The organism is Halorubrum californiense DSM 19288 (assembly GCF_000336875.1).
Lineage (GTDB): Archaea > Halobacteriota > Halobacteria > Halobacteriales > Haloferacaceae > Halorubrum > Halorubrum californiense.
On the sequence record NZ_AOJK01000015.1, the window covers coordinates 1 to 56268 of the forward strand.

51 protein-coding genes, 2 tRNA genes and 5 pseudogenes are annotated in these 56268 nt (G+C 69.0%); 33 read left to right on the plus strand and 25 right to left on the minus strand.

Annotation, left to right across the window (positions count from 1 at the left end; genetic code table 11):
* Nucleotides 1-309 precede the first annotated feature (309 nt).
* The gene (locus C463_RS02760; RefSeq protein ID WP_008440886.1) at nt 310-1095 is read left to right on the plus strand and encodes a topoisomerase DNA-binding C4 zinc finger domain-containing protein; all 786 of its coding nucleotides are present in this window, start codon (nt 310-312) and stop codon (nt 1093-1095) included.
* 6 nt (nt 1096-1101) lie between these two features.
* Here the strand turns inward: C463_RS02760 and C463_RS02765 are convergent, their stop codons facing one another.
* From C463_RS02765 to C463_RS02775, 3 genes are all read right to left on the minus strand, one after another.
* Nucleotides 1102-2088, minus strand: a complete 987-nt coding sequence (locus tag C463_RS02765) for a tyrosine--tRNA ligase (protein WP_008440887.1) — start codon at nt 2086-2088, stop codon at nt 1102-1104.
* 83 nt (nt 2089-2171) lie between these two features.
* Nucleotides 2172-4223 (minus strand): DUF460 domain-containing protein, encoded by a 2052-nt coding sequence (locus C463_RS02770; protein WP_008440888.1) that lies wholly within the window; start codon nt 4221-4223, stop codon nt 2172-2174.
* A 138-nt stretch (nt 4224-4361) separates the two neighbouring features.
* Complete coding sequence (locus C463_RS02775; protein ID WP_008440889.1) at nt 4362-5546, minus strand: M50 family metallopeptidase; 1185 nt, start codon at nt 5544-5546, stop codon at nt 4362-4364.
* A gap of 55 nt (nt 5547-5601) precedes the next feature.
* Between C463_RS02775 and C463_RS02780 the strand changes: the two genes are divergently transcribed.
* A complete protein-coding gene (locus C463_RS02780) occupies nt 5602-5982 on the plus strand; it encodes a cupin domain-containing protein (protein WP_008440890.1) in 381 nt (126 codons plus the stop codon).
* A 50-nt stretch (nt 5983-6032) separates the two neighbouring features.
* Here the strand turns inward: C463_RS02780 and C463_RS02785 are convergent, their stop codons facing one another.
* Both C463_RS02785 and C463_RS02790 read right to left on the minus strand, forming a co-directional pair.
* A complete protein-coding gene (locus tag C463_RS02785; protein WP_008440891.1) occupies nt 6033-6836 on the minus strand; it encodes a succinylglutamate desuccinylase/aspartoacylase domain-containing protein in 804 nt (267 codons plus the stop codon).
* Nucleotides 6837-6889: 53 nt separating this feature from the next.
* A pseudogene (locus tag C463_RS02790) lies at nt 6890-7213 on the minus strand (hypothetical protein); the annotation flags it as partial.
* Nucleotides 7214-7356: 143 nt separating this feature from the next.
* On the opposite strand from C463_RS02790, the gene C463_RS02795 reads away from it, so the two are divergent.
* Together C463_RS02795 and C463_RS02800 are read left to right on the plus strand one after the other, a co-directional pair.
* Nucleotides 7357-8589, plus strand: coding sequence for a site-specific integrase (locus C463_RS02795; RefSeq protein WP_160163093.1), 1233 nt, complete (start codon nt 7357-7359; stop codon nt 8587-8589).
* Nucleotides 8590-8701: 112 nt separating this feature from the next.
* Nucleotides 8702-9196: a DUF309 domain-containing protein gene (locus tag C463_RS02800; RefSeq protein WP_049905454.1), complete on the plus strand. Its 495-nt coding sequence runs from the start codon at nt 8702-8704 to the stop codon at nt 9194-9196.
* Between the two features lie 17 nt (nt 9197-9213).
* On the opposite strand, the pseudogene C463_RS19540 reads toward C463_RS02800, so the two are convergent.
* Nucleotides 9214-9459, minus strand: a pseudogene (locus C463_RS19540) (DUF309 domain-containing protein); the annotation flags it as partial.
* 87 nt (nt 9460-9546) lie between these two features.
* Here C463_RS19540 and C463_RS02805 point away from each other — a divergent pair.
* The 7 genes from C463_RS02805 to C463_RS17395 all read left to right on the plus strand — a co-directional run bounded on the left by C463_RS02805 (nt 9547) and on the right by C463_RS17395 (nt 15701).
* Nucleotides 9547-10428 (plus strand): DMT family transporter, encoded by an 882-nt coding sequence (locus C463_RS02805; RefSeq protein WP_008440898.1) that lies wholly within the window; start codon nt 9547-9549, stop codon nt 10426-10428.
* A gap of 118 nt (nt 10429-10546) precedes the next feature.
* On the plus strand, nt 10547-11551 hold the full coding sequence (locus C463_RS02810) for a PAS domain-containing sensor histidine kinase (protein WP_008440900.1): 1005 nt from the start codon (nt 10547-10549) through the stop codon (nt 11549-11551).
* Nucleotides 11552-11581: 30 nt separating this feature from the next.
* Nucleotides 11582-11665 (plus strand) — tRNA-Leu (locus C463_RS02815).
* Between the two features lie 745 nt (nt 11666-12410).
* The gene (locus C463_RS02820) at nt 12411-14066 is read left to right on the plus strand and encodes a CTP synthase (protein WP_049905457.1); all 1656 of its coding nucleotides are present in this window, start codon (nt 12411-12413) and stop codon (nt 14064-14066) included.
* Nucleotides 14067-14984, plus strand: coding sequence for a glutamine-hydrolyzing GMP synthase (gene guaA, locus C463_RS02825; protein WP_008440902.1), 918 nt, complete (start codon nt 14067-14069; stop codon nt 14982-14984).
* The gene (locus C463_RS02830; RefSeq protein WP_008440903.1) at nt 14984-15382 is read left to right on the plus strand and encodes a DUF7126 family protein; all 399 of its coding nucleotides are present in this window, start codon (nt 14984-14986) and stop codon (nt 15380-15382) included. Before guaA ends, C463_RS02830 begins: the two co-directional genes overlap by 1 nt.
* Nucleotides 15366-15701: a glutaredoxin family protein gene (locus tag C463_RS17395; RefSeq protein WP_008440904.1), complete on the plus strand. Its 336-nt coding sequence runs from the start codon at nt 15366-15368 to the stop codon at nt 15699-15701. Before C463_RS02830 ends, C463_RS17395 begins: the two co-directional genes overlap by 17 nt.
* 72 nt (nt 15702-15773) lie before the next feature.
* Here the strand turns inward: C463_RS17395 and C463_RS02840 are convergent.
* Nucleotides 15774-16607, minus strand: a pseudogene (locus tag C463_RS02840) (YegP family protein); the annotation flags it as partial.
* 119 nt (nt 16608-16726) lie between these two features.
* On the opposite strand from C463_RS02840, the gene C463_RS02845 reads away from it, so the two are divergent.
* Entirely contained in the window at nt 16727-17926 is a 1200-nt protein-coding gene (locus tag C463_RS02845; protein ID WP_008440906.1) for a metal-dependent hydrolase family protein, read from the plus strand.
* A gap of 601 nt (nt 17927-18527) precedes the next feature.
* Nucleotides 18528-20708: an NAD-dependent DNA ligase LigA gene (ligA, locus tag C463_RS02850; protein ID WP_008440907.1), complete on the plus strand. Its 2181-nt coding sequence runs from the start codon at nt 18528-18530 to the stop codon at nt 20706-20708.
* A gap of 66 nt (nt 20709-20774) precedes the next feature.
* Here the strand turns inward: ligA and C463_RS02855 are convergent.
* Nucleotides 20775-22093, minus strand: a pseudogene (locus tag C463_RS02855) (GntP family permease).
* A gap of 270 nt (nt 22094-22363) precedes the next feature.
* On the opposite strand from C463_RS02855, the gene C463_RS02860 reads away from it, so the two are divergent.
* The 4 genes from C463_RS02860 to C463_RS02875 all read left to right on the plus strand — a co-directional run bounded on the left by C463_RS02860 (nt 22364) and on the right by C463_RS02875 (nt 26117).
* Nucleotides 22364-23347, plus strand: coding sequence for an ABC transporter ATP-binding protein (locus tag C463_RS02860; protein WP_008440909.1), 984 nt, complete (start codon nt 22364-22366; stop codon nt 23345-23347).
* Nucleotides 23344-24159, plus strand: a complete 816-nt coding sequence (locus C463_RS02865; RefSeq protein WP_008440910.1) for an ABC transporter permease — start codon at nt 23344-23346, stop codon at nt 24157-24159. The genes C463_RS02860 and C463_RS02865 overlap by 4 nt, the downstream gene beginning before the upstream one ends.
* A gap of 132 nt (nt 24160-24291) precedes the next feature.
* A complete protein-coding gene (locus tag C463_RS02870; RefSeq protein WP_080510760.1) occupies nt 24292-24960 on the plus strand; it encodes an MjaI family restriction endonuclease in 669 nt (222 codons plus the stop codon).
* A gap of 44 nt (nt 24961-25004) precedes the next feature.
* Nucleotides 25005-26117, plus strand: a complete 1113-nt coding sequence (locus tag C463_RS02875) for a DNA-methyltransferase (RefSeq protein WP_008440912.1) — start codon at nt 25005-25007, stop codon at nt 26115-26117.
* Between the two features lie 195 nt (nt 26118-26312).
* Here C463_RS02875 and C463_RS02880 read toward each other — a convergent pair.
* Nucleotides 26313-26386 (minus strand) — tRNA-Val (locus C463_RS02880).
* A 61-nt stretch (nt 26387-26447) separates the two neighbouring features.
* Between C463_RS02880 and C463_RS02885 the strand changes: the two genes are divergently transcribed.
* The 3 genes from C463_RS02885 (at nt 26448) to C463_RS02895 (ending at nt 28233) form a co-directional block, all read left to right on the plus strand.
* A complete protein-coding gene (locus tag C463_RS02885; RefSeq protein ID WP_008440913.1) occupies nt 26448-26936 on the plus strand; it encodes a DUF192 domain-containing protein in 489 nt (162 codons plus the stop codon).
* A 67-nt stretch (nt 26937-27003) separates the two neighbouring features.
* Nucleotides 27004-27420, plus strand: coding sequence for an SHOCT domain-containing protein (locus C463_RS02890; RefSeq protein WP_008440914.1), 417 nt, complete (start codon nt 27004-27006; stop codon nt 27418-27420).
* 132 nt (nt 27421-27552) lie between these two features.
* Entirely contained in the window at nt 27553-28233 is a 681-nt protein-coding gene (locus C463_RS02895; RefSeq protein WP_008440915.1) for a hypothetical protein, read from the plus strand.
* A gap of 50 nt (nt 28234-28283) precedes the next feature.
* Here the strand turns inward: C463_RS02895 and C463_RS02900 are convergent, their stop codons facing one another.
* The 4 genes from C463_RS02900 to C463_RS02915 all read right to left on the minus strand — a co-directional run bounded on the left by C463_RS02900 (nt 28284) and on the right by C463_RS02915 (nt 32705).
* Nucleotides 28284-29429: an ABC transporter ATP-binding protein gene (locus C463_RS02900; protein WP_008440916.1), complete on the minus strand. Its 1146-nt coding sequence runs from the start codon at nt 29427-29429 to the stop codon at nt 28284-28286.
* 111 nt (nt 29430-29540) lie between these two features.
* Nucleotides 29541-30479: a carbohydrate ABC transporter permease gene (locus tag C463_RS02905; RefSeq protein ID WP_008440917.1), complete on the minus strand. Its 939-nt coding sequence runs from the start codon at nt 30477-30479 to the stop codon at nt 29541-29543.
* Nucleotides 30476-31537: a carbohydrate ABC transporter permease gene (locus tag C463_RS02910; protein ID WP_394295259.1), complete on the minus strand. Its 1062-nt coding sequence runs from the start codon at nt 31535-31537 to the stop codon at nt 30476-30478. Before C463_RS02910 ends, C463_RS02905 begins: the two co-directional genes overlap by 4 nt.
* A 10-nt stretch (nt 31538-31547) precedes the next feature.
* Nucleotides 31548-32705, minus strand: coding sequence for an ABC transporter substrate-binding protein (locus C463_RS02915; RefSeq protein WP_193365855.1), 1158 nt, complete (start codon nt 32703-32705; stop codon nt 31548-31550).
* Nucleotides 32706-33171: 466 nt separating this feature from the next.
* Between C463_RS02915 and C463_RS02920 the strand changes: the two genes are divergently transcribed.
* The 4 genes from C463_RS02920 to C463_RS02935 all read left to right on the plus strand — a co-directional run bounded on the left by C463_RS02920 (nt 33172) and on the right by C463_RS02935 (nt 36932).
* Nucleotides 33172-34221, plus strand: coding sequence for an AAA family ATPase (locus tag C463_RS02920; RefSeq protein WP_008440920.1), 1050 nt, complete (start codon nt 33172-33174; stop codon nt 34219-34221).
* A complete protein-coding gene (locus C463_RS02925; RefSeq protein WP_049905468.1) occupies nt 34218-34862 on the plus strand; it encodes a protein sorting system archaetidylserine decarboxylase in 645 nt (214 codons plus the stop codon). The genes C463_RS02920 and C463_RS02925 overlap by 4 nt, the downstream gene beginning before the upstream one ends.
* A 147-nt stretch (nt 34863-35009) precedes the next feature.
* Entirely contained in the window at nt 35010-35660 is a 651-nt protein-coding gene (locus tag C463_RS02930; protein ID WP_008440923.1) for an HVO_2922 family protein, read from the plus strand.
* A gap of 90 nt (nt 35661-35750) precedes the next feature.
* On the plus strand, nt 35751-36932 hold the full coding sequence (locus tag C463_RS02935) for a DNA primase large subunit (RefSeq protein WP_008440924.1): 1182 nt from the start codon (nt 35751-35753) through the stop codon (nt 36930-36932).
* 91 nt (nt 36933-37023) lie between these two features.
* Here C463_RS02935 and C463_RS02940 read toward each other — a convergent pair whose 3' ends face one another.
* From C463_RS02940 to C463_RS02960, 5 genes are all read right to left on the minus strand, one after another.
* Nucleotides 37024-37239, minus strand: a complete 216-nt coding sequence (locus tag C463_RS02940; RefSeq protein ID WP_008440925.1) for a DUF7472 family protein — start codon at nt 37237-37239, stop codon at nt 37024-37026.
* Between the two features lie 58 nt (nt 37240-37297).
* Complete coding sequence (locus C463_RS02945; protein ID WP_008440926.1) at nt 37298-37489, minus strand: hypothetical protein; 192 nt, start codon at nt 37487-37489, stop codon at nt 37298-37300.
* A 114-nt stretch (nt 37490-37603) separates the two neighbouring features.
* Nucleotides 37604-37948, minus strand: coding sequence for a 50S ribosomal protein P1 (gene rpl12p, locus C463_RS02950; protein ID WP_008440928.1), 345 nt, complete (start codon nt 37946-37948; stop codon nt 37604-37606).
* Nucleotides 37949-37964: 16 nt separating this feature from the next.
* Nucleotides 37965-39011, minus strand: a complete 1047-nt coding sequence (locus tag C463_RS02955) for a 50S ribosomal protein L10 (RefSeq protein ID WP_008440931.1) — start codon at nt 39009-39011, stop codon at nt 37965-37967.
* A complete protein-coding gene (locus C463_RS02960) occupies nt 39008-39646 on the minus strand; it encodes a 50S ribosomal protein L1 (RefSeq protein WP_004597651.1) in 639 nt (212 codons plus the stop codon). Before C463_RS02960 ends, C463_RS02955 begins: the two co-directional genes overlap by 4 nt.
* Nucleotides 39647-39962: 316 nt before the next feature.
* Between C463_RS02960 and C463_RS02965 the strand changes: the two genes are divergently transcribed.
* Both C463_RS02965 and C463_RS02970 read left to right on the plus strand, forming a co-directional pair.
* On the plus strand, nt 39963-41507 hold the full coding sequence (locus C463_RS02965) for an acyl-CoA carboxylase subunit beta (protein WP_008440932.1): 1545 nt from the start codon (nt 39963-39965) through the stop codon (nt 41505-41507).
* Nucleotides 41507-41848 (plus strand): hypothetical protein, encoded by a 342-nt coding sequence (locus C463_RS02970; protein ID WP_008440933.1) that lies wholly within the window; start codon nt 41507-41509, stop codon nt 41846-41848. The genes C463_RS02965 and C463_RS02970 overlap by 1 nt, the downstream gene beginning before the upstream one ends.
* Before the next feature lie 233 nt (nt 41849-42081).
* Here C463_RS02970 and C463_RS02975 read toward each other — a convergent pair whose 3' ends face one another.
* Nucleotides 42082-42333, minus strand: coding sequence for a hypothetical protein (locus C463_RS02975; RefSeq protein ID WP_008440934.1), 252 nt, complete (start codon nt 42331-42333; stop codon nt 42082-42084).
* A gap of 109 nt (nt 42334-42442) precedes the next feature.
* On the opposite strand from C463_RS02975, the gene C463_RS02980 reads away from it, so the two are divergent.
* On the plus strand, nt 42443-44302 hold the full coding sequence (locus C463_RS02980) for an acetyl-CoA carboxylase biotin carboxylase subunit (RefSeq protein ID WP_008440936.1): 1860 nt from the start codon (nt 42443-42445) through the stop codon (nt 44300-44302).
* A gap of 502 nt (nt 44303-44804) precedes the next feature.
* Here the strand turns inward: C463_RS02980 and C463_RS02985 are convergent.
* Both C463_RS02985 and C463_RS02990 read right to left on the minus strand, forming a co-directional pair.
* Nucleotides 44805-45648: pseudogene (locus C463_RS02985) on the minus strand (3-keto-5-aminohexanoate cleavage protein).
* The gene (locus C463_RS02990; protein WP_008440938.1) at nt 45645-45908 is read right to left on the minus strand and encodes a hypothetical protein; all 264 of its coding nucleotides are present in this window, start codon (nt 45906-45908) and stop codon (nt 45645-45647) included. Before C463_RS02990 ends, C463_RS02985 begins: the two are co-directional and overlap by 4 nt.
* 110 nt (nt 45909-46018) lie before the next feature.
* On the opposite strand from C463_RS02990, the gene C463_RS02995 reads away from it, so the two are divergent.
* From C463_RS02995 to C463_RS03005, 3 genes are all read left to right on the plus strand, one after another.
* Nucleotides 46019-46366: a hypothetical protein gene (locus tag C463_RS02995; protein ID WP_008440939.1), complete on the plus strand. Its 348-nt coding sequence runs from the start codon at nt 46019-46021 to the stop codon at nt 46364-46366.
* Between the two features lie 160 nt (nt 46367-46526).
* Complete coding sequence (locus C463_RS03000; protein ID WP_008440947.1) at nt 46527-46997, plus strand: TRAM domain-containing protein; 471 nt, start codon at nt 46527-46529, stop codon at nt 46995-46997.
* A gap of 132 nt (nt 46998-47129) precedes the next feature.
* Nucleotides 47130-47615, plus strand: a complete 486-nt coding sequence (locus C463_RS03005) for a Tfx family DNA-binding protein (protein WP_008440949.1) — start codon at nt 47130-47132, stop codon at nt 47613-47615.
* 30 nt (nt 47616-47645) lie between these two features.
* Here the strand turns inward: C463_RS03005 and C463_RS03010 are convergent, their stop codons facing one another.
* Nucleotides 47646-48707 (minus strand): succinylglutamate desuccinylase/aspartoacylase family protein, encoded by a 1062-nt coding sequence (locus C463_RS03010; RefSeq protein ID WP_008440950.1) that lies wholly within the window; start codon nt 48705-48707, stop codon nt 47646-47648.
* 125 nt (nt 48708-48832) lie between these two features.
* Here C463_RS03010 and C463_RS03015 point away from each other — a divergent pair, with 125 nt between their 5' ends.
* Nucleotides 48833-49660 carry an MBL fold metallo-hydrolase gene (locus C463_RS03015; RefSeq protein ID WP_008440953.1) on the plus strand — a complete coding sequence of 276 codons (828 nt, stop codon included), beginning with the start codon at nt 48833-48835 and terminating at the stop codon, nt 49658-49660.
* Between the two features lie 61 nt (nt 49661-49721).
* The gene (locus C463_RS03020) at nt 49722-50840 is read left to right on the plus strand and encodes a molybdopterin-dependent oxidoreductase (protein ID WP_008440955.1); all 1119 of its coding nucleotides are present in this window, start codon (nt 49722-49724) and stop codon (nt 50838-50840) included.
* 9 nt (nt 50841-50849) lie between these two features.
* Here C463_RS03020 and C463_RS03025 read toward each other — a convergent pair whose 3' ends face one another.
* Both C463_RS03025 and C463_RS03030 read right to left on the minus strand, forming a co-directional pair.
* Nucleotides 50850-51074: a DUF7557 family protein gene (locus tag C463_RS03025; protein WP_008440956.1), complete on the minus strand. Its 225-nt coding sequence runs from the start codon at nt 51072-51074 to the stop codon at nt 50850-50852.
* A gap of 45 nt (nt 51075-51119) precedes the next feature.
* Nucleotides 51120-53564: a DEAD/DEAH box helicase gene (locus C463_RS03030; RefSeq protein WP_008440957.1), complete on the minus strand. Its 2445-nt coding sequence runs from the start codon at nt 53562-53564 to the stop codon at nt 51120-51122.
* A 339-nt stretch (nt 53565-53903) separates the two neighbouring features.
* Between C463_RS03030 and C463_RS03035 the strand changes: the two genes are divergently transcribed.
* On the plus strand, nt 53904-54362 hold the full coding sequence (locus C463_RS03035; RefSeq protein WP_008440960.1) for a DUF5807 family protein: 459 nt from the start codon (nt 53904-53906) through the stop codon (nt 54360-54362).
* A 38-nt stretch (nt 54363-54400) separates the two neighbouring features.
* Here the strand turns inward: C463_RS03035 and C463_RS03040 are convergent, their stop codons facing one another.
* A complete protein-coding gene (locus tag C463_RS03040; RefSeq protein ID WP_008440962.1) occupies nt 54401-56050 on the minus strand; it encodes a long-chain fatty acid--CoA ligase in 1650 nt (549 codons plus the stop codon).
* Nucleotides 56051-56268: the final 218 nt, after the last annotated feature.

The window sequence follows — 56268 nt, forward strand, 5'->3', positions numbered from 1 at the left end:
GTATGTATAGCCTCCCGGCTGGGGCTTTGGAGGCGTTCACCGTCGATCTTCGGTCAGGTATGTATAGCCTCCCGGCTGGGGCTTTGGAGGCGTTCACCGTCGATCTTCGGTCAGGTATGTATAGCCTCCCGGCTGGGGCTTTGGAAGTGTCTTCCGTCATGACCTCCGCAGATATTCATAAGCGAGCGGCGGCGGATCTGGTGGATTCTCTCACCTCGCCGCATCAGAACTGAACGTCGTCACCCGCTCCACATCCCGAATAAACCTCCGCAACGACCGCTTTTCACCCATCCCGCGGCCACCCGTCCCATGCCGCAACGACTCCGCGTACTCGCAGGCGACTGCGTCGTGACCGACCGCGGCGACCGCACCCGCACCCATCGGGGGCGCGTCGTCGTCCTGATCAAACCGGACGACACGACGCTCGTCCACGACGCCGACGGCTACCAGCCCGTCGCGTGGCTCACCCGCCCGGAGAGCGTCGTCGTCGAGGGCGACGGCGACGGGTTCACCGTCACCGCCCGCGACGGCTCCCGGCGGCTCCGCGTCGTCGCCGAGGAAGCGACCGCGAGCCGCGCCCTTCCCGTCACCGAGGCGGGCGTCCCGGTCGGGACCTGCCCCGACGACGGCGGCCCGCTCGTGCGGTCGCGCGGCGACGTGGTCTGTCTCGACTGCGAGACGCGCCGGGGGCTCCCGGCGGGCGCGAGCGTCACGGACGCGACCTGCGACGACTGCGGGCTCCCGAAGATCCGCGTCGAGCGCGGCGAGCCGTTCCACCTCTGTCTCGACCCGGCCTGCGATCCGATGGACGACGCCGTCAGCGACCGGTTCGACAGGGCGTGGGAGTGTCCGGACTGCGAGGGCGACCTCCGGGTCCGCTCGGCGCCCGGCCGCGTCTACCTCGGCTGCGAGAACTACCCGGACTGCGAGACCACGTTCTCGTTCCCCGCCGGCGTCGTCGTCGACGAGTGCGACTGCGGGCTCCCCGTCTTCGAGACGGCGGCCGGGCTCGGCTGTCTGGACGGGACCTGTCCGATCGACGGGCGAACGACAGAGGGCGAAAAGACCGAATCTCCGGATCCGAACGCCGGCTAACGTCGATTACTCCGCGAGCTGCTGGCGACCCGGCGCGATGAGGCGGTCGAGGTACTCGGCGAGCGCGCCCTTCGCGTCCGCGGGGTGGAGCTCGCCGGACTCCAAGTCGGCTTCGAGGTCGTCGTAGGCGTCGTACTCCAGGTCCCCGCCGTACTCCTCGGGGCGCTCGACGGTCACCGCGTCGAACCGCGGGAAGACGTGGTACTCGAACACCTGGAGGACGGGGTTCTCGCGTTCCGCGCCGTCGTCGGTCGGCTCGGGGTCGGCCGTCGGCGGGCAGTAGGCGTCGTTCACCTTCGACTCGATGTCCTCGCGGGTGTCCTCCATCGAGATGGTGACGCCCTCGCTGGAGGACATCTTCCCGCGGCCGGTGCCGAGGTCGGCGATCAGCGGCGTGTGGAGGCTCGTCGGCGGCTCGCGGTCGATGCTCGGGAGCACGTCTCGCGCGAGCATGTGGACCTTGCGCTGCTCCATCCCGCCGACCGCGATGTCGACGCCGAGGTACGGGATGTCGAGCGCCTGCATCAGGGGGTAGACGGCCTGCGACACCTTCACCGAGTCACCCGAGCTGATCTCGGCCATCGCGCGCTCGGCTCGCGCGAGCGTGGTCTCCAACTCCAGCGCGTGGAGGTCGAGGGTGTAGTCGTCGTCGAGCTGGAAGTCGGAGCCGAGGACGAACTGGGTGTTCGACTCGTCGAGCCCGTAGGCGATGAACTGGTCGCGCATGCGCTCCGCGGTGTGACGGATATCCTCGAACGAGCCCTTGTCGTTGAGGTAGGCGTGGACGTCGGCCAACAGTACGGTCACCTCGAACCCCGCCTCCTGGAGGTCGATGAGCTTGTTCGCGGTGAGCATGTGACCGATGTGGAGCACGCCCGAGGGCTCGTAGCCGACGTACGCCCGCTTGCCCTCGGGGTCGTCGGCCAGCGCCTCGATCTCCGACTCGGTGACCACCTCGGCCGCGTTCCGGGTGATCAGCTCGTGAGCGTTCATACGTGCGACTGTACGTTACCGGACATATGACTTCTGGAAGCGTGCGGGGGCGTGGCGAGGGGTCACGCGGCGGCCTCGACGCCCTACTCTTCCGTCTCGGGCAGCGTCCGTCCCGCCCGGTGTTCCGAGATGATCCGGTCGATCCGCTCGGCCTTCTCGTCCCGCCGGCGCTCCTCGGCGCGCTCCTCCCAGTCGTCCACGGCGGCGGCGAGGTCCTCCTCGCCCGCGACCGCCAGCTCGTCCACCTCGCGGACCGGCACCGCGTCGGCGGGCACCACCGGAACCGAGCGCTCGAACAGTACCGCGTCCGCGACGTCCGAAAGGTTCCCCTCGCCGCGGATCACGGCCCGCGGGTCCGCCTCCGCGAGCCGCTCCGCGGTCCGGCGGCCCGCGCCCGACGCGTCCCGGAGGAAGACCACGTCGCCGGCGACGAGCCCGTACGCCTCGTCGGCGGCGTCGAGCGCGTCGAGCGTGAACTGCTCGACGACCTTCACGCTCACCAGCCCCCGTCCCTCGGCCACGTCGCCGAAGTTCGAGTGGTCGAGCCGCCACAGCTCCTTCAGCGTCTCCACCTTGCGTTCGAGGTCCTCGACGCGCTCCTGCGCCTCGTCGCGCTCGCGCTCCAGGCGGTCCGTCTCGCGTTCGAGCCGCGACACCGCCCGCCGCGTGCGCGCCTCGATGCGCTCCTCCCGTTTCGCCTCCTCCAGTTCGCCCTCCAACTCCGCGATCCGGTCGTCGCGCTCGTCGAGGTCGTCCTCCAGCGACTCGGCGTGCGACTCCAAGCGGTCGACGCGTTCGCGGAGCCGCCGGATCGTCTCCTCCTCCTCGGTGCGCTCGGGCTCGGTCGGGTCGCCCTCGGCGTCGTCCCCGCCGCCGTCCCCCTCGTCGCCGTCGTCCTCGCTCAGGTCCTCGATGACGGCCTCGACCGACGACTCGCCCGCGACGACACCGGCGATCACGGCCCCCCGGTCGAGCCGCGGCGGCGTCTTCGCCGCGATCCGCTCGAACTGGTCCTCGTGGTCGTCGTAGGCGTACAGCGCGGCCGCCAGCGCGTCGCGCTCGTGGTCGTTCGCGTAGCTCGCCTCCCGGGTGCGGTGGAGCTTCTCGTCGACCGGGAGGTCCGTCGTGGGCCGCCAGCCGGCGGCGTCGAACGAGCGCCGGAACTTCTCGACCGTCTCCGGCATCGGCTCCACGTCGGCGGCGACGATGATCGGGCGGCCCTGCTCGACGATCCATTCGGTCACCTCAGCGGTGTCGCCGGTTCGGGAGGAGTACAGCGCGTGGACGGTGCCGTCGAGGCCGACGACCGCGGCCGCGGTGGTCGTCCCGGGGTCTATGCCGACGATGACGCGGTCGCGCCGCTTCACGAGCGGCTCGTACTCGATGCCGTCGCGGCGCTCGCGCTCGACCTCGACGCGCACGTCGCCGGCCCGCGAGTTCGAGACCGGGATGTCCTCGGGCCGGGCCTCGACCGTGAACGTCGCGTTCGCGTAGCCGCCGTACTTCTCGGTCACGTCGCGCTCGAACTCGAGGTTCGACTCCTTCAGCTTCGACTGGACCTGTCGCGTCCGCTTCCTGACGTTGCCGTGGATCCGTCGGGTGTAGCGGTCTTGGCTCCACCCGCCCTTTCCCGTCGAGCGGCCGCGGGACACCTTCACTGTCGTCTCGTCGGTGAACGCGGTCACCTCGTGGCCGACGTTCGCGGCGGCGAGCCGCGCCGACGCCTCCGCCTCCTTCATCGGCTTCTTCCCGTAGGGGATCCCGTGTCGGGAGGCGACCCGCGAGAGCGGCTCCGGGCGCTCCGCCCCGGTCACTTGGACGAGTCGGGTCCCGTCGGGCAGCGACCGGAGGAAGTTGACGAGCTCGCCCTTGTCCGCCGCCAGCTCGTAGGCGTTGTCGGTGGCGACGTAGAGGGGCTCGCGGTCGTCTATCAGTCGGCAGAGCTTCCGGAAGGAGACCACGTCGCGGGTGATCCGGGCCATCGGCCCGTCGGCGTCCGGCGCGTCCGGGTCGTCCTCGTCGACGGGGTCCAGGATGACGAGCGCGTAGGAGGGGCTGTCGCCGCGGACGTCCCCGCTGTGGACGTCGACGCCGAACACCGGCCGGTCGCGGGCGCGGATGGTCCGGGTTGTCACGTACCGCGATAGGTCGTTGCCGCGTATATACCCCACGCCGGGGGAGACCCGCGCCCGGCGCCGTGTCGCCGAGCGGGCGGGCGGTCAGCTGATCGCCGTCAGCGGGGAGCGGTCAGCGGGCCACCGTCGATCGAGCGGTCAGAGGATCCGCGGCTCGTCGCCCGCCTCCCCTCGCCGGCCGCCGATCATCCCGGGCGTGCCGCCGGTCTGGATGATGTTGAACGCGGTCATCAGGTCCGACCGCGAGATGAGGCCGACGAGTTCGCCGTCGGCGTCGACCACCGGCAGCCGTCCGACGCCGTGTTCCTGCATCGTCTGAAGCGCGGTCAGGGCGTCGGCGTTCGGATCGGCCGCGACGAGGTCGGTCGCCATCACGTCGTCGACGGTGTAGGCGTCGCGCTCGACCTCGCGGACCGACCGGGCGTCTTCGAGGGTGACCATCCCGACGAGTTGGTCGCCGTCGAGGACCGGGTAGCCGGTGTGACGCTCCTCGAACATCCGACTCATCAGGTCGGCGACGGAGGTGTCCTCGGTCACCGTGTGGAGGTCCTCTTGGCGGGTCATGATGTCCGTGACGGTGACGCCCTCGAAGGCGGCCTTCAGCGTCGTCTGCTGGGCCTCGCCGGAGGCGGCAATGTAGATGAAAAAGGCGAGCACGATGAGCAGCAGCTGGAAGGAGAACAGCCCGATGATCCCCATCAGGAACGCGAACACCTTCCCAACGGCGGCGGCCCGCTGGGTCGCCTGCGCGTGCGGCTGGTTCCGCGCGAGCAGCGCCCGGAGGACCCGCCCGCCGTCCATCGGGAACGCGGGGAGCATGTTGAACACGGCGAGGACGACGTTCAACAGCGCGAGGTAGCCGAACACGAAGAGGAGGGCGTCGGAGCCGCCCGCCCCGACGAGGACGACCCCGTAGCAGGCGACCCCGACCGCGACGCTGACGAGCGGGCCGGCGATCGCGATCCAGAACTCGTGTTTCCAGTCCTCGGGGAACTCTTTGAAGCTGGCGAGCCCGCCGAGCAGCCACAGCGTGATCGACTCGATCTCGTAGCCGTAGCGCATGGCGACCAGCGAGTGGCCGAACTCGTGGAGCAACACCCCGACGAACAGCCCCACCGCGGCCGCCAGTCCGAGCAGGTACGGGGTGTTCCCGGCCGCGACCGCGCCGGCGTCGATCCCGAGCCCGGCGACCTGGTTCATCACCTCGGCGATCTCTCCCACCTGTCCGCCGATGAGGTACGCGAAGAGCGGTAAGACGAGCAGGAAGGTCCAGTTGAGCCGGATCGGAATGCCGAACGCGCTCCCGACCTCGATTCCACGCATGCCCTCGGGTTCGGCCGGTGATCGGTTAAATACACGGGCCCCGTCACTGACGCCCATGAGCGATACAGCAGATCCCGACCCGGTCGTGAAGGGCGGCGACGAAATCGCGTACGAACCCGTCGACGCCGCCGAGGGACTCTCGAAGGGCGTCCTCATCGACGAGTCCGACGGCGCCCCGAACTTCGCGATGCGTCGGTTCGAACTCCCCCCGGGCGCCGAGGTCCCCCGTCACACCAACGCGGTCGAACACGAGCAGTACGTCCTCACCGGTGAGTACGTCGTCGGGGTCGGCGACGAGGAACACACCGTCTCGCCCGGCGACGCCCTCCTGATTCCCGCGGGCGTCGAACACTGGTACCGGAACGAGGGCGACGAGCCCGGGGCGTTCCTCTGTGCGGTGCCGAACGGGGACGATACGATCGAACTCGTCGAGTAGGAGACGGGGATCCGGCTGCGCTCGAAGCGGTCGGGGAGGACGGGAGTCGGCTACTCCAGCGTCCCGACCCGGTCGGCGACGTAGCCGAACTGGTCGCGGTAGCCGTTCGGCGACAGCAGCACGGGGTAGAAGGGCTCGTCGGCGAGCAGCGGCTCGCCGTCGGCGGCCGCAAAGCGCTCGCCGGACTCGACGCGCTCGAAGTTGCGCGCGAACACCTCGTACGCCTCCGCCTCCGGCTTCGGGATCCGCTCGCGGAGCCGAAACACCGAGACGTCTTCGCGGCCGCCGGCGTCGAGGACGTCGTCGGCGCCGGGCGCGGAGATGGCGCCGGTCGCGGCGAGGAACGCGCGGGCGAGCCAGTAGGCGTTGTCGGCGGCGGCGTCGGAGCCCTGGAGGCCCGCCTCCACTTCGAGCGTGTGCGGGTGTTCGATGAGTCGCCCCTCGGTGAACGCGTCCGTCTGGATCACGGCGTCGACGGGAAGGTGCGGCGCGACCGCGCGGGTCACCTCGTCCATCGAGTCGATGACGGCGAACGGCTCCGCGTACGACTGCGTCGAGTGGATCGCGAGGATGGTACACCCCTCCAGCGCGTCGACGAGTTCGGCCGCGAGCCGCACCTCGTGGGCCTCCGCGTCCGGGTTCCCGGGGAACACGCGGTTGAGGTCGGCGTCGAGGTACCGCTCGCCGGCGTCGAGCGCCGGCTCGTTGGCGACTATCAGCCGCACCGGTCGCTCGGGGTCGAGGTCGGCGTCGAGGAGGCGCTCGACGGCGCGGGCGCCGCAGGGCTCGTCGCCGTGGATCGCGCCGACGACGGCGACCTCGGGCTCCCCGTCGCCCAGATCGTGGACTTCCATACGACACCCAGGCGGGCGGCGGATAAGTGGCGTTCGGATCCGGGACGATTCGCTTAGTGGCCCTCGTCGACGCGCTCCGCGTACTCGTAGTCCGCTGGGTACGCCGGCGGGCGAGCGTCGTCGAGGACGATCTGCCACCCGTCGACCGCCGCGGGGTCGTCGAGCGCGGCCCGGAGGGTCTCTCGGACGTCGTCGACGTCGACCCCGTAGAAGTCGCCCGGGACGCCGTCGAGGTACTGGAGCGCCGTCTCGAACAGCGACCGCATCCCGGCGTCGTTCTCGAAGTCGACGCGCTTGTACGCGCCGGCCGCGACCTGGACCATCCCGTGGAGGAAGGCGCTCTCGACCGTGCCGCTCCCGTAGTTGTACCACTTGTCCCTCAAACTGATTGAGTAGGTGTAAACAATCTTTAGATATAAGCAACTGGCCCGAGTGGGTTCGATAGAGGCGTGCCACCATGGCGAAATCAATGCGGGAGCGGTACGAAACCGCCCGAGAACGAATCAAGAACGACGAGGACGTGAGTGACGAGGAGAGGCGACTAATACTCGAATTTTTGAACGCAAACGACCCTCGTCAGAACACCTACCAGATGCCCGACGGCAAGACCAAGAGCGACGGGACGCTCGCGCGCTACGCCCGTGGACTCTGTCGCGTGGCGAGGGATTTGGATCCGGATCTTACCGAGGCCACAGCCTACGACATCAACTCCCTCATGGACGATTACCTCAATGGCAACGTGGAAGGGATCAAGGACGAGGGATTGGCAAGTGGCTCTGTGCGGAACTTTCAGGGTCCGACGCGCCGGTTCTATCTCTATCACGACGGCCTGGTGGTTAATCGTGAGGAGATTCATTTCGCCGAGCAGAACGATTCTCCGGTCGACGAACGGGATATGTTCTCCAAGGAAGACGTCCAAGCACTTCGTGAGGAAGCGAAACGTCGCGGCTCTCGTGACGCTTGCCTCGTGGACCTCCTCCTCTACACCGGGCAACGCCGAAGTGCAATACTCAATCTCCGACTCAAGGATGTGAACCCAGAGGACGGAATATTTTATCTCAACGAGGACGACGGAGACCTCAAGGGGGCCAATGGGAAGCGGCCGCTCTTGGGAGCTAACAAAGCCGTTCGAGATTGGAAACGCCAACATCCGACGGGAGACTCCGAGGACTACCTCATCACCCACAAGCACGACCAGAGTAACCGCGACGGTGTGCGACCGGGGGACAAGTTGGATCCGAGTACGGTGTACCGTCAACTCAAGCGTATCGGGAAGGGAGCAGACGTTGACAAGCCGGTGAATGCTCACAACTTCCGGCACTACTTTGTGACGGTCTGTAAGCGGGACTACGGAATGGACAACGATACGATCAAACACCTGATCGGCCACGAACCCGACAGTAAGGTAATGGAGCGAACCTATGCCCATCTCACCGACGAGGACCACATCGAGGCGGCCGAGGTGGCCCAAGGGCTCCGTGATCCTGAGGAAGATAGCCCACTCACACCGCCGGTGTGCGACCGTTGCGGAGAGCCGTTAGAAGGTGAGTGGAAGTCGTGTCCCTACTGTGGTTTGGTGTACTCTCCGGACGCTCAGGAGGCGAAGGACAAGATGACAGACGACCTGAAACGAGAGTACTTTGACACCAACTCCGGGGACATAGACACTCAAAAAAAGATCGACACGCTCGACGAACTACTCGACGATCCCGAGGTGAGGACCGTATTGCTAGAGAAACTTTCTGATAGCTAACTCCTCTATGGGGAACCGCCACCCTATCCAAACACGTCGTGTGTCTCTATAGTGTATTGTTCCTACTCATCAGTCCGACGCGGTTAGGTGGGTTGGAGTAGTAGTTGCCTCTATGGACGATCACACCCGAGATGACACCGTGGGTCCTCCAACTTCGGGGAACCCAACCGGGTGGGATAACAGTCGCAGACCGTCTAACGGGTGGGAACACGGGACGCTCCGCAAGGCTGTAATTCACGGCGTCCGCCTCTACAACGCCAAAGAGTACCATGAGGCGCATGATTGTTTTGAAGCAGAGTGGTACAACTACGGTAGCGGGACCACCGAAAGCGCCTTCCTCCACGGGATGGTCCAAGTCGCGGCCGGTGCGTACAAGCACGTCGATTTCGGGAACGACGACGGCATGCGGTCGCTGTTCGAGACGGCCCTCCAGTACCTCCACGGCGTTCCCGGCGACTTCTACGGTGTGAACGTCGATAACGTGCGATCGGCGCTCCACACCGCGCTTGACGATTCTACTGTGATTGACGAATGGAAAATCGAACTTGACCAGGAGTATCCGGTTGCGGTGGATTGGGACCGCGAGTATGTCGAGCGACTAGAGTGATTTAATGGCACATCCCAGTCGTGGCTCTCGTGGTAGGCGCCGTCGTTGAACAGCCGCACGCCGTGTTCGGTCGCGCGCCGGAGCGTCGCGTGCTCCCAGTAGCCGCCGGCCACCTGTGCGTCGCGCGGGCCGCCCGACGAGCCGCCCGTTGACCCGTCCTCGTCGTCCGCCGCGGACGGGTCTGGGGCGCGGTCGCCCGCGTGCCACCCGGTCGGGTCCCCGAGCGGCGGGGCGACGCCCGGGTCGCGGGTGTGGTCGTCCATGTGGGCGGTGTTCGCGGGGGAGGGACCTAACCGTTTCGCGGGCCGGATCGAACCCTTCTTTTCGCCGGTCGCGCTCGGGGCGAACGAATGGACGCCGGACTCCTCTTCGCGCTCGCCGCCGCCGTCGTCTGGGGGGCGTACCTCTTCGTCCTGAAGCGGACCTTCGCCGAGTATCCGCCCGCCGCGTTGACGGTGGCGATCAACGCCGCGGCGCTCGGGTGGTTCCTCGCGGGGACCGGGCTCACGGTCGGCTTCGGCGACGCCGCGGCCGGGCTGGCCGGGCTCGTCGTTCCGCGGCGCTTCGCGGTCGTCGCCGTCACGAGCCTCGCGACGGCCGCCGCCTTCGTCCTCTTCCTGCGCGCCATCGAGGACGGGGCGGTGTCGTACGTCGCGCCGATCAACAAGGTCGTCCCGATGTTCGTCCTCCCGCTGGAGGTCGGGCTACTCGGGCAGGTGCTGGCGCCGATTCAGGTCGCCGGCGTCGTCGTCACCACGCTCGCGGTGTACGTCGCGAACTACGAGCCGGGCAGCTTCTTCGCGCCGTTCGCGCGGGCCGCCCGCTCGCGCCCCGCTCAGCTGGCGCTCGCGAGCGCGGCCTGCTACGCGGTCGGCGACGTGGGCAAGCGGGTCGCGCTCCAAGAGCTCGCGATCCCCGGCACGCTCTGGGTCCCGCTGCTGCTCGCCGGCGTCGCCGTCGTGCTGCTCCCCGCGGCCGCCCGGAACCCCATCAAGGCGAGCCGAGGCGACCTCCCGAAGTTCCTCGCGGCCGGCGCGCTCGTCGCGCTGGGCGAACACCTGACGACGGTCGCGTTCGCGACGCTACCCGCGAGCGTCGCCTCCCCGGTGATCAACACGCAGGCGATCGTCGCGGTGGTCCTCGGGGGCGTGCTGCTCGGCGAGCGCCACTTCCGACTGCGGCTCGTCGCGGCCGTCCTCGCGGTCGTCGGCGTCGCGATGATAGCGGGCTGAGGCGGCGTGTGCGGCGAGTCGGGGGTGCCGGGATCCGAGAAACACTTTACCGCTCACCCCCTCAACGCCGCATGGAACTCCCCCGGAATCGGCTCCGATCGACCACGCCGAGTCGATCGTGAACGCCCTCGGCGACGGCGCGTACGTCCTCGACGCCGACCGCAACCGCGTGTTCGTCAACGACCGCCTCCGCGAGGTGACCGACTTCGACGAGGCGGTCCTCCACGACGAACACCCGGAACGGCTCGTCGAGACGGGGCACTGGAGCAAGGAGACGGGGGACCGCTACCGGGCCGCTGCCGAGCGCGTCCTCGCGGGCGAGGTCGACGACGAGCGGGTCCAGATTGCGATGACGCTCGGCGACGGCGACGGGATGACCGTCGAAACGCGGCTGACTCCCGTCGAGCGCGGCGGCGACATCGTCGGCGCGGTCGGGGTCATCCGCGACGTCACGGACCGAGTCGAGCGCGAGCGCGAACTGGAACGGCTCAACGAGCGGCTCGAACGGCTCGCCGGCTTCCTCTCGCACGACCTCCGGAACCCCCTGTCGGTCGCCCGCGGCTACGTCGACCTCGCGCGAGAGACCGGCGACACCGAAGGGTTGGCCGCCGCCGAGAGCGCGTTCGGCCGGATCGAGTCGATGATCGAGGAGGCGCTCGTGATGGCCCGCGATCCCGAGGCGATCGAGACGGCGGACGAGGCGGTCGACCTCGCGGACCTCGCGGCCGACTGTCTGGACTCCGGCGACTTCGGCGAGATACCGGCCGACGCCGACCTCGTCGTCGAGGACGCCGGTCCCGTCGTCGGCGACCCGACGCTGCTCCGGCGCGCGGTCGGGAACCTGATCGGGAACGCCTTCGACCACGGCCGCGACGCACCCACGGTCCGGGTCGGCGTCGACGAGCGTGGGATCTACGTGGCCGACGACGGCCCGGGGCTGCCGGTCGACGAGCGAGAGCGCGCGGGGCTGACGGAGTTCGGCGTCGACCGCGGCGGCGGCACCGGGATCGGACCCGCCATCGTCGAGCGCGTCGCGGCCGCGCACGGCTGGACGCTCGATATCGTCGAGTCCGCCGAGGGCGGGTTCCGTGCGACGCTGGTCGGCGCGGAACCGACGGGATAAAGGGCGGGCCGATCCAAGGCCAGTCCGCGTGCGAGGGTAGCCAAGCCCGGAAACGGCGGCGGATTCAAGCTCCGCTCCTGTAGAGGTCCGTGGGTTCAAATCCCTCCCCTCGCATGAGCGCGTCCACAACGCGCGAATGCACACGAGGGAGGGTTTGAATCAGGGAGCGCCTCTGGCGCGACCGTGGTTCAAATCCCTCCCCTCGCATCGCCGGGGTCCGCCCCCCGTGATGCGGGAAGACGCTCTCGGAGCGCTCTTCCCTCGCAAAACTTCACTCGAACGCCGCGAGCGACTGCTATTTATAAACAGACGCGGTGGCGCGTGCCTGCGAGCGGCCGCCCTCGGCGGCCGCGAGTCAGCACGCGCGAGGGAGTCGCTGGCGGCCAAAGCGGAGCGAAGGCCGCCAGCGACGAGGTTGGGGAGGTGTGAGGCTGCGGCGCTGTGCGGTTGGGTGGGAGTCAAAGGGCGGCCGGGAGGCGTGCGCAGGCGTTCACGAGAGCGAAGCTCTCGTGAGCCAATCAGAACGCAGAGCGTTCTGATGACGACGGAAGCACCACAGCGAGTGAGCGAAGCGAACGAGCGAGGAGCGCAACGAGCGTGCGCACGCCTCCCGGCCGGGGCTTTGGCGGTGTTCTTCGCGGACGCAACGACGTACAGCCGAGCGGTCGGGGCTTTGGCGGTGTTCGCCGCTGATCCGCTGTCGACAGTTTATAAATAACCGTTTTGATACCACGGAAAATAGTACCACGCCCACGCGGTACACCTCTCCATAGCGACCTGACACGTCTCGAAACGACACGAACGTCCAGCGAACTGCGGGGTCCGAAACGGTTTTGCCCCGGCCTGCCGGACGGTCGATATGCCAGCAGATCCCGACACGGGGTACGACCCCTCGATGGGTCGGAAGTTCGTGTTCGTCACGGGCGGTGTGATGTCCGGGCTGGGCAAGGGCATCACGGCCGCCAGCACCGGGCGCCTTCTCGCCAACGCGGGCTTCGACGTCACCGCGGTCAAGGTGGACCCCTATCTCAACGTCGACGCCGGAACGATGAACCCGTACGAGCACGGCGAGGTGTACGTCCTGAAGGACGGCGGCGAGGTCGACCTCGACCTGGGCAACTACGAGCGCTTCCTCGGTACCGACATGACGTTCGACCACAACGTCACCACGGGGAAGACGTACCAGCACGTCATCGAGCGCGAGCGCGCCGGCGACTATCTCGGGAAGACCGTCCAGATCATCCCGCACGTCACCGACGACATCAAGCGCCGCATCCGGGAGGCGGCCGAGGGGAGCGACGTCTGCCTCGTCGAGATCGGCGGGACGGTCGGCGACATCGAGTCGATGCCGTTCCTCGAAGCCCTGCGGCAGTTCGCCCACGAGGAGGACGACGAGGATATCCTCTTCACCCACGTCACGCTCGTCCCCTACTCGAAGAACGGCGAGCAGAAGACGAAGCCGACCCAGCACTCCGTGAAGGAACTGCGCTCGATAGGCCTCCAGCCGGACATCCTCGTCGGGCGCTCCGAGGACCGGCTGGACCCCGAGACGAAAGAGAAGATCGCCCTCTTCTGTGACGTGCCCACGGACGCCGTGTTCTCGAACCCGGACGTCGAGGACATCTACCACGTCCCGCTGATGGTCGAAGACGAGGGGCTCGACGAGTACGTGATGGAGCGGCTCGGCCTCGCCGAGGAGGCGCTCCCGAAGGAAGAGCGGTCGACGGAGTGGCGCGACCTCGTCACCCGCGACCGCGACGAGGAGATCGACGTGGCCCTCGTCGGCAAGTACGCGCTCGAAGACGCCTACATGTCGATCCACGAGGCGCTGAAACACGCCGGCATCCAGACCGGCACCGAGGTGAACGTGCTGTGGGTCGACGCCGACGAGACTCGCGAGGAACACGAGCAGCGCCTCGCCGAGGCGGACGGGGTCGTCGTCCCCGGCGGCTTCGGCTCCCGCGGGATCGACGGGAAGATCGAAGCGATCCGCTACGCCCGCGAGAACGACGTGCCGTTCCTCGGGCTCTGTCTCGGCTTCCAGATGGCGGTCGTCGAACACGCGCGCAACATTCTCGGGCTCGACGGGGCTCACTCCGCCGAGATCGACCCCGACACGCCACACCCCGTCATCGATCTCCTCCCCGAGCAGTACGAGACGGAGGACATGGGCGGGACGATGCGGCTCGGCGCCCACGAGACCGACATCGAACCCGACACGCTCGCGGCGCGGGTGTACGGCGCCGACGCCTGTACGGAGCGCCACCGCCACCGCTACGAGGTGAACCCCGAGTACATCGACGCGCTGGAGGCGGACGGTCTCGTCTTCTCCGGGCGCGCCAACAACCGGATGGAGATCCTCGAACGCCCCGATCACCCGTTCTTCTTCGGGACGCAGGCACACCCCGAGTTCCGGTCGCGGCCGGACCGCGCGAGCCCCCCGTTCGTCTCGCTCGTCGAGGCGGCGCTGGGATCGACGGACACAACCGAGCGGAACGCGGACGTGAGGCTATAGATGGTCGAGACGGAGGAATTCATCGCGGAGGCGAAAGCGGAGATCCGGGAGGCGATCGGCGACGCGAACGCCGTGATCGCCCTCTCCGGCGGGGTCGACTCCTCGGTCGCGGCGACGCTCGCGTACGAGGCGGTCGGCGACCAGCTCACCCCCGTCTACGTCGACACGGGGCTGATGCGGAAGGGGGAGACCGACGAGATCCGCGACACGTTCGACTTCATGGAGTCGCTGCGCGTCATCGAGGCCCAAGACCGGTTCTTCGACCGACTCGAAGGCGTCACCGACCCCGAGGACAAGCGCCACGTCATCGGCGAGGGGTTCATCGACGAGTTCGAGACTGTCGCCCGCGACGTCGACGCCGACTTCCTCGTCCAGGGGACGATCTACCCCGACCGCATCGAGTCGGAGGGGAACATCAAGTCCCACCACAACGTCGGCGGGCTCCCCGAGATCGTCGACTTCGAGGGGATCGTCGAGCCGGTCCGCGACCTCTACAAGGACGAGGTCCGCGAGGTCGCCCGCGAGCTCGGCCTCGAGGAAATCATCTCTGAGCGCATGCCGTTCCCCGGGCCCGGGCTCGCCGTCCGGATCGTCGGCGAAGTGACCCCCGAAAAGGCCGACGTCGCCCGCGAGGCGACCCACGTCGTCGAGGAGGAACTGGAGGAGTACGACCCGTGGCAGGCGTTCGCCGCGGTCCTCGGAAAGGCGACCGGCGTCAAGGGGGACAACCGCGTCCACGGCTGGGTCGTCGCCGTGCGCTCGGTCGAGAGCCGCGACGGGATGACCGCCCGCGCGCAGGAGCTCGACTGGAGTACGCTCCAGCGGATCCAGAGCCGGATCACGGGCGAGAACGAGAACGTGGCGCGCGTGGTGTACGACGTGACCCACAAGCCGCCCGCGACGATCGAGTACGAGTGATGGTGGGGACCCCCGCCCGCCCCGACGGCGGTCGCGCCGAGGGCACGCTCGCCATTGTCGCCGGTCCCGACGAGAACGGGCTCGGCGAGGAACTCGCCGCCCTCGGCGTCGAGATCCGCCGGATCGAGGGGCTCGTCACGGCGTCGAAGCTCGAAACTGCCGGTATCGACGAGGCCGACTTGTTCGTCCTCACCGACGTCGAGGAGGCGACCGGTATCCCCGTCGCCAAGGAGCTGAACCCCGACGTCCGGATCGTGACGTACGCGAACCGGTCGCTGCCGGGGTTCGTCGCGACGGTCGCCGACCTCGCGATCGACCCGGACCTGCTGGACGCCGCGACGGTCGCCGAGGAGCTGACCGGAGACGCGGACGCGAGCGACGATGCCGACCGAGAGTGACGACCCCGCCGCCGACGGCCCGACTGGCGATGACCCGACTGACGACGACCCGACTGACGACCCCGCGACCGTCCCCGTCACCCTCTACACCCGCGAGGACTGCTCGCTGTGCGTCGTCGCCCGCGAGACGATCGAGTCCGTCGCGGCCGACCTCGACGGCGTGACGGTCGCCCTTGACGAGGTCGACGTCGACACCGATCCGGAGCTGGCCGAGGAGTACGGCGAGCGCGTCCCGTACGTGCTGGTCGACGGCCACCCGGCGTTCAAGTACGAGGTGGACGAGCGCGACCTGCGGCTGAAGATCTTGGCGGCGACCTGACTCGGAAAAAAAACGCGACCGACCGCGAGGACCGCTTCCGTCCGCGCGACGCCGCTACTTCTCGACCGTCTCCGCGCCGGGCGCGTTCGCCTTCACGCGGGTCACGGCCTCGACGGCGTTCGACCGGGAGGCGTACCCCTCGCCAGAGTCCGCGAGGACGTTGCCGTTGCGGTGGCGGAGCCGCCAGCGCGGCTTCCCGCTCGCGTCCTCGAACAGCCCGAACCGGGCCTTGCTCTCGCGCAGCGACGCGGCCGCGGCCTCGGCGGCCGTCAGGTCCTCGCGGGCGGCGTCGAGCGCCGACTCGGTCGTCTCCAGTTCGGCCTCGGTCTCCGAGAGTTCCTCGCGAGCGGTGTCCAGCTCGGACTCCATCGCCGCCAGCTCCTCGCGGGTCGTCGCCAGCTCTTCGGTCGTCTCCTCGGTCGCCGCCGTCGCGGCCGCGGTCTCGTCGCGCATGCGCTCGTAGTCCTCGTAGACGGGGTCGGAGAGCAGCGGCACGACCGTCCCGGCCAGTCCGATGAGGAGGAGCCCGACCCCGTACAGCGTGATCACGGTCGGATCGCCGGACGTCGTGAACCACCCGCCCAGAAAAATGTTGACGAACCACACGACGCCGAGGACGCTCACCGCCGTCCCGAGGTAGCCGAGGTACGTTCCGGTCCGGCGGAGCGGGAAGCGGATCACGGCGCCGAGCATGATGAACGGCGGCGCCAGCGCCGCCAGCGCGTACCCGATTCCCCGTGTCGTCGTGGCCGAGTCTGTGAGGAAGAACACCGCGACGCCGGCGAGGCCGAGCAGCACGCCGAAGCCGAACAGCCAGTAGCCGTTCACCTCGTCGTTCGTGGTGGGCGTGCCGATCCGCCGCTCGTACAGGCCACCGTCTCCGCCAGATTTGTTATCTGTTCTCATATCCGGGGGCGACTCCGGCCATCCGGTCATAAATAGGGGCGACGGGGCACGGTTCGACGCGGGAGTTCGCGACTACCGCGACCCGAGCGTTTACCCGTTCGTCCGTCCCTCACACTGGCATGGCACACGCAGACGCGTACCTGTTCACCGGGGGTCGAGTGGCCGACGCCGACGGAACGCGGACCGCGGACGTCGCGGTCGTCGACGGCGAGATTGCCGCCGTCGGCGACCCCGACACGGTCGAGCGCGCGGTCGAGGACGTCCCAGACGAGCACCTCGAACGCGTCGACGCGAGCGACCGCGTGGTCGCGCCCGGGCTGATCGACGCGCACGTCCACGCCATGATGGACGGGCGCCCCGACGTTTCGACGGCGGTCTCCGACAGCGATTACACCGCGAGCTACCGGGCCACGAGCAACCTCGAAGCCGCCGTCTCGGCCGGCGTCACGACCGTTCGCGACCTCGGCAGCCGCGGGACGCTCGCGCTCGACGCGGGCGAGGCGGTCGCCGCGGGCCAGATCGACGGGCCGCGCGTGCTCGCCTGCGGCCGCAACGTGATCATGACCGGCGGCCACGGCAACTGGTTCGGCCGCGAGGCCGACGGCCCCGACGAAGTGCGGAAGGCGGCCCGCGAGCAGCTGAAGGCCGGCGCGGACGTGCTCAAGTGTATGGCGACCGGGGGCGTGCTCACCGAGGGCGCGGTGACGGGCGCGCCGGAGCTCACCCCCGAAGAGCTCGCCGCGTTCACCGACGCGGCCGCGCCCACCGACACGCCGACCGCGGCCCACGCCCACGGCGAGGCGGGGATCAAGAACGCAGTGGAGGCCGGCATCTCCAGTGTCGAACACGGGACGTTCATGGACCGCGAGGCCGCCGAGATGATGGCCGAGCGCGGTACCTACTGGGTACCGACCGCGAGCGCGCTCCGCGGCATCGTCGACAACGGCGTCGAAGCCGGCATCCCCGAGGACGCCGTCGCGAAGGCGGAAGACGCCGCGGACCGCTTCGACGACGCGTGGGACCACGCGCTCGACGCGGGCGTCCCCATCGCGATGGGGACCGACGCGGGAACCCCGTTCAACTTCTTCGAGGAGATCCCCCAAGAGATGGCGTACATGGTCGACTACGGGCTCCCGCCGGAGCGAGCGCTGGAGGCCGCCACCGTCAACGCCGCGGACCTGCTCGGGCTCGACAACGTGGGGCGCGTCGCCGAGGGGTATCAGGCGGACCTCGTCGTCCTCGACGCCGACCCGACCGAGGACGTCGAAGCGTGGCAGGACCCGGACGCGGTGTTCGCGCGCGGTGAGCGCGTGGAATAGGGGAGATTCGGTTTCGGTGTGGCGGTTTATAAACAAGCGAGCGAGCGGTGTCGCAGTCGAGTGTTTCTCACCGGACGACGACTCCGGGGCGAAGGCTCCTGAAGCCTCGACCGTTCGGTTCCGGACCGCTGTCACCGAACTGACGGCGAACACCGCCAAAGCCCCAGTCGCGAGGGCGTCGCACGCTCGCCGTGCTCCTCACTCGGTCGCTCACTCCGTTCGCTCCCTCGTTGCGGTGCTTCCATCGCCTGCGACGCCCTCGCGACAGCGTGGCGCTACGCGCCACGGGCAACCGGCGGCTCCGCCGCCGGTGACTGCCCCTTTGTGTCCCACCCGACCGCACCGCAGCCTCACACCTCCCCAGCCTCGTCGGTCGCCCGTCGCTCCGCTCTGGGCGACCGACTCCCTCGCGGGCGGTTCGCGGCCGCCGGTGGCGGCCGCTCACCGGCGCGCCGACCGCACTGCGCGTTCGTTGGTTTATAACTGGCAGTCGTCGTCCCACGCAGATCTTCAATTCTGGCCCGCCGCCGTCGGTCCGCGCTCCCGGCGCCGAACGCGACGAACGGTCGCCTTTAACCCGAGCAGACGCAAGGATCGGCTGATGACGAGCGCGCAATCCGGGTCGTCGACCCGGCACGCGGACCCGGCCGAGAACCCCTACGTCGAGGACCCGCCGACCGACTTCGACCCGGTCGACGGACTCTCCGAAGCCGAGGCCGGCGAGCAGGCCGAACTGCTCCGGGCGGCGGTCCGCGAACACGACCACCGGTACTACGTCGCGGCCGACCCCCTCGTCTCGGACGAGGCGTACGACGCGCTGTTCGCTCGGCTGGCGGAACTCGAAGCCGCGTTCGATCTCCCGACCGAGAACTCGCCGACGCAGCGCGTCGGCGGCGAACCGCTCGACGCGCTGGAGACGGTCGAGCACGTCGCCCCGATGCTGTCGATCGACAACGACACCGACGCCGACGCGGTCCGCGAGTTCGACGAGCGCGTCCGCAAGGGGCTCGCGGACGCTGCCGAGTCCGGCGACCGCCCCGGGTTCGACCCGGACGACCTCGCGTACGTCTGCGAGCCGAAGTTCGACGGCCTCTCGATCGAGGTGATCTACGAGGACGGCGAGTACGTCCGCGCGGCCACCCGCGGCGACGGCCGCGAGGGCGACGACGTGACCGAGCAGGTCCGCACGATCGGCTCGGTTCCCGCCCGGCTCCGGGGCGACGACCATCCCGAGCGACTCGCGGTCCGCGGCGAGGTCTACATGCCCCGCGACGCCTTCGAGGCGTACAACGACGAGCTGATCGAGCGCGGCGAGGAGCCGTTCGCGAACCCGCGCAACGCCGCGGCGGGCACGCTCCGCCAGCTGGACCCGGCGGTCGTCGCCGAGCGCCCCCTCGACGTCTTCTTCTTCGACGTGCTCGCGTGGGAGACGGGCGCGGACGGCCCGGAGCGCCCCGCCCGCCACCGCGACGCGCTCGACGCGTTTGCGTCTCTCGGTCTCCGCCGGAACGACCGTGTGGAGATCGTCGACGACGTCGAGGCCGCGATCGACTACCGCGACGAAATACTGGCCGAACGCGACGACCTGAACTACGCGGTCGACGGCGTGGTGATCAAGGTCGACGCGCTCGCGCACCGCGAGGCGCTCGGGAGCACGTCGCGCGCGCCGCGCTGGGCGTTCGCGCACAAGTTCCCCCCGCGCACCGCGACGACCACGGTCGAGGGAATCACGGTTCAGGTGGGCCGCACCGGGCGGCTCACGCCCGTCGCCGAACTCGACCCCGTCGACGTCGGCGGCGTCACGGTCTCGCGCGCGACGCTCCACAACCCCGCCGAGATCGAGGCGCTCAGCGTGAACGTCGGCGACCGAGTCCGGATCTACCGCGCCGGCGACGTGATCCCGTACGTCCCAGCGGTCGTCGAGAAGCGGAGCGAGGGGACGTACGCGTTCTCCGACGCCTGCCCCGTCTGCGGGGCCGAGATCGAACGCGACGGCCCGCTCGCGTTCTGTACCGGCGGGCTCGGCTGCTCCGCGCAGCTGGAGCGCGCGGTCGAACACTGGGCGCGCCGCGACGCGCTCGACGTGGAGGGGCTCGGGCCGGAGCGGGTCGAACAGCTCCGCGAGGCCGGCCTCGTCGAGTCGCTGCCGGACCTCTACGACCTGACCGCCGACGAACTCGCCGCGCTGGAAGGGTGGGGCGAGACGAGCGCCGAGAACCTGATCCGCGAACTCGACGCGACGAAGCGCCCGCCGCTCGACGACTTCCTCGCCGGGCTCGGTATCCCCGACGTGGGCGCGACGACGGCCCGGGCGCTCGCCGCGCACTTCGGGACGCTCGACGCCCTCCTCGACGCCGACGAAGCGACCCTCCGCGAGGTCGACGACGTCGGCCCCGAGGTGGCGGCGTCGATCCGGACGTTCCTCGACCGCGAGGAGAACCGCGCCGCGATCGAGGGGCTCCGCGAGCGCGGCGTCGACCCAGAGCCGTTCGAGACCGACGCGGGCGACGGCTCGGCCGACGCGCTCGACGGGCTCACGTTCGTGTTCACAGGGTCGCTCTCCGTCCCGCGGAGCGAGGCGCAAGCCCACGTCGAGGCGCGCGGCGCGAACGCCACGTCGAGCGTTTCCGGGAACACCGACTACCTCGTCGCGGGCGAGAACCCGGGGCGGTCGAAGCGCGAGGACGCGGCCGCCGAGGACGTGCCGGTCTTCGACGAGGACGGGTTCGGCGACCTGCTCGCGGACCGCGGCGTGCCGTGGCCGCCCGAGGGCGACGAGTAGCGACGGCGCGGTCGCTGGCGCGGTGCGATCGCCGAAAAAACCGCTCCGAAAAACGGGTCGCTCGCCTCAGGCGAGCGGGAGGACCGTCGACAAGATTAGCACGGTGATCAGTCCGGTCACCGAGATGATCGTCGTGAGGGCGGTCCACGTCTGGAGCGTCTCCCGCTTGGTGAGCCCGCCGATCTCGCTGACGAGCCAGAAGCCCGAGTCGTTGAACCACGAGAAGATGTTCCCGCCGGCGCCGATGACCATCACCAGGTAGGCCGGGTGGACGGTCAGCTGGCCGGTGAGCGGCGCCATGATTCCCGCGGCGGTCAACATCGCGGCCGTGGCCGACCCCTGAGCGATGCGGACGATCGCGGCGATGAGCCACGCCGTGACGAGCAAGCCGATACCGACCTCCTGAAGCGCGTTAATCAGGTAATCTCCGATGCCGGACGCGGCGAGCAGCGCGCCGCACGCGCCGCCGGCCGCCGTGATCGCGGCGATGTTCCCGCCGCTTTTCAGCGCCTCGGTGAGCTCGTCGCTCCACTCGCTTCGGGTCATGTCGTCGTAGCGGTAGAAGGTGTACGCGGCCGCGAGCGCGGCGATCGTCAGCGCGACGTTCTTGTTGCCGAGGAAGTCGGTGGCCGGCTGGAGCGAGGCGAGCGCCGGGAGACCTCCTGAACGTGTTGACGGCGGTCGACGAGGCGATCAGCAGGACGGCCAGCAGGATCGGCGCCAGCGACTCGACCACGCCCGGCAGCTCGCTGGTCGGCCGGTCCGCGACCTCCTGTAGCTCCTCCGTCGAGGTCGCCATCGTGTCGCGCAGCGGGATGTCGAGCCGGCTGTTGATCTGGCGACCGCCAGCGGGCCGGGCGTGGGCGGGACGAACACGTGCGTCGTCGCGGCCCCCGCGCCGACGACGACGATGAACAGCGTGTAGTCGCGGCCGACGCGCGCCCGCACGGAGCGCGCGAGCGGCGCCATCAGGTAGAACACGCTGTCGAAGAACACCGGGACCGCGAGCACCGAACTGCTTCCGAGCAGCGCCACGTCGGAGTTGCTCTCGCCGAGGAGGCTCTGGAACCTGCGGACGACCGCTGTGCCGCGCCGCTCTCCAGCATCCCCTTGCCGATGATCGCGGCCATGAGGATCGGGATCCCGATCCCGGCCATCCCGTTGCCCAACGCCGTCGCGACTTGGCTCCCGGCGTCGGCCGCGGTGAAGTCGGCGACGAACACCGTGTTCACCACGCCGACCAGGAACGCCGAGATGATCAGCCCGATGAACGCCGGGAGGTCCGGCCACACGAGCAGCGCGACGACAAGCATCAGACCAATTATGAACGTTAGTAGCGGACTGTGCGCAAACTCAACAGCTGCTTGAAATGATACCGGTGCCATACTGGCCGATATGTCAGAAATTTCACTTAATTTTCACGCGGAATAATCTCTATACAGGGTCTAAACGGCCAAAACTGTGTTTTTCTTTCGTTTGTTGGATCATTTCGCTCGAACAAAACGGTCGGAGAACTGGGTGTTATTTTTATTGCTTTTGGACAAACTCTTCTGGTATCAGAGAAAATATATGTTATTCGACATACTTGTCGAACGGACGGACGTTCCGCGCTTCGACCCGCAACCCTTTATCGAGCCACGCCGGTATCGAAGGATATGACCGCCATCGAGCTACGGGGCGTGACCAAGGAGTTCGCCGAGGTCACGGCCGTTCGCGACCTCGATCTCACCGTCGAAGACGGCGAGGTGTACGGGTTCCTCGGCCCGAACGGCGCCGGCAAGTCCACGACGATCGACATGCTCCTCGACCTCGTCCGGCCGACCGCGGGGACGGTCCGCGTCCTTGGCGCCGACGTCGCGACCGACGGTGTCGAGATCCGGCGTCGGACCGGCGTGCTCCCCGACGGCTTCTCGGTGTACGACCGCCTCTCCGGGCGGAAACACGTCGAGTTCGCCGTCGAGTCGAAGGAGGCGGACGACGACCCGGACGCGCTGCTCGACCGCGTCGGCCTCGCCGACGCCGCGGACCGGGACGCCGGCGAGTACTCGAAGGGGATGCGTCAGCGGCTCGCGCTGGCGATGGCGCTCGTCGACGACCCCGACCTGCTGATCCTCGACGAGCCCTCCTCCGGCCTCGACCCGGCCGGCGCCAAGGAGATGCGCGAGATCGTCCGGGCGGAGGCCGAGCGCGGCGCCACCGTCTTCTTCTCGTCGCACATCCTCGAACAGGTCGACGCCGTCTGCGACCGCGTCGGCATCCTCCGCGACGGCGAACTGGTGGCCGAAGACTCCGTCGAGGGGCTCCGCGAGGCCGTCGGCGGCGAGGAGACGCTGGAGGTCGCGGCCGCGGGCGCCGACGACGACGCGGTGGCGGCGGTCCGCGCGCTCGACGGCGTCTCGGGCGTCACCCGCGACGGCGACGAACTGGTGGTGAACTGCGACAGCGACGCGAAGACCGCCGTCATCGCGGCCTTGGAGGACGCGGGCGTCGATGTCGCCGACTTCCACACCCGCGAGGCCTCGCTGGAGGACCTCTTCTTGGCGTACACGGAGGGCGAAGCCGGTAGTCCCCCGGACGGCGACCACACCGACGCCGACCCGACGAACGACGACCCGACGCCCGAGGGGGTGGACCGATGAGCCTCGCCGCGATCGCCCGGAAGGACCTACAGGAGACGGTCCAGTCGCGCGGCATGATCGCCTTGGTGGCGCTGTTCTCGCTGCTCGTCTCGGTGCTCGCGTTCATCGTTCGCCCGACCGGACAGAACGAGCAGTTCGCCACGGAGGCGCTGTTAAGCTTCTTTGTCGGCCCGGTCCTCGTGACCTACCTCGTCCCGCTCGTCGGCGTCGTCGTCGGCTACAGCGCCGTCAGCGGCGAACGCGAGTCCGGGTCGCTGAAACTGCTCCTCTCGCTCCCCCACTCGCGGGCCGATGTGGTGTTCGGGAAGGTGGTCGGCCGCGGCGCGGCGCTCGCGCTCGCGGTGTTCGCCGGCTTCCTGCTGCCGGCGGCCGTGCTGATCGTCGCGCCCGTCACGTTCAACGCCGGGTCGTTCTTCGGCTACACCGTCTTCGCGGCCGCCCTCGGCGTCGTCTTCGTCGCCATCTCGGTCGGTTGTTCGGCCGCCTCCGCGACGCAGTTGCGCGCCCTCATCGGTAGCATCGGTATCTACGTGCTGTTCGTCCTCCTGTGGGGCATCATCACCGGGCGACTGATCGGCGCCGCCGGCCCGCTCGTTGACGCGCTCCCCCTCTCGGCGACCCAGATCGAGGTGTTCCTCCGCGTGTCGAACCCCACGACCGCGGTCGAGGTGCTGTCGAACGCGTTCCTCGGCGGACAGCTCTTCAGCGGCGACAGCGCGAACCAGCAGCTCTCCGCGGCCGCGATGCTGGTGTTCTGGACGGTCGCGCCGCCGCTCGCCGGCCTGCTGAAGTTCGACGCGGACGACCTGTAAGCGACTCGTTCGCGGCGGATCGCGAGCGGTTTGGGGGATTCGTCAGCACTACGCGAGTCCGACATACCTCCGGTTCCATGCTATTGACTCCGTAGCCATGTGCTTTTCACATGTTGACATGTACATCGAATGATGTCTGACAGAGATGAGTTCAGAATTTCTGTGGAAGAGCGTGACCGGCTGGTCTCTGAAGAAGTCGAGGACTTTCCGGTCGACAATCCGAAGTACACGACGTACCTGCTGCGGCCCGCGGTCAACCTCTCACAATCTAATCGTCCGAAAGTCGTCGGACAGATGAGCGATATCATCGAAGAGTTCCGGCAGAAGCACCCCGACGGAACGTTCGAGGATTGGGTGACTTACTACAAAACAGAGTACGACGGCGACGATCGGCTCGAAGAAGCGACCGACATCGCCTACCCGATGGTCGAGAAGATGCGGCAGGCGTTCGAGCAGATCGACGAGGAGATGACACACGACTTCCTCCGCGATCTGGTCCTGTTCAAAACCTACGAGGGGTTCGACATTCAGGAAGCGGTACTGCGCAAATTGGGTGAACTGTACGACGAAGACGCAACTCGCGCGACCGCTGCGGACGAAAGCAAGGGTATTGACGGATACATCGGCGAGCAGCCCGTCCAAATCAAACCGACCACGTACCCGGACGACCTTCAGGAGGGGATCGACGTTCCGATCGTCACCTACGACGAAAATAAGTCGAACAAAGCGATGCGAGTCGACGCATCCGAAGTAACCGACGAGATAGGCGTCGAACCCGTATACGGGGGCGACTCGCGCTGAACGCCACCAATAACTACAAACGCCCGCGTGAGTAGCTTCCTCGTATGAAAACTGCCCACGATATTTTCATCGGAAACTCGAACTCGCTCTCGGAGATCGAAGACGACGGCGTCGAACTCGTCGTCACTTCCCCTCCGTACCCGATGATCGAGATGTGGGACGACCTCTTCTTTTCGCTCAATTCGGATATCGAAACGACACTCGACGAGGGCGACGGTCGGCGGGCCTTCGACCTGATGCACGAGGAACTCAACGAGACGTGGGACGAGGTGAACCGCGTCCTCGTGGACGGCGGCATCGCGTGCATCAACATCGGCGACGCGACTCGGAAGGTGGACGACAGTTTCAGAGTGTACCAGAACCACGCGCGCATCACCGAGTACTTCGACGAACTGGGGTTCGAACCCCTTCCGGACATCCTCTGGCGAAAGCCCGCCAATTCGGCGGCGAAGTTCATGGGGTCGGGGATGATGCCGCCGAACGCGTACGCGACCCTCGAACACGAGTACCTGCTCGTCTTCCGTAACGGGAAACAGAGCCGGGAGTTCCCGTCCGGGACCGACGTCCGATACGAGTCGGCGTACTTCTGGGAGGAGCGCAACGAGTGGTTCTCCGACGTGTGGGAAGACGTTCGCGGCGCGTCCCAAGCGCTGACGGACGCGGACAGCGAACTCAGAGACCGCTCGGCCGCGTACCCGCTGGCGGTACCGTACCGGCTCATCAACATGTACAGCGTCTACGGGGACACGGTCCTCGACCCGTTCTGGGGAACCGGGACGACCTCTCTGGCGGCGATGATCGCCGCTCGGAACTCCGTCGGATACGAACTCCGAGAGGAGTTCGTGGAGGTGTTCGACACGGAGGTCGCCGACGTGGCGGAACTCGCTCACGCCACGGTGTCGAAACGAATTCGCGACCACGAGGCGTTCGTCGAACAGCGCTTGGCGGACGGCAAGGAGTTCAAATACGACGCCGAAAACTACGACTTCCCGGTGACGACGAAACAGGAGAAACCCCTCCAACTCTACACGATCGACGGCGTCGAGCAGACGGAGACCGGATACGCCGTCACGCACTCTCCGTACAACGAGTCGGAGCCGATCGACGGGGGCTCGGACGGTCAAGAACAGGCAACCCTCGGGAGTGGGTTCCAGTAACCGTCCTCACCTCTACCCGCACCCTCAAACACGACGTTGCTGTCGCTCGCGAAATTGCTCGCGACAGCAATAGTGGGCTCGGGCGGGTTCGAACCTCACTCACTCCGCTCGCTTCGCTCGCTCCGTTCCCTGCTTCGAACCCGCCCTCGAACAGTCACAGCGGCGCCGCTCACGAGTTGTTCGCGGCGCCGAAAGTGGGCTCGGGCGGGTTCGAACCGCCGATCTCAGCCTTGTAAAGGCCGCGTCATAACCAGCTAGACCACGAGCCCTCACCCGTCTGAACCCGCCGAGAGCGGAAAACGATTTCCTTCCGCGACGCGAACCCCGACCGTGAACCGCCGCCTCGTCGGTGTCGCGGCCGCGCTCGCGCTGTTCGCCCTCGTCGGCGTCGCCGTTGCCGCCGCGAATCCGGCCCTCCTGATCACCGGCTACGACACCGTCACGGTCGAGGCCGTCGACGGTGACACCGGCGAGTCGCTCGCGACCGTCGAGGCACGGGTCGCCGACGGGTTCGTGAAGCGGTACGTCGGACTCTCCGCGACCGACGACCTCGACGCGGGCGAGGGGATGCTGTTCGTCCACGGCGACTCCGCGGAGCGCGCCTACGTGATGCGCGACATGGCGTTCGCGCTCGACATCGTCTTCTCCGACGCGAACGGCACGGTCACGACGATCCACGAGGCGGAACCGGAGTCGCGGCCGCTCACCCGCTACGAGGGGACCGGCCGCTACGTTCTCGAAGTGCCCCGGGGGTGGAGCGACCGCCACGGCGTCGACGCGGGCGATCGACTGGTGATCGAGGGCCGCGCGGCCGCGTGAGGGCCGCCTCGCCCCGCCGCGGGCCGCCGACGAAACCGCTTTGGGCCTCGCAGGCGTCGCCTCGACCATGACCGCACTCGCCCGCCGGCTCGCGTGGAACCTCCGCCACCGCTGGCGGCGGATGTTCGCGCTCTGCGTCGTCGGCGCCGGCGTCGCCGCCCCGTTCCTCACCAACCTCTGGTGGACCCTCCCGCTCGTGTGGTTTTTCGGCCTCGTCATCGCCCTCCCCGTCCTCCACACCCTGACGAAGCCGGTCCCGGACGACGACCCCGACGACCAGGACGACGCGACCGGCGACCCCGCGCTCGACGCCCTCCGCGAGCGGTACGCCAACGGCGACATCGACGAGCGGGAGTTCGAGCGCAAGCTCGACCGCCTGCTGGAGACCGAAGACGCCGAGACGGTCGCCGACCCGGGAGACGGCGACGTCACCGACCGCGTCCGCGAGGGGGTCCGACGCGAGATGGAGCGGCTCCGAGAGTGACCGACCCGCGCTCCGCGCGGCGGGCGCGACCGACACCGTTTTGCGGACCGACGGCGACGCGGTCGAACGTGTTCGAACCGACCGACAGCCGGCGGGCGCGCGGCACCGCCGGGCCGCCGCGGGGTGCGTGAAATGTTCGTCGAGGCCCTCCGCTCTCCGGTCGCCGACCGGACGCGGCTGGACGGCACCGCGACGTGCCTCGCGGCGCTGTTCCTCGGCGGCGCACTGCTTCGGATCGCGGCCCGCCTCTGGCCCGACTGGGCGCTTTTGGCCCCGCTCCTGCTCGCCGTCGGCCCGCTCGCCGCGTTCCTCGGCCTCCTCGGGGGCGTGCTCGCGGGCGAGGGGTTCCCCGCGGTCCTGACGAGCGCCACGGCACGGCTCGCTGCGCGGCTCTTCGGCGCCGCCGCCGTATACCTCTCCCCGGCGGCCGTCACCCTCGCCGGCGTCGGCTACGCCGTCGCTGCCGGACAGGTCCCGAGCGCGCTGAGCGGCGTGGGCCTCGCGACACTTTCGACCGTCGCGCTGCTCGTCACGGTCGTCTGTGCGTACCTCTTCCCGTCGGCGGCCGCCGTGAGCGTCCGCGAGGGGCTCCGGGCCGGCCTCCGGCGGGACGCCCTCGCCGGGACCGCCTCTAGCTCGTACTTCCTCGCGTGGGTCGGCGCGACGGTCCTCGTCGTCGTCGCGTGGACCGCGCTCGCGGCCACGGCCACGCGGAGCGTCGCGGCGCTCGTCGCCCTCTGCTGGAGCGCGTACGCCCACGTCGCCGCCGCGGCGCTGATCGCCGACGGCGTCGACCGGACGAAGTACTGGTGAGTCGGGGCGAGAGGACGATTAAAAAAATCCGCGCCGACGCGTGGCGCCGGTCAGAGGTCGACTTGGTCGGCCGCGTCCTTCATCGACCGGTTGTGGAGCGCCTCGCCCGTGCTTCGGTCGAAGAGGTGGATCGCGTCCTCCGGGATCCGCGCAGTCACCGTGTCGCCCTCGCTGACCCGGTTGAACCCGTCTATCGTCGCGACGAGCACCGACGCGTGTTCGGGGGCGGCGTCCGGGTCGAAGTGGAGGTACACCGTGTTCTCGTCGCCCATCGGCTCGACGACGTCGACGGTCGTCTCGAACTCGTGGTCGCCGGCCTCGTCGACGAGTTCGACGGCTTCGGGGCGGATCCCCAAGACGAGGTCGCTCGCGTCGCCGAGGTCTGCCCGGACGTCCGCATCGATCGGGTACTCGAACTCGTCCCCGACGAGCCGGTCGTCCTCCAGCGTCACGTCGAAGAAGTTCATCGACGGTTCGCCGAGGAAGCTCGCGACGAACTGGTTGGACGGCTCGTGGTAACACTCCAGCGGCGTCGCGATCTGCTGGAGTTCGCCGCCGTCGAGGATGGCGATCCGGTCGCCCATCGTCATCGCCTCCGTCTGGTCGTGGGTGACGTACACCGTCGTCACGCCGAGGTCGTTCTGGAGCCGCTGGAGTTCGGTCCGCATCTCCGCGCGGAGCTTCGCGTCGAGGTTGCTCAGCGGCTCGTCCATCAGGAACACCTCGGGGTCGCGGACGATGGCGCGGCCGAGCGCGACGCGCTGCTGTTGGCCGCCGGAGAGGTCGCTCGGCTTCCGGTCGAGCAGGTTCGAGATGCCGAGCATCTCGCCCGTCTCCGAGACCATCCGGTTGATCTCGTCGTCCGGGAGGTCCGTCGACTCCTCTAGGCCGAACGACATGTTCTGTCGGACGCTCATGTGCGGGTAGAGCGCGTACGACTGGAACACCATCGCGATGTCCCGGTCCTGTGATTTCACGTCGTTGACGACGCGGTCGTCGATGCTGAGCGTGCCGGCGGTGATCGTCTCCAGACCGGCGACCATCCGGAGCGTCGTGGACTTCCCGCAGCCGGACGGACCGACGACGACGAGGAACTCGCCGTCGTCGATCGACATCGAGACGTCGTCGACCGCGACGATCTCCTCGTCTCCGTCCTGGAACGTCTTCGTTATCGAGTCGAGTTCAAGCGTTGCCATGTCTTTGTGTTGTGGTCGGTGTCGTGTGGTCGTTCGCGCGCCGCGCCGCCTCGCAGTCCGGCCGCCGTCGCCCGGGGCGACGGCCGCCGCCGGCCGATGCCGGCGTCCGGGTCACGCCGCCACCCCCTCGGCGAACTCCTCGCCGAAGAAGATGTACACCGCCAGCGTCGGCAGCGCCGCGAAGAACGCTCCGGCCATCCGGAGCGCGAAGTCCTGCCCTTCCAGCGAGGTCCCGAGGCCCGCGAGGATCAACACGACGGGCGCCGCGGGGCTCGACTCGGTCGAGACGAGCACCAGCGTGAACAGGAGGTCGTTCCAGATCTGGGTGAACTGATAGATGAGGACGACGGCGAACATCGGCCCCGACAGCGGGAGGACGATCCGGCGGTACACCCGGCGGAGCGTCGCCCCGTCGAGGCGGGCCGACTCGATCATCTCCTCGCTCATCGTCTTGTAGTACGTCCGGAACAGGAGCGTACAGATCGGGATCCCGTAGGCGACGTGGGTGATCACCAGTTCGACGATGCCGGCGTAATCGTTCGAGATGCCGAGCGCCCAGACGAACGACAGCAGTTGGTCGAGCTGGGCCCACTGCGACCAGAACTGGGTCAGCGGCACCAGCACGGCCTGATACGGGATGAAGATCCCGGCGATGATGAGCATCAACACGACCGCCTTGTACGACTTCTTCCAGGTCGGGATCGTCAGCCCGTACGCCGTAATGCTCCCGACGACCGCCGAGATGACCGTCGCGGGCACGGCGTACAGCAGGCTGTTCCCCATTCCGCGGAGCAGGGCGTCGATCGCCGTCTGCCACTTCTCGAAAGTGAACCCGGACGGTCCGGGCGGCGCGAACGGCGCCGTCTCGATGATCGCGGTTCCGGTCTTGAACGACGTCACCAGCCCGGATTCGATCGGGACCAGGTAGAACACCGCCGCGAAGGCCAAGACGAGGTACAGCGCGGCGTCTTCGATCGTCACTCCCCCGAGGTTCCACCGGGTGTCCGCCGTCGCGCCGCCGCCGTCGGTTCGAAGTTCTTCGTCGCTCATAGGTTATCCCTCCGGTATTCGTAGACGAGGTACGGGCCGATGACGCCGAGCGCCATCGCGAACAGGACGATCGCGATCGCCGACCCGTACGCCCAGTTGAGGTTCGCGTACGCCTCGCGCACCATCTTCGTCGCGAGGATGTCGGCGCCGTTCGGCGGTCGGTACCCCCCCACCAGCGAGTAGAGGAAGTCGAACGCCTTCATGCCGAACACCATCAGCACGACGGCGGCGCTGATCGTCGCGCCCTTCAACTGCGGAATGATCACGCGCCAGTACATCTTCAGGCTCGACGCGCCGTCGACCTTGGCCGCCTCGTAGTGTTCCCGCGGAATCGCGCGCAGGCCGGCGAGGTACACGACCATCGCGTACCCCGAGAACTGCCACATCAACGCGAAGATGATCGCGTAGAGGACGATATCCTGATTACCGAGCCAGCTCACCGGACCGAGACCGAACGTCCCGATGACGCTGTTGGCGATCCCGTTGTTGTAGTTGTAGATCCACAGCCAGAACTGGGCGGTGACCACGAACGAGAGGCTCATCGGCAGGAGGTAGATCGTCCGGAACGAGTTCTCGAACCGGATCCCCCTGTCGATCAGGATGGCCAGCAGCAGGCCGACCGCGAGTGTCCCCATCGTGAACAGGACGAGCAGGATGAGCGTGTTGACCGCGGCGTCGATGAACCCGGAGTCCGCGAACGCCCGGGTGTACATCTCGAAGTCGAGGTTCGAGTAGTCCGGCGCGTTCTCGAAGCGCTCGTAGTCGGTCAGCGAGATGAGGAGGTTCCAGATGACCGCACCGTAGACGAACAGTCCCATCAGCAGGAACGGCGGGAGCCAGAATATCGACGACTCCATGAAGTCGCTCCCGAACCGACGGTCCAAGGCCGCCTTGAGGCGCGCCGTCGCGCCTTGGTCCGGCTCCGTCGGCGAGTCGGCCGCGGGGCCGTCGCTCACGACGCCGCCGTCGGCGCGCACCTCGCCGTCATTCGGGCGTGGCTCGTCGTCCCCCGAGGAGGGCCTGATCGTCCGGTACAATCGACGATAAAAATCGAGCATCGCGTGGTGCTCAGTTCGACACGGCGTCTAGGAAGCCCGTCGTCGCCGCGTCGACGTTGTACGGGCCGGTGAACTCCGAGGAGATGACCTCGTTGAGCGCCGTCATCGTCTCGGAGGCGACGCCGAGTCCGTGCTGGAGGTTCGGCGGCCGGTACTCCGCGTTCGCGAAGTCTTCGGCCGTCTCCTGCAGGTACGGACCGAACTCGTCCATGCTCACGTCGGTACGGGTCGGGATCGACCCCTTGAACTGGTTGAAGGCGATCTGGGCCTCCGGACTGCCGACGAACGCTTCCCAGGTCTTCGAGGCCTCGGGCGTCGGGTTGTTCGCCGGGTAGATGAACGAGTCGAAGTGGAGGGGGTACATCCCCTCCGTGCCGGGGAACGTCTTGAAGCCCCAGTCGTCGCCGTACTCGAAGTCCTCGGCGTTCCGGAACGCGCCGGCCGCCCAGTTACCTTGGTGGATGAAGGCGGCGTCGCCGTTGATGATGTTCTGGTTCGACTCGGTCAGCCCGATCGAGGACGCGTCCTCGCTGACGTAGTTCTCCAGCATCTCCGCGGTCCGCTCGAACGCGGCGCGGACGGCCTCCTCGTCGCCGTCGCCCGCGAGGAAGTCCATGTACGGCTGGTAGCCGTTCTCGCCGAGCATCACGGCACCCCACAGCTGGGTCGTCGTCCAGGTGCCAGACATCCCGTGGGTCATCGGGATCGCGTCGGTCTCGCTGGAGACCGTTTCCAAGGCGTCGATGAGCGCCGAGGGACTGTTGAGCGAGTCGACGTCGATGCCCGCGTCCTCGACGACCGAGGTGTTATAGAACAGGCAGTTCAGCCGGTGGGAACCGAGCGGCACGGCCCGGTAGCTGCCGCCCTGCTGGTGGAGTTCGACGGCCTCGTCGACCATCGCGTCCTCGAACCCGTTCTCCTCCCAGACGTCGTCGACGCTGCCGAGGACGCCCTCGTAGCGCTCGAGGTTCGGACCGGGCCAACCGGCGAACGCCCCCGGCGGGTCGTCGCTCTGAAGCCGGTTCGCGACGACGGCGTCGAGGTTCTGGTTGCCGCCGCCGCCGATGGCGTTCATGTTGAGGCCCGTGTCGGAGTGCGCCTCGTTGAACGCCTCTTCGAGCGCCTCGGCCGCCGCGGCGCCGTCGCCGCCGGTCCAGCCGTGTAGCACTTCGACGGGGTCACCGCTGCCGCCGTCGCCGCCATCGCTGCCATCTCCGCCGTCGCCGCCGGAACAGCCGGCGATCCCCACGGTTGCGAGGCTCCCGGCGCCGGCCACATAGTGGCGACGGGTGAGTCTGCTCTCCGAATCGGCACTGTTGTCACGTGACATGTGTCCACGGATTCGGCTGGCCAGTACTTAACGATTGATGTTCATTTACTCGAAATCCTATTAAAAACTCAATACGGATGAGGATGCCGAAGAACTTCTCTAACCGATTTTGTGGGAGTAATGTCGGCTACTTGCGTACCGGCAACACCCAATTTCTAAACGGCCCACACGGGGGTGATCGTAACAAAATGGCGCTCGATCGGCACCGGCTCGGGATTCCTCTCCCCGTCGATACCGGCGGCGACTCCCCGTCTCGGCGCGCCGACCGACCGATTCTTGAGCGCCCGGACCGGACCAACACGGTATGGACGGACCGCTATGGATAGACACGCACGCGCCCGAACTCGACGAGATCCGGCAGGACGAGGCCCGCGACCGCCTGCGCCGGGCCGTCGACGAGCCGATGAATCTCGTCGTCCAAGGACCCCCGGGGGTCGGGAAGACGGCGGCCGCGCGGGCGCTCGCCGACGCGTCGCACGCCGACCCGGACGCCGACCTGATCGAGATCAACGTCGCCGACTTCTTCGGCCGGACGAAAAAGGAGATCCGGACCGACCCGCGGTTCGAGGGGTTCCTGGCGGGGCGGAGCGGCATGGCGAAACGCGACATGATAAACCGCGTGCTGAAGGAATCGGCGTCGTACGCGCCGATGTCCGGCGAGTACAAGACGATCCTCCTGGACAACGCGGAGGCGATCCGCGAGGACTTCCAGCAGGCGCTGCGCCGCGTGATGGAGAAGCACCACCGGACCACCCAGTTCGTGATCGCGACTCGCCAGCCCTCGAAGCTCATCGCCCCGATCCGGTCGCGCTGCTTCCCGGTCCGCGTGCGCTCGCCGACGACGGACGAGACGATAGACGTCCTCGCGACGATCTGCGACCGCGAGGGCGTCGACTACGACGGTGACGGGCTGGAGTTCGTCGCCAGCGCGGCCGGCGCCGACCTCCGCGAGGCGATCCTCTCGGCGCAGGCGACCGCGGTCGAGGGCGACGAGATCACCATGTCGACCGCCTACGAGACGCTCGGCGAGGTGGGCGACGACGACGCGCTCCGCGAGGCGCTCGCCGCCGCCCGGAGCGGCGATCTGACGGACGCCCGCTCGACGCTCGACGACCTCCTCGACGAGGGGTACGACGGGGGGGAGCTGCTCCGCGAGACGCTCCGCGTCGCCCGCGCCGGTTCCGAGTACGGCGGCGACGACCTCGCGCGGCTCCACGCGCTCGCGGGCGGGGCCGACCTCGACATGTCCGACGGGCTCGACGACACGACCCACCTCGTCCACCTGCTCGCGGCGTGGGCGGCGGGGCGGACCGAGCTGTCGCCCGAACTGCGGGACGCGGAGGCGGCCCCGTGAGCCGGAGCCCGCCGCTCTCACGGCTCCTCCCGTTCCCGGTGGTCGACGCCGCGTGGAACTTGGCGCTCGTCCCGGCGCTCGCGGGCGCCGTCGCGCTGCCGTTCGTCCCGCCGGTCGGCGCCGCGCTCGTCGCGACCGCGCTCGGGATCCTCTGGTTCCACCGCGACCCGGAACGCGACCCGGCGACGGGCGACGAGACGGTCGTCTCCCCGGCCGACGGCACCGTCTCCGTGGTGCGCGAGGAGGGGTCGCGGCTCCGCGTCGGCGTGTTCATGAACGTCACCGACGTCCACGTCAACCGCGCGCCGCTCGCCGGCGAGGTCCGCGAGGTCCGCCACCGGCCCGGCGCGAACCGCCCCGCGTTCGACAAGGAGTCGGACCGCAACGAGCAGGTCGCGATCGACTTCGGCGAGTACGAACTGCTCGTCATCGCGGGCTGGTTCGCCCGCCGGATCCACCCGTCGGTCGAGGCCGGCGACCGCGTCGAGCGCGGCGACCGCGTCGGCCACGTCTCGTTCGGCTCCCGGGCGGACGTGGTGTTGCCCGCGGACGTGACCCGAGCGGACCTGCTGGTCACCGAGGGCGACAGCGTGCGCGCGGGCGAGACGATCATCGCGGAGCGACCGCGCGACGACGAGTAACCGCGCCGCCGCGCGACGACAGCCGACTTCCCGCCGCGGGACGACGGACGGCCTCCCGCCGCGGGACGACAGTCACCCTCCCACCGCGGGACGGATTCCGCCGAGTCGGGCATACGCTTTTGTTTCACGCGCGAGACCGTTTTCCCGATGGCAGACGAGACACTCCACGAGTCGAGCCGACCGCGGACCCGACAGGGACTGGCCACGTACCTTCGCCGGATCGCCCAGGCTCTCGGGCGCGGCGACCCGGTACCGGTCGACGAGGCGGGCGCGGTGACGGTCGACGCGGCCGGGACCAGCGACGTCGAAGTCGAGCTCGAACGCGAGGACGGGACGGTCCACTTCGAGGTCGAGATGGAGTGGCCCGACGAGGAGGCCGCGGTCGACCTCGACGCGGCCGCGAGCAAGGCGACGTTCGAGCTGTACGCCGACAGCGCCGACGACTACCGCTGGCGGCTCCGCCACGACAACGGCAACATCATCGCCGACGGCGGCGAAGGGTACACCGACAAGCGCGACGCCCGTTCGGGGATCGAGAGCGTCCAGCGGAACGCGCCGGGCGCGCACATCGTCGACGTCTCGCGCGACGAGGCGGCGCCCGACGAGGGCGGCAGCGACGCCGTCTTCGAGCTGTTCCGCGACAACCAAGAGAAGTACCGCTGGCGGCTCGTCCACGAGAACGGGAACATCATCGCCGACAGCGGGCAGGGGTACGCCTCCAAACAGAAGGCGAAACAGGGGCTCCGCAGCGTCAAGTCGAACGCGCCGGGCGCGGCGGTCGAGGAGCCCGAGGAGTAGCTCGCGGCCGCGCCGCGGTCCGCCTTCGTCTCGCTCGACCGACCGCGGACCGCACCGCTTATTCGCCGGCCCTCACTACCTCGGGCCGACATGGACGCGCTCGACGCCAAGTACCCGTTCTTCGGGAGCGCCCGCGAGGCGGTCGCCGAGGCCGCGGTGTCGCTGCCGGAGCTCGTCGCGGCCGACGCCCCGGCCGTCGAGCGCGCCCGCGAGCGCGTCGAGCGCGCCCTCCTCGAAGGGACCGTCGCCGCCGAGAGCGGCGCGTTCCCCGGCGAGTCGGCGTCCGACACGCAGGCGGAGCTGCTCTCGTACCCCATCGCGCGGATCCTCGTCTCGCTGCTCGACTCCGACCCCGCCATCGAGAAGTACGCCGCCGCGGAGGCGGCGACCGCCATGGAGCGGGTCCGCCGCGACCTCGAAACGGACGACGAGCTGCGGTCGGTCTCGTCCGCGACGGTCGGGCTCGACGACCTCCTCGCGGAGTTCGACCTCGCGGACGCCGTGCGCCCGGACGCGACCGCCCCGGCCGGCGTCCGCGGCGGCCCGGGAGCCGGGACCGCAGCCGGCGCGAGCGGCGGAACCGGGGGCGGCCGCGACCCCGACCACTACCGGATCGACGTCGGCCCGTACCTCCGGCTGACCTCCCCCGAGTGGGGGGACTCGTGGCGGCTGGTCAACCGCGCGCTCGCCGACGGCGCGGTGCGCGTCTCCCGCGAGGAGCTGCTGGCGGCGCTGGAGGCCGCCGTCGAGGCGCGGGTCGCCGAGGGGCTCCCCTTCGAACTGGGCGCCGACGAGGAGATCGCCGCGGCGCTGGAGTCGCGCGTCGCCGACCTCCGACGGCTGCTCTCCGAGCGGACGTACGCCGAACCGCCGGACGTCGTCGCTCCCGCGCTGTTCCCGCCGTGTATGACGAACCTGATCGAGAAGGCCGAGCGCGACGCCGCGCTCTCCGCCGCGGAGTCGTTCGCGCTGATGTCGTTCCTCGTCGGCATCGGGATGACGCCCGACGAGGTCGTCGCGTTCTGCGCCGACACCAGCCTCGACGCCGAGGGGATCCGCTACCAGACCGAGTTCCTGACCGACGACCGGGGTACCCAGTACCCGCCGCCGACCTGCGAGACGCTCGCGAACTACGAGATCTGCCACAACGAGGACGACCACATGCAGGTCGCGGCCGACCCCCTCTCGTACTACGAGAAGCGGGTGGCCGCCGCCGGCGACGTGACCGACTGGCGGGACGGCCGCGAGACCGACGGGGCGAACGAGGCGTGAACGCCGCCGGTCGGACGAAACCTCTCAATGCGTGAACGCCGTGCGGCGGACGCGGAAAACGGGTTAAAAGAGCGGTGACGGGCCGAGCGGTCTACGGCTCGTCTTTCGCCCGCATCAGGTACGTCCCGACGCCGGCCATCAGGAGGACGAACCCGGCCAACAGCGCGACGAGCGCGATCGCTCCCGACGCCGGGAGGACCGTCGACCCGCCGAAGGTGACCCCGATGGCGACCAGCCCGACGATGAACACCGCGGCCGCCGCCAGCGAGACCGTGATCTGCCGACGGAGCTCCGCGTCGATTTCCATGTGTGCGGCTTCCCGTCGCCGCTAAAAAAGGACTTCGATGGGCTTCGCACCCGACCGCTCAGTTCGCGAGGTGCGTGATATCCCGCCGTAGGGTGTATCCGCGCGGCACGCCGACGATCTTCAGACACTCGCCGCACAGCACCCGCTCGTAGTTGCGGTTGGTCTCCTTCTCCAGCAGTGAGACGTCCCCGAGCGGGAACACCGACTCGCATCGGTCGCACTCCGCCTTGTCGCCGTCGACGATCTTCATCGGCTCTCCGTTGCCGAGATCGGCATATAAACTCGCGGACGGCGTTATCACTCCGGATACTGACGCGTCGCGAAAAATTGGTGGTCGGTCGGGGTCTGCGTCGGGGACGCCGGCTCAGCCGAAGAGCTCGCCGAGCCCTTCGCCGCCGTCGCCCTCTTCCTCGTCGTCGTCGTCCGCCTCGTCGTCGGCGTCGGCCTCGTCGGCCTCGTCGTCGTCGTCCGCCTCGTCGGCGGACGCGTCGGCGTCCGCGGAGCCGCCCGAGGCGGCGCCGGCGGCGGGGGCCGCGGCGGCCGTCTCGATGGCTTCCTCGATGTCGACGTCCTCCAGCGCGGCGACGAGCGCCTTGACGCGGGACTCCTCGACGTCGACGCCGGCGGCTTCCAGCACGCCGGTGACGTTGTCTTCGTTGATCTCTTCGCCAGTCTCGTTCAGGATGAGCGCAGCGTAAACGTATTCCATTGGTGTGTACCTCGTGTTATCCGAACATCGCGCCGAGTCCGTCGCCGCCGTCGTCGCCGTCGTCGTCGGCTTCGTCGTCGGTGTCGGCCTCCTCGGCGTCTTCCGTGTCTTCGTCCGCCTGTTCCTCCTCCTCGTCGGCGTCGTCCGCCGCCGGCTCCGCGGCCGGCGCGGCCTCGACGCCCTGGAGCTCCTCGGGGAGCGCCTCCTCGTCGTCGATCTGTGCCGCGAGCGCGCGCAGCTGGGCGTCGGCCTTCCCGATCAGGTCGGGCACGACGTCCGGGCTCTCGATCTCCGCGAACAGGCCGACGGACTTCGCCTCGCCGGACGCCTTCGCGAGAAGGGCGCCGGCGGTGGCGGCCGTCGGGTACGCGGCGTTGACAGAGAGGTTACGCGCGGCAGCCGCGGCCGACTGGATGTCCGCCTCGTACTCGTCGACGTCGAGTTCGAGCTCGTCGGGCTCGAAGAGGACGCCCTCGGAGTAGACGGCCCGCAGGTCGAGTCCGACTTCCTTGGGCTCGATGCCGAGCTCGACGAGGACGTTCGCGAGGTCGTCGTCGACGACCTCGCCCTCCTCCAGCACGGTCGAGTCCTCGGTGACCTTGATCGAGCCGTCCATGATGCGGGCGGACGCGCCCACGGTCTGGAGCTCGCCGACGAACGGTCCCGGGTCGACGCCGGTGTCGCCCTCGGGGATCACGATGTCGTTGGGGGTCACCTCGCCCGCGTTGATCGGGGCGGGGGTCTTCGAGGCTTCGAGCTGTTTGAAGAGGCCGAACGGGTTGTCGTTGGTGCCGACGAGCGCCACTTGGCCGCTGACGTACTCCGTCAGCGCCTCGACGCCGTCGTCGACCTCGTCGAGCGCCCGGTTCGTGAGCGTGTTGCGGCTCATGCGAACGGCGGCCGAGCCGTGGAGCTCCCGGCGCATGGCCTGGAGCTGTCGGCTCGGGATGCCGGCCACGCCGACGATCCCGATGGACTGGTAGGAGTCGATGAACTCGACGAGTTCGGCGACCTCCTCGCGTTTCCACTCGGGGATCGTCTCGGTCTTGCGGACCGAGCTCATACGGGCACCTCCTTCGCGGGACCCATCGTGGTCTTCACGTAGATCCCGTCGATGTTGAGCGGGCCCTTCTCGAGGTCTGCTTCGAGCCGCCGGATGATGACGTCGATGTTGTCCGAAATCGCGTCGGCGCCCATGTCCTCGGCGCCGACGCGGGTGTGGAACGTGCGCCGGTCGCGCGACCGGAGCTGCACCGTGTTCTTCATCCGGTTGACGGTCTCGACGATGTCGTCGTCCGGCTGTAGTGGGGTAGGCATTTTCCCGCGCGGACCGAGGACGGTACCGAGGTACCGACCGATGTCCTGCATCAGGTTGGCTTCGGCGACGAAGAAGTCGGTCTCGTCGGCCAGATCCTTAGCGCGGTCGTCGTCGTCTCCGAGGTCTTCGAGGTCGTCGCTGTCCAGCACTTCGTCAGCGACCTCCTCTGCGCGGACGGCGGTTTCGCCCTCCGCGAAGACGACGATCTGTGTCTCCTGCCCCGTTCCAGCCGGCAGCACGACGGACTCGTCGATACGGTTCGACGGATCGTTGAGGTCGAGGTCTCGCAGGTTGATCGCGATGTCCACGGTCTCGCGGAAGTTCCGCTCGGGCGCATCGTCGAGTGCGAGAGTTACGGCCTCTTGTATTGTGTCTGCCATTTTCACCTCCGTAGTACGCAGGTCGCTCCTACGGGTCAGTGAAACAGGCGAAGCCTGTCTCATCGGAGAGTGGTTCATCGGAGGTTTAAAAGCGTCGAACCGCCCGTCCCCGTGTGAACCGGAGGCAGGGCCGCTCCGGGTCGATCGCGTCGTCGAGCGCGGTCATCCGGGCACCGCCTCGCCCTCTCGCCGTCCCGCCGCCGACTCCGCGACGCGGCTTCGACGCGCGTCGAACGCCGAAACGTCGGATAGGGGAACCCTTTTGGCGTCGGTCGCCGACCCACGAGGTAATGACGCAGGGTGGTCCGCCGTGACGATGGACGACCGTATCGAGGATCTCCGGGAGCGCCGCGAGCGGGCGGCGAAGGGCGGGGGCGAAGACCGGATCCAGTCGCAACACGACAAGGGGAAGATGACCGCCCGCGAGCGGATCGACTACTTCCTCGACGACGGGACCTTCCACGAGTTCGATCGATTCCGCACCCACCGCAACCACACGTTCGGGATGGAGGAACAGCAGATCCCGGGCGACGGCGTGGTCACCGGCTACGGAGAGGTGAACGGCCGGAAGACGTTCGTCTTCGCGCACGACTTCACCGTCTTCGGCGGGTCGCTCGGCGAGGTGTTCGCCGAGAAGGTGTGTAAGGTGATGGACAAGGCGATGGACGTGGGCGCGCCCGTTGTCGGCCTCAACGACTCCGCGGGCGCCCGGATTCAGGAGGGGGTCGCCTCGCTCGGCGGCTTCGCGGAGATATTCCGGCGCAACACGGAGGCGTCTGGCGTGATCCCCCAGATCTCGGCGATCATGGGGCCGTGCGCCGGCGGCGCGGTGTACTCGCCCGCCATCACCGACTTCACGTTCATGGTGAAAGACACCTCACACATGTTCATCACCGGGCCGGACGTCATCGAGACGGTCACCGGCGAGGAGGTGAGCTTCGAGGAACTCGGCGGCGCGGTCACTCACTCCTCGACCTCCGGCGTCGCGCACTTCGCCGAGGAGAGCGAGGAGGAGGCGCTCGACAACATCGCGCGGCTGCTGTCGTACCTCCCCGCGAACAACGTGGAGGACCCGCCGCGCGTCGAGCCGTGGGACGACCCCGAGCGCGCGGACGACGAGCTCGCCGAGATCGTCCCCGACGCCCCTCGGAAGCCGTACGACATGAAGGACGTGATCGGGAGCGTCACCGACGAGGGCTCCTTCTTCGAGGTGCACGAGAACTTCGCGAAGAACATCGTCGTCGGCTTCGCCCGGCTCGACGGGCACTCGGTGGGGATCGTCGCGAACAACCCCCGCGTGAACGCCGGCACCCTCGACATCGAGTCGAGCCAGAAGGGCGCGCGGTTCGTCCGCTTCTGCGACGCGTTCAACATCCCCATCCTCACCTTCGAGGACGTGCCCGGCTTCATGCCCGGCACCGATCAGGAGCACAACGGGATCATCCGTCACGGCGCGAAGCTGCTGTACGCCTTCTCGGAGGCGACCGTCCCGCTGCTCACCGTCATCACCCGGAAGGCGTACGGCGGCGCCTACTGCGTGATGTCGTCGAAGCACATCGGCGGCGACGTCAACTACGCGTGGCCCACCTCGGAGATCGCGGTGATGGGGCCGAAGGGCGCGGTCAACGTCCTCTACCGCGAGGAGTTGGCCGAGGCCGACGACCCCGACGCGCGCAGACAGGAGCTCATCGACGAGTACCGTGAGGAGTTCGCGAACCCCTACACCGCCGCGGACCGCGGTTTCGTCGACGACGTCATCGAGCCGACCGAGACGCGCGCGCGCCTCGTCGAGGACCTGAAGATGCTGAAGGGGAAGAGTACGGACCGGCCCGCGAAGAAGCACGGCAACATCCCGATCTGATGGCGGCCGACGACGAACCGAGCCACGTCGAGACGGGTGTCGACGACGAGCCGTTCGACGGGGACCGACCCGCCGCGGACGCGGCCACGCTCGCCGGCCTCTCGATCCCGGACGACGCCCGCGACGACGAGGCGGCCGCCATCGCCGCCGCGGTCGCCGCCCATCTCCGGGACGGCGAACTCGCCGCCGCGGCCGCCGCGAGCGACGCGGACGAGGGGCGCGACGAGGACCGCTGGGCGTTCGCCGGCCGGATCGACCGGCTCCACAGTCGCCGGGTGCGCGTCCCCGCCGACGCGCCCGCCGACCCGTGGACCGCGGCCGGTCGCAGCGACCGGTTCTGAGCCGCGGGCGCGTCACTTCTTGCTTCCGTCCGGACGCTCACCCGCTTGACCCACCGCTGGTCGGGTAGCCGACACGTCGAACGGAGCCGCCGGACGCGGGGGCGTCCGGCCGCGTACATTCCCCCGACAGCGCGGCGTCGAACCGCTCCGCCGTCGACCCGGCCCCGCCGCAGGGCGCGTTCGATGATACGTCCGCTGACATATATACCTGTGGTAGCGACTCCCGCGGTCGCTCAGCGCGCCCCGTCGTCGCCGGCGTCCTCCCCGGCGGTCGCGGCGGTCGACTCGTCTCCGTCGTCGAGGCTCGTCGGCCCGCCCCGGTCCCCGAGCAGGCGGTTGAGCACGACTGGGACGACGGCCACGAAGGCCAAGAGCACGCCGACCCGAATTAGCAGCGACGCGTCGGTCGCGACCGTCAGTCCGAGGTAGACGGCGGCGCCGACCAACACCGAGGGCAGCACGTACGGGTTTCCGGCGTCGAGCATGCCTCAACGTGGCGCCCGCGACCCCCTTAATCGTCTCGGCACGAGCCGATCACTCGTCTCGACACGGACCGACAGAGTTTGGTAGCAGTTGGTGGAAGAACCGACAGGAATGTTCGATAAGGTTCTCGTGGCGAACCGCGGCGAGATCGCGGTCCGCGTGATGCGCGCCTGTGAGGAGCTCGGCGTCGACACCGTCGCCGTCTACAGCGACGCCGACAAGCACGGCGGCCACGTCCGGTACGCGGACGAGGCGTACAACGTCGGGCCCGCCCGCGCGGCGGACTCGTACCTCGACGGCGAGGCGGTCGTCGAGGCGGCGCGCTCGGCCGGCGCCGACGCGATCCACCCCGGCTACGGCTTCCTCGCGGAGAACGCCGACTTCGCGGCCCGCGTCGAGGCGGCCGACGGGATCACGTGGGTCGGCCCCGCAAGCGACGCGATGGAGCGGCTCGGCGAGAAGACCCACGCGCGCCGCGTGATGGACGACGCCGACGTGCCCATCGTCCCCGGGACGACGGAGCCCGTGACCGACGTCGAGGCCGTCACGGAGTTCGGCGACGAGTACGGCTACCCCGTCGCGATCAAGGCCGAGGGCGGCGGCGGCGGCCGCGGCATGAAGGTCGTCGAGAGCGCCGAGGAGGCCGAGGAGGCGCTCGAATCCGCGAAACGAGAGGGCGAGGCGTACTTCTCGAACGACTCGGTGTACCTCGAACGCTACCTCCAGACCCCGCGCCACGTGGAGGTCCAGATCGTCGCGGACGACCCGGGCGGGTCGGTGACCGAGGGCGACGTCGTCCACCTCGGCGAGCGCGACTGCTCGCTCCAGCGCCGCCACCAGAAGGTGATCGAGGAGGGGCCCTCCCCCGCGCTCTCCGACGAACTGCGCGAGAAGATCGGCGAGGCCGCCCGCCGCGGCGTCGCCGCCGCCGACTACACCAACGCCGGGACGGTCGAGTTCCTCGTCGAGGAGGACCCCGACCGGGACCCCGCGGAGCCGCTCGGCCCCGACACGCCGTTCTACTTCCTCGAAGTGAACACCCGGATTCAGGTCGAACACACGGTCACGGAGGAGCTGACGGGGATCGACATCGTCAAAGAGCAGCTCCGGGTCGCCAGCGACGAGGGGCTCTCCGTCTCACAGGACGACGTGGAGCTGGAGGGCCACGCGATCGAGTTCCGGATCAACGCCGAGAACGCCGCGAACGAGTTCCAGCCCGCCAACGAGGGGTCCTTAGCGACGTACGACCCGCCGGGCGGGATCGGCGTCCGCGTCGACGACGCGCTCCGGCAGGGCGACGAGCTCGTCACCGACTACGACTCGATGATCGCGAAGCTGATCGTGTGGGCCCCGGACCGCGAGGAGTGTCTCGCCCGCTCGAAGCGCGCGCTCGCGGAGTACGAGCTCGACGGGGTCGTCACCATCGTCCCGTTCCACCGGCTCATGCTCGACGATCAGCGGTTCGTCGACGGGACGCACACGACGAAGTACCTCGACGAGGAGCTCGACCGCGAGCTGGTCGCCGAGGCGCAGGAGAAGTGGGGCACGGAGTCCGCCGCCGCGGGCGACGACGACGACGAGGTGACCGAGCGAGAGTTCACCGTCGAGGTGAACGGCAAGCGCTTCGACGTGGAGCTTGAGGAGCGCGGCGCGCCCGCGATTCCGGTGCCCGAGAGCGGCGGCGGGGGCGGCCAGCAGCGACCCCCGCAGGCGACATCCGACGACGGCGGCGACGACGCGGTCGACGTCGCCGAGGGCGGGGAGGCCATCGAGGCGGAGATGCAGGGGACGATCCTCTCGGTCGACGTCGCGGAGGGCGACGAGGTCGCCGCCGGCGACGTGGTCTGCGTCCTCGAAGCGATGAAGATGGAGAACGACGTGGTCGCCGAGCGCGGCGGCACCGTCGCGAGCGTCCGCGTCGGCGAGGGCGACAGCGTCGACATGGGCGACGTGCTGATCGTACTGGAGTGAGATCGGGCGCTCTTCGGACCTGATAGTTTATAAATAACAGGCGGGGCCGCGGTGCGTAGCGCCGAACACTCGGCCGATTACTTATAAATAGTTGCTGGCGGATCGGCGGCGAACATCGCCAAGGTCCCAGTCGATCGGATATAAACAGGTGCCAGCAGATCGACCGCAGACACCGCCAAAGCCCCAGTCGCGAGGCGGGCGCACGCTCGCTGCGCTCCTCAGTCGCTCGCGCTGCTCGCTCCTTCCGGTGCTTACGTCGGGGTGCTTCGCCTCGCGGCTGCCCGTTTGAGTCCCACCCGCACCGCTCCGCACCACACCTCACACCTCCCCAGCCTCGTCGCTCACTCCGTTCGCGACTCCCTCGCGCGTGCGACTCACGGCCTCCGCTTCGCTCCGGCCGCTCGCAGGCACGCGCCACCGCATCGTTTTATAAGTAACCGTCGCCGCCTCCTGCGTCATTTAAATGCCATATCGCGACCGAGGTTCCCGGTCCGAAATCCCATCATCGCCCGCGCAGCCCCAGCAGCTCCCGCGTCTGGTCGGGCGTCGCCACGGGCCGACCGAGCTCCTCCGCGATCCGCGCCGCCCGCGCTACGAGTTGTTCGTTCGTCGCCAGTTCCCCGCGCTCGTAGTACCGGTTGTCCTCCAGTCCGACCCGGACGTGACCCCCGAGCAGCAGCGACTGGGTCGTCATGGGGAGCTGGTGCGGGCCGAACCCGATCACGTTGAACTCGACGCCCTCGGGCAGCGCCGCGACCCGATTGATCAGGTTCCGCGGGTGCGGCGGCGACGTGGTCCCGCCGCCGAACAGGAAGTTGAGGTACGGGGGGCCGTCGAGGTCGTCGAGGATCGCCAGCGACTCGTTCAGGTGGCCGTCGTTGAACACCTCCAGTTCGGGCTTGATTCCCCGTTCTTTCATCTCCGCGTGGAGCGACGCGACGAGTTCGCGGGTGTTCTCCGAGGTGAGCCGGTCGTAGCGGTTGAGCGGCCCCATGTCGAGCGACGCCATCTCCGGGGCCGGGTCGGTCCGGAGCGGCTCGTGCCGCAGGTCGTCAGGGGCCGCCGTCCCCCCGGTCGAGTGCTGGAGGACGGCGTCGTCGGTGGCCTCGCGGACCGCGTCGGCGACTTCCTGAAAGCGTTCGGCCGAGAAGGCGCGCTCTCCGTTCTCGCGGCGCGCGTGGAGGTGGAGTACGCTCGCGCCGGCGTCCTCGCAGGCGGCCGCGGCCGCCGCGATGCTCTTCGGGCGTCTCCGGGAGGTCCGGGTGCGCCTCCTTCCCGTGGACGCCGCCGGTGAGCGCCGCCGTGACGATCGCCGGCTTCCCGTCGAGGTAGTCGTCGTAGGTCATCGGTCGGCGTCGGGCGCGTCGCGCTCGGCCGACGCCGCGTCCGGCGCCGTCTCCGACTCGGTGTCCGACGCGACCGCCGACTCGGTGTCCGCGTAGAACTCGCAGTCCGTCGCGGGGTCGAGGTCGTATCGCGCGTTACAGATGTCCGCGCGCATGGGCTGAACGAACGACTCCGTCACCGTACAGAACGCGCGGGCCGTGTCGAACGACTTCCCGTCGCCCGCCTCGCGGTATGCCAAGTGCTGGCACGTCTCGTCCATGGGGGCGGAGGCGGGGAAACGGCTTGAAACCACGCGTCGAGGGCCCCGCCCCGACTCGACGGTCCGATCTGACCGACGCTGTTTAACCGAACGCCCGAGAACGGGCGGACATGGAGCCGGTCGACGACTGGCGGTCGGCTATCGCCGAGGCCGAGGAGCTGACCGGCCCGATCGCCGCGGCCATCGTCGAGGCCCACGGCGACCGCGGGCAGCGCGCCATCGAGGCCGTCGGCGAGGGGCGCGTGAAGCGCTACCGCGACTTCACCGTCGTCGTGGGCCACGAGGACGAGTACGTGGTCGAGGACGGGGAGTGTAACTGCGCGGACGCGACGTACAACCTCGACGCCGACGACCCCGGCCAACGCTGCTGGCACGCCATCGCGGTCGACGTCGCGGACGCGCTCGGCGCCGTCGACCACCACGACATGTGGTACTCCGAGGTCCGCGAGTTCCTCTGAGGCCGCCGCCCGCGTCGTCCGCGCCGCCCGCGCCGCCGCTGCGTTGCCGTCGGACCGCCCACCGAAACAGCCGCCGTTCGCCCGCGTGAGTCGACGTTTTTGGCGAACGTCGGTCTGAGAGTCGAAAACGTTTACAACAGCGGCCGGTCTCCCCTACGGTATGGCGGACTGTCCACTCGCCGACGACTGCCCCAGCTTCGACGAACGGATCCAGGGGATGGGGTGTCAACACTACGGCAACAAAGGCGGCGCGGAGTGGTGTAACCACTACGACATGCCGATCTACGAGCTGAAACAGCAGCCGGTCCAGCCCGGCGAAGGGGTCGTCGTCGAGGTCGACGACATCCACGAGAGCGGCGCCGGCGTCGGGCGCACCGACGACGGGTTCATCGTCCTCGTCGACGGCCTCCTCCCGCCGGCGCGCGCCGAGGTCAAGATCCACCGCGTGAAATCGAGTCACGCGACGGCCCAAGAGGTGATCGAGCGCCTCCCCGACGACCCGGACGCGGAGGAGGGAGACGACGAGGCCGCCGACGGCGACGCGGCGGACGACGAGGACGACGAGCGGAGTCGCCCGAGCCGCACGGGCCGCGAACGGCTCGGCAGCCGCGAGAACTTCTGGGGCAAGTGACGGCGTCTCGGGGGAGCCCCACCCCACGGACAGTCCGGACGCCGTCGATCCGCCGCCCGCGCCGCCGTCCGCGCGCCGCACCCCACCGCGCGAAACCGCCGTTTTTTGAGCGACCGGCCCGTCGGTGACCACATGGCCGCAGACGACGGGCGACCCGACCCCGCCGACGTCGATGCCGACTCGATCCTCGAAGGGGCCGGCTTCGACGCCGACGAGAGCGTGCTCACGCGCCGACAGGCGGAGGTGTTGGCGCTCCGCGAGCGCGGGCTCCGGCAGTCGGACATCGCCGACCGGTTCGGCACCTCGCGCGCGAACGTCTCCAGCGTGGAGGCGAGCGCCCGCGACAACGTCGAGCGCGCCCGCGAGACGGTCGCGTTCGCGGAGGCGCTGTCCGCGCCGGTCCGCGTCGAAATCGAGTCGGGCACCGACCTCTACGACGCGCCGAAACGCGTGTACGACGCCTGCGACGAGGCGGGCGTGAAGGTGAACCAGACCGCGCCCGAGCTGATGAAGTCGATCGGCGACCGCGCGGGCGACGCGGTCCACGGCCGCGAGGTCCGCAGCCGGCTGTTCGTCACGGTCGCCGCCGACGGACGGATCCGCGTCCGGCGGCCGTAGCCCCGCCACACACCCCGGCTCTCGCCCTCTTCACACCCCGTCGATCCGCTCCGCGACGCCGACCAGCGTCGCGCCCGCGGTGACGGTCGCCTCCCGCGCGACCGAGTACGCGATCCCGTCGCGGTCGGCGCGCGCGACCTGGATCGTCTCGAACGTCGTCGGGTCGAACACCTCGCCGACCCGCTCCCCCTCAGTCACCCGATCCCCGACGGTGAGGTCGGGCTCGGGGACGAACAGCCCGGAGTCGTCCGCGGTCACCCGTCCGAGGTGGTTGCGCGCGACGACCCCGTCCCACGGCTCGGGCTCGCCGTCGAGCAGCCCCTCGTGCCGCAGCGCGCCGACCATCCCCGCCACGCCGGCCTCGACCGCCTCGGGAACGACCTCGCGGCTGTGGGCGAGTTCGGGCGTGATCGTCGGGATCCCCTCGCGCGTGGCGGCGACCCGGAACTTCCCGCCGAACCCGCGCTCGTCCCACTCGGTGTCGGCGTCGTCTCCGGCGGCCTCCGCGAGCAGGAGGTCGGTGCCGAACGCCTCCGCGAGCCCCCGGCAGGCGTCGTCGTCGCGCATGTACACCGCGTGCGTCGCCATCGACGGCGACCCGGTGTGGAGGTCGACGACCGCGTCGGCCTCGCTCGCGAACGCCCAGAGCCGAGCCGCCATCCGCTCGTGGAGCGACCCCTTCCTATCCCCGGGCCAACAGCGGTTCATGTTCGGCTGGCGCGAGTCGAGCGACTCCGGGGTCGTGTACGAGACCCGATCGAAGGTGAGCGGGTCGGCGACGGGCACCGTTACGAGCGTCCCGTCGAGGTCGGCGGCGGTCGGACCGCTTCCGGACCCGCTCTCGGCTCCGGACTCGTCCTCCGCGTCGCCCCCGACGAGCCGGTCGTGGAGCCGCCGGAGGACCGCGGTCCCGTTCACCTCCCGGCCGTGCTGGGCGGCCTGCGCGTAGATCACGGGAGTGTCTCCGGGCGCGTCGAGTTCGAGGCCGTCGTCGCCGTCGACGAGTTCCCCCTCGCCGTAGGCGTGGACGGTCGTCCGGATCGGCACGCCCGACGGGAGCCGCGCGAGTGTGAGGGTCCGACTGGTGTGCATGCGTGCGGCTCGGGTCGGCTCGGGGTTATACGTCCGGGGTGTCGCCGCGGCGCGGCCGCGGCAGTCCCCGATTGCTACCGCCCCCGACCGCGGACGCTAAGGCCGTGGCCCGCGCACGACGTTCCATGCGGGTCACCCTCCTCGGGACGGGCGACACGACGGGGACGCCGACGGTCGGCTGCGACTGCGACACCTGCGAGACGGCCCGCGAGCGCGGGGTGTCGCGGTCGCGCTTCTCCGTCCACGTCGCCAACGAGCGCACCGGCGAGTCGCTGCTCGTCGACTTCAGCCCCGACTTCAGACAGCAGTTCCTCGCGGCCGGCGTCCCCCTTCCGGACGCCGGGCTGGTGACGCACATCCACTTCGACCACCTCGACGGGCTGGGGAACGTCTACCGGCTCGTCGACGGGCTTCCCGTCCACGCGCCGTCGGAGACCGACCCCGCGACCGACGAGAGCGTCGCCGAGACGATCCGCGACAAGTACGACTACCTCGAAGACCGGATCGGCGTCCACGCCCGCGACCCCTTCGAGTCGTTCGAGACCTGCGGGTTCGAGGTGCGATTCGTCCCGGTCGACCACCCGCCGCTGCTGTGTTACGGCGTCGTGATCGAAGACCCCGAGACGGGGGCGAAGCTCTCGCTCACCGGTGACACCAGCTACGACGTCCCCGAGCGCTCCCGCGAGGCGCTCGCCGGCGCGGACCTGCTGCTCGCCGACGCCATCGTCCCGGCCTCGCTCTGTGAACACCACCCGATCGGCGGGCGCCACGAGGGGCCGGACGGCGTCCCGCGCACCTTCGGCACGAAGCACATGACCCGGGAGGGGGCACTCGCGCTCGCGGACGAACTCGACCCCGACCGGACGCGGCTCGTCCACCTCGCGCACTACTATCCCGCCGACGAGGCGTTCGAAGAGCCGCTCGCGGTCGACGGCGAAGTGTACGACCTGTAGCGAGCGCGACGACCCGCCGCGGACTGTATCCTTTTGTCTCGGTAGCACGTACCACGCGTAGATGGCCCCGACGGACCGACTCCGGACCGCGCTCGACCGCTTGGAGCCGCCGCCGCGCGCGGTCGACTGGTCGCTGTTCGCGTTCGTCGTCGCCGAGGCGGCGACCGGCCTGGTCTCGTTCACCGTCGGCGTCCCGGAGGGGTGGCCGCTGTTCTGGCTCCATCGCGCGCTCGGCGTCGGCATCGTCGCGCTGCTGGCCTGGAAGCTCGCGCGGGTCCGCCGCCGGCTCACCGACCCCGCCCTGTGGCGGCGGTCGACCGCGCTGTCCGTCCTCACGCTCATCGCCGCGCTCGGCGCGCTCGCGACGGGGGTCGCGTGGGTGTTCGGACTCGACGTGCGGCTCTCGTACTGGACTCTGCTGTCCGTCCACGTCGGCTTCGGGCTCGCGCTGGTGCCGCTCGTGGCCGCGCACGCCGCCACCCGGTTCCGGCTCCCCCGTCGCGTCGACTTCGAGCGCCGCCGGACCACCGTGCGCTACTTCGCGCTGCTCGCGGCCGGCGGCGCGACCTACCGGCTCCAGCAGGGGGTCAACGACGCGCTCGACACCGCCGGCGCAGACCGGCGGTTCACCGGCTCGCAGCCCCGCGAGGGCGACGGCAACGGCGCGTTCCCGATCACCTCGTGGGTCGCCGACGACCCCGACCCGATCGACCACGACGCGTACCGGCTGACGGTCGACGGCCTCGTGAGCGACCCCGTCGAACTGACCGCGAGCGACCTCGCCGGCGGCCACGAGACGGAGGCGCTGCTCGACTGTACGAGCGGCTGGTACACGGTCCAAGAGTGGAGCGGGATCCGCGTCGGCGACCTGCTCGACGCGGCCGGCGGGGTCCGGGCGGAAGCGACCGCCGGCGACGCCCCCGACCGCGAGGCCGCCTACGTCCGGTTCACCTCCGTCACCGGCTACCGGTGGAGCCTCCCGCTGGCGGAGGCCGAGGACGCCCTGCTCGCCACCCATGTCGGCGGCGAGCGCCTGAGTCACGGCCACGGCGCGCCCGCGCGCTTGGTCGCCCCCGACCGCCGCGGCTTCCAGTGGGTGAAGTGGGTGACGCGCGTGGAGGTCCGGTCCGGGTACGACTTCGGGCAGTGGGTCGTGACGCTGGTGAGCGGGTTCGACTGAACCCTGGAGTTAGCGTTCCGAATCTCGCATGTCGACTCCGGATTTCAGTTCCTGACCCGTTTCCCGAGCGCGCTCGGGTGCGTCGCTCCCTTCCCAGAGACCGGCCCCAGACCGACGGCCCTCGTGGTGTTCGCTGAGCAACCGCGCTAGCAGGTCGTCGAAGGTTTCGCCGTCGCTTTTCAACGACGCGAGCGCGGCGTACGTGTCCTCATCGACACGAATACTCTCAGCCATACGAATACGTTAGACTCGATCACAATACCGTTTCGCCGACCGACCTCACTCGTACTCGCTCCCGACGACCTCGCGGATGCGCTCCGCGGTCACCGGGCCGACGCCGTCGACCTCGAGTAGGTCGTCCTCGGGCGCGGTCATCACGGCCTCGACGGTGCCGAAGTACTCCAGTAGGGTCCGCGCGGTCACGGGGCCGATGTCGGCGATGGAGGAGACGACGTACTCCTGCTGTTCGGCGCGGGTCTTCGTCGTCTTCTCGCCGTGGACGCTCACCTCACGGTCGCGCGTCTCCTGCTCCCGCTTGGCGATGGTCGCGAGCAGTTCGGTGGTGTCCTCTTCGCCCTCCGTGCGGAGGACACTCACGTCGAAGTCGACCGCGAGCGACGCGAGCGCGCCGCGGATCGCGTTGGGGTCGATGTCGCGCTGGCCGTAGAGGTTCGTCCCTTCGACGACCATCACGGGGCGGGCGTACGCCCGCGAGAGCTCGCCCACCTGCTCGAACATCGACCGGTCGGAGTCGAGCATCGAGTCGACGAAGTCCGCCGCCGACTTGCGCTCGACCGCGACGCGGTCGGAGAGCACGTAGTCGCCGACGGCGAGCGTCTCCAGCCGGGTGACGAGCTCGTCGCGCGTCGAGAGGTCCTTCGCGATGGAGGAGTCGAGTTCGCGCTGGTCGACGACGACCTCGATGCCCTCGTCGACGCCCGCGGTCGCGACGACGCCGTCGTCGTCGGCCCCTGTGTCCGCGTCGTCCGCCTCGTCAGCACCGGTCTCCTCGTCGCCACCGGCTCGTGCTTCCTCGGCGAAGTCGGTGAGGCCGGCGTCTCCGGGCTCGTCGGCGTCGCCATCGCCTTCGGAGCTCGCCGCCTCGTCGCCCGATTCGTCCTCGCTCCCCGATCCGCTCGCGAACGCGTCGAGGCCCGCCTGCCCGTCGTCGCCGACCGTCTCCTCGATGTCGTCGGTGGCCTCCTTCAGCTCCGTGAGCTGGCTGGCCATCTTCTTCTCGCGGCGCCGGGAGATCCAGAAGAACGCCTCGTCGCGGGTGTCCTCGGCCATCAGGACGACGACCTTCCCCTCGGCCTGCCGGCCGGTCCGGCCCTTGCGCTGGATCGAGCGGATCGCGGTCGGGACCGGCTCGTAGAAGCAGACGAGGTCGACCTCGGGCACGTCGAGGCCCTCCTCCGCGACCGAGGTGGAGACGAGCACCTCGAACTCGCCCGCCTTGAACTCGTCGAGCGTCTCCTGCTGTTGTTTCTGGCTCATCCCGTCCGAGCCGTCCTTGTCGCCCTGTCCGACGAACTTCCGCACGTCGAAGCTGGCCGAGAGGAACTCCACGAGCGCCTCGGCGGTGTCGCGTGACTCGGTGAACAGGATGGCGCGCTCGCCGCCGTCGATGCCGAGGGTCTCCGCGAGCAGGATGCGGGCCTTCGAGAACTTCGGGTGGAGCCCGTCGAACGACTCCGCCTTGCGCATCGCTTCTCTCACTTTTGGGTCCGCGACCATGCGCTGGCTCGCCTTCGACGCGCCCGACGAGCGGGCGGCCTCGCGCTGGCGCTCGAAGTAGCGCCGCACGGACTCGACGGACTGCGTCTCGACCAGTTCGGTCGCGCGCCGGAGCTTCATCACCTCGGCGTGGGTACTCATTCCCTTGTACCCGTCCGACTGGTCGTTGTCCATCATCTGCTTCAGCTGTCCCCGCATCTTGTTGAGGTCCTTCTGCGAGAGGTCGGGGTTCGTCGTGTCCGTCACGCCCAGCTGCTTCAGCTTCTCCAGCCGGTCCGTGATCACCTCGTTGAGCGCGTCGCGGATGTCGAGGACCTCGTCGGGGAGCGTGACCTGCTCCCACCGGACGTCGGTGTCGTGGGTGTACTCGTCGACGTCGGCGTCCTCCTCGGTCATCACCTCGACGTTCACGAGTCCGAGGTTCTCGCAGACCGTCTCGATCTCCTCGGTGTCGCCGCCGGGCGAGGCGGACATCCCGGTGACGAGTGGGTCGGCCGCGTCGGCGTGGTAGCGCTCCGCGATGTACACGTACGCGTAGTCGCCGGTCGCGCGGTGGCACTCGTCGAAGGTGAGGTGCGTCACGTCGCGCAGCGAGATCCGGTTGCCGACGAGGTCGTTCTCGACGACCTGCGGGGTCGCGATCACGATGCGCGCGTCGTCCCAGAGCGCGACGCGGTCGTCGGGCTTCACGTCGCCGGTGAACACGACGATATCGTCGTCGGGGATCGACAGGGCCTCGCGGTAGAAGTCCGCGTGCTGCTGGACGAGGGGTTTGGTGGGGGCCAAGAACAGCGCCTTGCCGCCCGCCTCGTGGAGGCGCTCGGCGGTGACCAGCAGGCTGACCGTCGTCTTGCCGAGGCCGGTCGGGAGACAGACGAGGGTGTGTTCGTCGGCGGCGGCGTCCGCGAGTTCCAGCTGGTAGCGGCGTCGCTGGAGGAAGTCGTCGACGAGCAGATCGCGGTCTATCCCGGCGGCCTCGGTCGCCATCGGCGGCTCTTGGCCGGCACCGGCCTAAAGCCTTCGCGAACCGGGGTGAAAGTTATCTGTCGCCGGAGCGCTCCTCTCGGAACTCCTCCGGCACGTCCTCGTCGACCAGCTGCGCCCACTCCGCGAGCCGGTCGTCGGATCTGCGCTGCGTACTCATTACGCGACCGATCTCCGTGATACGTATTAACAGTTGCCCCGATTCCACACGATCTGTTATCTCTCCGGGCGCGGCGGGCCCGCAGTCGACCCGGCTCGTCCCGTTCCGGTCGGCTGCGGGACGGCCCGGCTCCGCTCGGGCCGACACGCACGCCTTTTACCGCTCACGCGCCTCCGGCCGGCATGAGCAACCTCGACGAGTTCCTCGCGGGCGAGCGGCTCGACGACGTGGTCTTCTACGTGAGCGACGCGTACCTCGACGACGACTCCCGGCTCCGGAACGTCGGCACGGAGACGGACGGCGGTGTCCGGCTGATCCTCGACGGCGAGACCGGCCGGTCCGCGTTCCAGGCCGGCACCGGCATGGGCGCGATGGAGTTCGCGAAGACGGCGATGGACGCCGAGGGCGACATCGCGCGCTCGCTCGACGACGGCGCGTGTCCGTTCGCGGACGGTTCGGACGACGCCGGCGAGGGTCCCGACGACGATCACGACATCCAGTTCATCTTCGCGTTCGCGGAGGCGCAAAACGAGGAGGTCGGCGGCCTCTACGCCGAGGGCGACGTGGTCCACGCGTACGCCCACTGTACGTGCGGGGAGAGCTACTCGCACAAGTGGGTCGTCGGCGACCGCAACGACTGAAAGACCGCTGACGATCGGCGACCGCGCTCGACCCGGCGTTACTCCTCGGGCGCGTCGTCTTCCGGCACTGCTCCGTCGACGAGCGACTGGTCGCCGTACTGCTCGCGGAGGTCCTTCTTCGAGAACTTCCCGGTGGCGGTCTTGGGCACCTCGTCGATGAACTCCACCGCGTCCGGCACCCACCACTTGGGGTAGTCGTCGCGGAGACCGGCCTCGATCCGATCGACGAGTTCCTCGCGGTCGACGCCCTCGGCCACGACGACGAAGGCGACGGGGCGCTCCTGCCAGCGCTCGTGGGGCACGCCGACGACGGCCGCCTCGCTGACGCCGTCGTAGGCCATGATCGCGTTCTCAAGCTCGACGCTGGAGATCCACTCCCCGCCGGACTTGATCACGTCCTTCGTCCGGTCGACGAGCTGCATGTAGCCGTCCTCGTCGACGGTGACCACGTCGCCGGTCTTCAGCCAGCCGTCGACGAACTCCTCCTCGTTGGCCTCCGGCCGCTTGAAGTACTCCTTCGTGACCCACGGGCCGCGGATGCGGAGTTCGCCGAACGCCTCGCCGTCCCACGCGATCTCCTCGCCGTTCTCGTCGATGACCTCGAACTCCAGACCGGGCGCGACGAGGCCCTGCTTCGAGCGCTTGTTCACCTGCGTGTCGTAGTCGGCCTCGCGCAGGTCGCTCTTGAGGTGCGAGACGGTGCCGATCGGCGACAGCTCCGTCATCCCCCACGCGTGGAGCACCTCGACGTCGCGCTCGTCGTACCACTCGATCAGCGCCTGCGGCGCGGCCGCGCCGCCGATGATCACGGTGTCGAGCGTCGAGAGGTCCACGTCGTTGCCCCCCTCGATGTACTCGCGGAGCCCGAGCCACACCGTCGGGACGCCCGCAGAGATGGTAACGCCCTCCTCCTCGATCAGCGCCGCGAGGTCGGCCGGATCCGGCGAGGGACCGGGGTAGACGTGCTTCGCGCCCGCGGCGGCCGCGGTGAACGGCATCCCCCACGCGTTGACGTGGAACATGGGGACGACGGGCATCACCACGTCCGAGTCCTCCATCGGGATCCCCTGCGGCGTCTGGGAGGCCATCGTGTGGCTCCACAGCATCGAGTGGGTGTACTCGACGCCCTTCGGCTTCCCCGTGGTGCCGGAGGTGTAACAGAGTCCGGCGGGCTGGTCGCTACCGAGGTCCGGCCAGTCGTACTCCGTCGAGTAGTCCCCGATGAATTCCTCGTAGGCGGGCGCGTCGAGCGCGTCGATCGGCTCGGAGCCCATCGCGACGAAGTCGACGCCGTCGAACTCTTCGGCCCCCTCCGCGGCGCCAGCGATCTTCTCGGCGAGCGACGGGTCGACGAAGATGATCTCGTCTTGGGCGTCGTCGACGATGTACTGGATGTGCTCGTCGGGCAGCAGCGGGTTGATCGTGTGGAGCTGCGCGCCCGTGTTCGGGACGCCGAAGTACGTCTCGAAGTGCCGGGTGTGGTTCCAGCAGAACGTCGCAACGCGGTCGCCGCGCTCGATCCCGTAGTCGTCCAAGGCGTTCGCGAGCCGGGCCGTCCGGTCGGCGTACTCGGCGTAGGTGTGCCGCGTGCGCCCCTCGTGGGTACGCGAGACGATCTCGGTGTCGGGGTACAGTCGTTCCGCGCGCCACATGAACGGTCGCAGGGTCTGCGCGTGTCCGCCTGGCATACCTTACACACCATGCGGTCGGGAACTATGAACGTTATCATCATTGATCGTGACTCTTCGAGAATACTCCGCATGCGTCCGTATCGGCTCGATCGGTCGTTTACACACGGCTACCGGTAGATCGAGGTCGAACACCGCCGAAGTCCCAGCCACTCGGCTATACGAATCCGTTTATCGACGGCCGATCGACACAAACACCGCCGAAGCCCCAGCCGCGA

Coding starts and splice junctions, on each gene's coding strand:
- C463_RS02760 (WP_008440886.1), top strand. CDS start 310: ATGCCGCAACGACTCCGCGTACTCGCAGGCGACTGCGTCGTGACCGAC.
- C463_RS02765 (WP_008440887.1), bottom strand. CDS start 2,088: ATGAACGCTCACGAGCTGATCACCCGGAACGCGGCCGAGGTGGTCACC.
- C463_RS02775 (WP_008440889.1), bottom strand. CDS start 5,546: ATGCGTGGAATCGAGGTCGGGAGCGCGTTCGGCATTCCGATCCGGCTC.
- C463_RS02780 (WP_008440890.1), top strand. CDS start 5,602: ATGAGCGATACAGCAGATCCCGACCCGGTCGTGAAGGGCGGCGACGAA.
- C463_RS02785 (WP_008440891.1), bottom strand. CDS start 6,836: ATGGAAGTCCACGATCTGGGCGACGGGGAGCCCGAGGTCGCCGTCGTC.
- C463_RS02800 (WP_049905454.1), top strand. CDS start 8,702: ATGGACGATCACACCCGAGATGACACCGTGGGTCCTCCAACTTCGGGG.
- C463_RS02805 (WP_008440898.1), top strand. CDS start 9,547: ATGGACGCCGGACTCCTCTTCGCGCTCGCCGCCGCCGTCGTCTGGGGG.
- C463_RS02820 (WP_049905457.1), top strand. CDS start 12,411: ATGCCAGCAGATCCCGACACGGGGTACGACCCCTCGATGGGTCGGAAG.
- guaA (WP_008440902.1), top strand. CDS start 14,067: ATGGTCGAGACGGAGGAATTCATCGCGGAGGCGAAAGCGGAGATCCGG.
- C463_RS02830 (WP_008440903.1), top strand. CDS start 14,984: ATGGTGGGGACCCCCGCCCGCCCCGACGGCGGTCGCGCCGAGGGCACG.
- C463_RS17395 (WP_008440904.1), top strand. CDS start 15,366: ATGCCGACCGAGAGTGACGACCCCGCCGCCGACGGCCCGACTGGCGAT.
- C463_RS02845 (WP_008440906.1), top strand. CDS start 16,727: ATGGCACACGCAGACGCGTACCTGTTCACCGGGGGTCGAGTGGCCGAC.
- ligA (WP_008440907.1), top strand. CDS start 18,528: ATGACGAGCGCGCAATCCGGGTCGTCGACCCGGCACGCGGACCCGGCC.
- C463_RS02860 (WP_008440909.1), top strand. CDS start 22,364: ATGACCGCCATCGAGCTACGGGGCGTGACCAAGGAGTTCGCCGAGGTC.
- C463_RS02865 (WP_008440910.1), top strand. CDS start 23,344: ATGAGCCTCGCCGCGATCGCCCGGAAGGACCTACAGGAGACGGTCCAG.
- C463_RS02870 (WP_080510760.1), top strand. CDS start 24,292: ATGTCTGACAGAGATGAGTTCAGAATTTCTGTGGAAGAGCGTGACCGG.
- C463_RS02875 (WP_008440912.1), top strand. CDS start 25,005: ATGAAAACTGCCCACGATATTTTCATCGGAAACTCGAACTCGCTCTCG.
- C463_RS02890 (WP_008440914.1), top strand. CDS start 27,004: ATGACCGCACTCGCCCGCCGGCTCGCGTGGAACCTCCGCCACCGCTGG.
- C463_RS02895 (WP_008440915.1), top strand. CDS start 27,553: ATGTTCGTCGAGGCCCTCCGCTCTCCGGTCGCCGACCGGACGCGGCTG.
- C463_RS02900 (WP_008440916.1), bottom strand. CDS start 29,429: ATGGCAACGCTTGAACTCGACTCGATAACGAAGACGTTCCAGGACGGA.
- C463_RS02905 (WP_008440917.1), bottom strand. CDS start 30,479: ATGAGCGACGAAGAACTTCGAACCGACGGCGGCGGCGCGACGGCGGAC.
- C463_RS02910 (WP_394295259.1), bottom strand. CDS start 31,537: ATGCTCGATTTTTATCGTCGATTGTACCGGACGATCAGGCCCTCCTCG.
- C463_RS02920 (WP_008440920.1), top strand. CDS start 33,172: ATGGACGGACCGCTATGGATAGACACGCACGCGCCCGAACTCGACGAG.
- C463_RS02930 (WP_008440923.1), top strand. CDS start 35,010: ATGGCAGACGAGACACTCCACGAGTCGAGCCGACCGCGGACCCGACAG.
- C463_RS02935 (WP_008440924.1), top strand. CDS start 35,751: ATGGACGCGCTCGACGCCAAGTACCCGTTCTTCGGGAGCGCCCGCGAG.
- C463_RS02940 (WP_008440925.1), bottom strand. CDS start 37,239: ATGGAAATCGACGCGGAGCTCCGTCGGCAGATCACGGTCTCGCTGGCG.
- C463_RS02945 (WP_008440926.1), bottom strand. CDS start 37,489: ATGAAGATCGTCGACGGCGACAAGGCGGAGTGCGACCGATGCGAGTCG.
- rpl12p (WP_008440928.1), bottom strand. CDS start 37,948: ATGGAATACGTTTACGCTGCGCTCATCCTGAACGAGACTGGCGAAGAG.
- C463_RS02955 (WP_008440931.1), bottom strand. CDS start 39,011: ATGAGCTCGGTCCGCAAGACCGAGACGATCCCCGAGTGGAAACGCGAG.
- C463_RS02960 (WP_004597651.1), bottom strand. CDS start 39,646: ATGGCAGACACAATACAAGAGGCCGTAACTCTCGCACTCGACGATGCG.
- C463_RS02965 (WP_008440932.1), top strand. CDS start 39,963: ATGGACGACCGTATCGAGGATCTCCGGGAGCGCCGCGAGCGGGCGGCG.
- C463_RS02970 (WP_008440933.1), top strand. CDS start 41,507: ATGGCGGCCGACGACGAACCGAGCCACGTCGAGACGGGTGTCGACGAC.
- C463_RS02975 (WP_008440934.1), bottom strand. CDS start 42,333: ATGCTCGACGCCGGAAACCCGTACGTGCTGCCCTCGGTGTTGGTCGGC.
- C463_RS02980 (WP_008440936.1), top strand. CDS start 42,443: ATGTTCGATAAGGTTCTCGTGGCGAACCGCGGCGAGATCGCGGTCCGC.
- C463_RS02990 (WP_008440938.1), bottom strand. CDS start 45,908: ATGGACGAGACGTGCCAGCACTTGGCATACCGCGAGGCGGGCGACGGG.
- C463_RS02995 (WP_008440939.1), top strand. CDS start 46,019: ATGGAGCCGGTCGACGACTGGCGGTCGGCTATCGCCGAGGCCGAGGAG.
- C463_RS03000 (WP_008440947.1), top strand. CDS start 46,527: ATGGCGGACTGTCCACTCGCCGACGACTGCCCCAGCTTCGACGAACGG.
- C463_RS03005 (WP_008440949.1), top strand. CDS start 47,130: ATGGCCGCAGACGACGGGCGACCCGACCCCGCCGACGTCGATGCCGAC.
- C463_RS03010 (WP_008440950.1), bottom strand. CDS start 48,707: ATGCACACCAGTCGGACCCTCACACTCGCGCGGCTCCCGTCGGGCGTG.
- C463_RS03015 (WP_008440953.1), top strand. CDS start 48,833: ATGCGGGTCACCCTCCTCGGGACGGGCGACACGACGGGGACGCCGACG.
- C463_RS03020 (WP_008440955.1), top strand. CDS start 49,722: ATGGCCCCGACGGACCGACTCCGGACCGCGCTCGACCGCTTGGAGCCG.
- C463_RS03025 (WP_008440956.1), bottom strand. CDS start 51,074: ATGGCTGAGAGTATTCGTGTCGATGAGGACACGTACGCCGCGCTCGCG.
- C463_RS03030 (WP_008440957.1), bottom strand. CDS start 53,564: ATGGCGACCGAGGCCGCCGGGATAGACCGCGATCTGCTCGTCGACGAC.
- C463_RS03035 (WP_008440960.1), top strand. CDS start 53,904: ATGAGCAACCTCGACGAGTTCCTCGCGGGCGAGCGGCTCGACGACGTG.
- C463_RS03040 (WP_008440962.1), bottom strand. CDS start 56,050: ATGCCAGGCGGACACGCGCAGACCCTGCGACCGTTCATGTGGCGCGCG.